The following is a 42965-nucleotide window of genomic DNA, read 5'->3' as shown; positions in this document are numbered from 1 at the left end:
AACGCCCCTCTGCGGAGACGGTCCGGCTGATCAGCAGCGCCCCGTCGTCCAGCTCCGCGCCCTGCGTGAGGCGCCCGTCCGTCATCGTCGTGGTGCGGTCCATCCGCTCCAGGTGCGCGTGGTCGTGGGTGACCAGCACGGTGGCGGTGGAGCGCTCGCGGGTGAGGGTGACCAGCAGGTCCAGGATCGCGGCGCCGCGCTCGTGGTCGAGGGCGCTGGTGGGCTCGTCGACCAGCAGCACGGCGGGATCGTTCATCAGGGCGCGGGCGATGTTGATCCGCTGGCGCTGCCCTCCGGAGAGCTGGTGCGGCCGCTTGTCGGCCTTGTCGGCCAGTCCCACCGCGTCCAGCAGCTCCAGGGCCCGCCGGCGCAGGGCCCGCGCGGGCCGGCCGGAGAGGTGGGCCATCACCTGGAGCTGTTCGGCGGCGGTGAGCGAGGCCAGCAGGTTCGGCTGCTGGAAGACGATGCCGATCTTCTCCCGGCGCAGCGCCGACTTCTCGCCCGCGCCGAGCTGCGAGGTGTCCTGCCCCGCGACGACCACCCGGCCCGCGTCGGGCGTGACGAGGGTGGCGGCGACGGCCAGCAGGCTGGACTTCCCGGAACCGGAGGGGCCGACCACCGCCGTCAGGGTGCCCGCGGGCACCTCCAGGTCGACCGCGTCCAGGGCCGTGAGGCGGCCGTCGCCGTCCGGGTAGGTGAGCGTGACGTCGTGCACGAGCAGGGTCATCGGGCGCTCCCGAGAGCGGTCAGGGGGTCTACGGCGGTGATCCGCCGGATGGACAGGGCGGCGCCCAGCGCGCCGAGCGCGATCATGACGGCGGCCGGGACCAGCACGGTGGCGGCGTCGAGCACGAAGGGCACGTCTCCGCCGCTGATCAGCGCTCCGAAGCCGGCCGCGAGCGCGGTGCCCGCACCGGTACCGAGCGCCAGCATCACCACGGCCTGCCCGAGGGCGTCCTTGAGGAGGTACGGGGTGGAGGCACCCAGTGCCTTCAGCACGGCGATGTCCCCGCTGCGCTGGATGGTCCACACGGTGAAGAAGGCTCCTATGACCAGGGCCGAGATGGCGAAGAGGAACCCGCGCATCAGCTGGAGCGAGCCGTTCTCGGAGGTGTAGGAGCCGATCGCGCTCAGCGCCCCGTCGATGGTCTGCGCCTCGGTGCCGGTGGCCTCGTCCCCGGCCGCCCAGTCGACGGCCGAGCCGTCCAGGGCCACGACGGTGGCGAGGGTGTCGATGGAGGTGCCGGGGTTCCCGACGCGCTGCCAGTCGTTGAGGTCCATCCAGACGACCGGGGTGTGGCTGTAGGCGGCGGTGCCGGAGACCGCGGCCACGGTCAGCTCGACCTGGCCGATCCTGAGCTCGGCTCCGGCGGTCAGCCCGCCGAGCTCCTTGGCGGCCTTCTCCGTGAGGACCACCTGTCCCTGGGTGAGCCCGCTCCCCCGGGGCGCGAGGGAGCCCGCCGGGTCCACGCCGAAGACGGACACACCGGCCGTGCGCTCACCCGAGACGACGTTGGTGGTGCGGATGCCCAGGGGCTGCGCCGAGGTCACCCCGGGCTGCTCCCGCCAGGCCAGCCAGGCCTTCTCGGGCACCTGGGAGTTGGTGAAGGAGACCTTCTGGTCCCCGGCGGGCGCGGCGAACGCGAGGCGGGTGGTGGCGGGCAGGCCGGTGATGGCCGAGATGTTTTCCCGGGCCAGGCCCGCGGTGAGCCCGGACAACAGGCCGACCAGCAGTGTGATCAGCAGTACGACCGACCCCATCAGGGCGAAGCGGCCCTTCGCGAACCGTAGATCTCTCCATGCGACGAACATGTTCCCCACCTTGGTCTTCCGCGTGGACACAAGGCATCGCGCCACAGTAGGGATCCTCGTATCGAAGGGCGCACCAAGACATCAATCCTTTGGTTGACCGGGGCCCCCGGACCCGGACTTACGCTGGTCAGGCCATGACTCCTCCCCTCGCGACGGCCCTCCCCGCACCCGGCGACCCCGGCGTCCGCACCCTCACCCCCGTCTCCCGCGTCCTGCGGCTGTGCCTGCACGCGCTGCTCTTCGGTCTGCTCGCCCTCGCCGCCGGGCGGGCCGTCGCCGACTCCGCGCCGAACGCCGGCTGGGTGATCGCGGCCTGCGCGGTGCTGGCCGCCGTGTACCTCGCGGGCGTACGGACCCCCGCGGTGCACCGCTCGGTGCGCGCCGGGGCGGTGTGGCTGGCCGGATTGTGCGCTGCCTGGGCCGCGCTGCTGGTGGTCTCCCCCGACGGGCTGTGGATCGCCTTCCCGCTGTACTTCCTGGAGCTGCACCTGCTGCGGCTGCGCTGGGGCGTGGCCGCCGTCGCGGTGACTGCGGCCGCGGCGATCGGCGGCTTCCTCGCGCACAGCAGCGCGGTGCCCCCTGGGGCCTTCCTCGGGCCGCTGCTGGGCGGCGCCGTGGCGGTGGCGACCGTACTGGGCTACCAGGCGCTGTACCGGGAGAGCGAGCGGCGCCGCGAGCTGATCGAGGAGCTCATCACGACCCGGGCCGAGCTCGCGGCGGCCGAGCGGAGCGCCGGGATCCTGGCGGAGCGGGAGCGGCTCGCCCGGGAGATCCACGACACCCTGGCGCAGGGCCTGTCCTCCATCCAGCTGCTGCTGCGGGCCGCGGAGCGCAGCCTGCCGGAGGACTCGGCGGCCCTTCCGCACATCGGCCGGGCCCGGGAGGCCGCCCAGGAGAACCTCGCCGAGGCACGACGCTTCGTACGGGCCCTCACGCCTCCGGACCTGGAGCACGGGTCGCTGCCGGCCGCGCTGGAGCGGCTGTGCTCGGGGGCTCCGGGCCCGCGGGTCCGGTTCTCCCTGAGTGGCACCCCGCGCTCCCTCCCCACGCCCTACGAGGTGGCGCTGCTGCGGATCGCGCAGTCGGCGCTGGCCAACGTGGTGCGGCACGCGGAGGCCGGGCGCGCCGAGATCACCCTGACCTTCATGGACTCCTCCGTGACCCTGGACATCGTCGACGACGGCAAGGGCTTCGACCCCTGCGCGGCCTCGTCCGCCCCCTCGGGCGGGGGCGGCTTCGGCCTGCCGGCGATGCGCTCGCGGGCCGAGACCCTCGGCGGCCTGTTCACGGTCGAGTCCGCCCCCGGCCAGGGCACCGCCGTGGCCGTCACCCTTCCCCTGCCCGCGGAGGCCCTGTCATGACGATCCGCCTGCTCCTCGCCGACGACCACCCCGTGGTCCGGGCCGGGCTGCGCGCGGTGCTGGACACGGAGCCGGACTTCGAGGTGGTCGCGGAGGCGGCCACGGCGGAACGGGCGGTGGAGCTGGCCCGCTCCGCCGGGGTCGACGTGGTCCTGATGGACCTCCAGTTCGGCCCCGGCGGCGGCATGCACGGCTCGGCGGCCACGGCCCTGATCACGGCCGGGTCGCCGTCCCCCCGGGTGCTGGTCCTGACCACGTACGACACGGACGCGGACATCCTGGCGGCGGTCGAGGCGGGCGCCTCGGGCTACCTCCTCAAGGACGCCCCGCCGGAGGAACTGGCGGCGGCGGTCCGCACCGCGGCGGCCGGCCAGTCGGCACTGGCCCCGGCGGTGGCACTGCGCCTGATGGACCGCATGCGGACCCCGGCGGAGGCCCTGACCAAGCGCGAGCTGGAGGTCCTCCAGCTGGTCGCGGACGGCCTGTCGAACCAGCAGATCTCCAAGCAGCTCTTCCTCAGCCAGGCCACGGTCAAATCCCACCTGGTCCACATCTACGCAAAACTGGGCGTCGACTCCCGCACCTCGGCAGTGGCCACGGCGGCCACCCGCCGCCTGATCCGGACGCCGTGATCCAGGGGTTTCAGCCGTCCGGCGTTTGAGGACCGGGGTCCGGGGCGGAGCCCCAGGCGGGTCCGGGCGCAGCCCGGGGAACGGTGGAAGGGCGGGTAGGGGACTGCGCCCCGCAGGGCCCACCCACCCGCACCGGGGACCGGCGCCCGAGGCGGGACCGGGGCCGGGCCCGGAGACCGGCCGGGGCGGGGGCCCGGGGGGCCGCCCCCCGCTAAGCCACCCAGTACGGCCGCTCCACCGCCGAAGGCAGCGGCACGCCCCCGTGGAAGGCCTCCGCGAGCCTCCGTACCCCCTCGTCCAACTGCTCCGCCGCCAGGGTGTACGGGATCCGCAGCCGGTGCTCGAAGGTCCCGGGGTCCACCCCGAACCGCGCGCCTCGCCCGATGTTGACCCCGGCCGCCGCCGCCCGGTCCGCCAGCGCGGAGCTGACCGGCTCCCCCAGGTCCACCCAGAGCGAGAGCCCGCCCGGCGGCACCTGCCAGGACCACTCCGGCGTGTGCCGCTCCAGCGAGGCGACGAGCGCCGCCCGCTGCCCGCGCAGCCGCTCCAGCCTCGCGGGCATCGTCCGCTCCAGCCCCTCCAGCAGCGGGAGCGCCACCAGCTGGTCCAGGACCGATCCGGTCATGTCGGCCGTCACCCGTACCGCCGTCAGCTCCGTGATCATCTTGGCGGTGGCCCGGATCCACCCGACCCGCAGCCCGCCCCAGTGCGTCTTGCTCAGCGAGCCGATGGTCACCACGTGATCCGCCCCGCCCTTCGGCGCGAGCGAGGCCAGCGGGGCGGGCGCCGGCACGTCGAGCGCGATGTCGGCGATGGTCTCGTCGACCACCAGCCAGGTCCCGGTCCGCCGGGTCGCTGCCAGCAGCCGCAGCCGCTGCTCCTCCGGCATCAGCGCACCCGTCGGGTTGTGGAAGTCGGGGATCACGTACGCGAGCCTCGGCACGGTCTGGCGCAGCGCGGACTCGGCGATCTCCAGGTCCCAGCCCGCGTCGGAGACGGCGATCGACCCGGTGCGCAGCCGTGCGTGGCGCAGGGCGTCCAGGGCGTTGGCGTAGGTCGGGTTCTCGGTCATCACCCGGTCCCCGGGCCCGCACAGCAGGCTCATCACCAGGGCGAACGCCTGCTGGGCGCCCGCCGTGACGAGGATCTGCTCCGGGCGGGTCGCCAGCCCCCGCCGGGTGAACCGCTCCGCGATGGCGGTCCGCAGGTCGGGCAGCCCGAAGGGGTGGTAGCCGGGGCTGCGGGCGAAGGCCGGGAGCCTGGGCGCGGCCCAGGCCACGGCCTCGGTGAGGCTGTCCTCGGGGGCGCCCATGGCGGCGATGGCGAGGTCGATGCCGGGGTCGCCGTCGACGTGGTAGCCGCCGGCGCCGACGATGGCGTGCGCGCCGACCGGGCGGTGGCCTTCGGGGAGTTCGGTCCAGGTCCCGGAACCTCGGCGGCTGCGGACGTAGCCGCTCTCGCGCAGGAGGTCGTAGGCACCGGTGACGGTGGCCCGGCTGGCGCCGACCGCCTCGGCGAGCTCGCGTTCGGCGGGCAGGCGCACGTGCAGGGCGATCCGGCCGTCGAGGATCAGCGTGCGGACGGCGTCGGCCAGGGCCCGGTAGCCGGGGCGGGCCAGTACCTCCGCCGGGAACAGGGCCGCGAGCTGACGGCTGCCGATCGTTCTGTCCGCCGTCTGGACCACTCGCCCGTTTGCCATGCCAACCTCCCCTGATTGGCTCTGCCTGCCAGGCCAATCCAGGGCCAGACTCGCTGCATTGGCCGCCGATTGGCAAGGAGATGCCGCCGATGTTGACCGACCGTGACGAACGGGCCCTGCTCACCGCCGCCGAGAACCGGATCGCCGAACCGCTGCGCGTGGGGGCCGCGCTCGCCGCCGTACGACGCCTCCTGCGGCGCGAGCGAGAATCGGTGACATGTCACCCCACAGCACCACACCAGCCGAGTACGAGCACGAGCACGAGCGCGAACACGGGCACGAGCACGGGCACGGGCACGAGCACGGGCACCAGCAGCCCGCGGCGGCAGCCGGTCTCTCCGCTCCCCCGGTGATCGCCGGCCTGCTCCTCGCCGCCGGCGGCGGCCGGCGCCTGGGCGGCCGCCCGAAGGCCCTGCTGACCTACCGGGGCCGCCCGCTGGTGGAGAACGCCGTACGGGTCCTGCGCGAGGCGGGCTGCGGCCCGCTGCACGTGGTGCTCGGCGCCTCCGCGGCCGAGGTGCGCGAGCGCGCGGACCTGAGCGGCTGCGTGGTGACGGACAACCCGGACTGGGCCGAGGGCATGGGCTCCTCCCTGCGGATCGGACTCGCCTCGCTGGCCGGTACGGGCGCCCGCGCGGCCCTGGTCTCCCTGGTGGACCAGCCGGGCATCGGCCCGGAGGCGGTGGCCCGGGTCCGAGCCGCCTACCGGTCCCCCGCGAGCCTGGTGGCGGCGGCCTACGACGGCGAGCGCGGGCATCCGGTGCTGTTCGGGGCGGACCGCTGGCCGGACATCGTGGCGACGGCCACGGGCGACAAGGGCGCGCGGGTGCACCTCTCGGCGCACGCGGGTGAACTCACGCTGGTCGAGTGCGGTGACATCGCGGAGGCCTTCGACATCGACACCCCTCCCGACCTGGCACGACTCGCCTGAGCGGGCTGTGACCGCGATGGCACTGAGGGCCACCGGGAACCGGCTGGGAACCGGAATCTGTCGACTCAGAGAATCTCGACATCAACAAACCATTGAACTTCCACCATGAGGAAATTACTATCCACTGGTCAGAAGCGCCCTGAACCCCCAGACGGCGCCCGCGACCGTATCCCGGAACTCTCCACACCCGACGGCACTGCGTGCCGTCCAGCGCGAGCATTCCCCGCGGCCGCCAGGCACCGCCGCTGAAGGAGTGACAGATATGTCCGCACCAGCGCCGTCATCGCTGGCCATCGTCGACGCCGAGCCCCTGCCCCGGCAGGACGAGGTCCTCACCGAGGCGGCTCTCGCCTTCGTCGCGGAGCTCCACCGGCGGTTCGCCCCCCGCCGCGCCGAGCTCCTCGCCCGCCGCTCCGTGCGCCGCGCCGAGATCGCCCGCACTTCCACGCTCGACTTCCTCCCGGACACCGCACAGGTCCGCGAGGGCGACTGGAAGGTGGCGCCGGCCCCGGCCGCGCTGAACGACCGCCGTGTGGAGATCACCGGTCCGACGGACCGCAAGATGACCATCAACGCCCTGAACTCGGGCGCCAAGGTCTGGCTCGCCGACTTCGAGGACGCCTCCGCTCCCACCTGGGAGAACGTGGTCCTCGGCCAGCTCAACCTGATCGACGCCTACGAGCGCCGCATCGACTTCACCGACGCCCGCACGGGCAAGGCGTACGCCCTCAAGCCCGCCGAGGAGCTCGCCACCGTCGTGATGCGCCCCCGCGGCTGGCACCTCGAGGAGCGCCACCTGCAGTTCGAGGGCGGCCCGGCCTCCGGCTCCCTCGTCGACTTCGGCCTGTACTTCTTCCACAACGCCAAGCGCCTCATCGCGCTCGGCAAGGGCCCGTACTTCTACCTGCCGAAGACCGAGTCCCACCTGGAGGCGCGCCTCTGGAACGAGATCTTCGTCTTCGCCCAAGACTACGTCGGCATCCCGCAGGGCACCGTCCGCGCGACCGTCCTGATCGAGACGATCACGGCCGCGTACGAGATGGACGAGATCCTCTTCGAGCTGCGCGACCACGCGGCGGGCCTGAACGCCGGCCGCTGGGACTACCTCTTCTCCATCGTCAAGAACTTCCGTGACGGCGGCGAGAAGTTCGTCCTGCCGGACCGCAACGCGGTGACGATGACCGCTCCCTTCATGCGGGCGTACACCGAGCTCCTCGTCAAGACCTGCCACAAGCGCGGCGCGCACGCCATCGGCGGCATGGCGGCCTTCATCCCGTCCCGCAAGGACGCCGAGGTCAACAAGGTCGCCTTCGAGAAGGTCAAGGCCGACAAGGACCGCGAGGCCGGCGACGGCTTCGACGGCTCCTGGGTCGCCCACCCCGACCTGGTCCCGATCGCGATGGCCTCCTTCGACGCCGTCCTGGGCGAGAAGCCCAACCAGAAGGACCGCCTCCGCGAGGACGTCCACGTCGCCCCGGGCGAGCTCATCGCCATCGACTCCCTGGACGCGAAGCCCACGTACGACGGCCTGCGCAACGCCGTCCAGGTCGGCATCCGCTACATCGAGGCGTGGCTGCGCGGCCTCGGCGCCGTCGGCATCTTCGGCCTGATGGAGGACGCCGCCACCGCCGAGATCTCGCGCTCGCAGATCTGGCAGTGGATCAACGCCGGCGTGGTCTTCGAGAACGGCAAGCTCGCCACCGCCGACCTCGCCCGCGAGGTCGCGGCCGCCGAACTCGCCGCGATCCGCGCCGAGGTCGGCGAGGAGGCCTTCGCCTCCGGCAAGTGGCAGCAGGCCCACGACCTCCTCCTCCAGGTCTCCCTCGACGCCGACTACGCGGACTTCCTGACCCTCCCCGCGTACGACCAGCTCATCGGCTGACACCCGGCCTTCGGCTGAATCGCACAGCAGCCGAAAACCCCGGCAGTAACGACAGCGCCCCCGCAGCCTTCCGGCTCCGGGGGCGCTGTCGTGCGTCCCCGGCCCGGGCGTCCGACCGGTCGGCGCCGAACGACCGGTCGGTTGTTACTTGTTCGTAACTTACCTGTACCTAGCGGTAACAACGCGCGGGATGGCACCTTTCCGATTGCCACCGGCCGGAGGTAACCCCCACTTACCCCGCCATGCGCCGGAGTTGTTCCCGGATTCTGCATGGCCGACCGCAGGAGTTCCGCAGTGATCGGAATACGCGTCGACAGCATGGACCGGGCCCGTCGGGTGCGACGACTGGCCGGGATCGGGATGGCGGTGCCGCTCGTCGCCGGGGCCCTGGTCGCCGGAGGTGCCGGTACGGCCGTGGCCGGACCGGGGACCGGACCCACGGCGGTGGTGTCCCTCGGCGACAGCTACATCTCCGGGGAAGCCGGACGCTGGAAGGGCAACAGCCTGACCAACAGCGGGAACCGGACCGGTACCGACCGGGCCTGGGTGAGCGGCAGCAGCTACGACCCCGGCAAGGTCTACGGGGCCACCGCCGGCGGATGCCACCGCTCGGACTCCGCCGAGGTGAAGAGCGCCGGGCCGCTCGCCGATGTCGCGATCAACCTGGCCTGCTCCGGGGCGGTATCGCAGAACGTGTTCCGCGCCTCCAACGGGGGCGTCGCCTTCAAGGGCGAGGCCCCGCAGGCCGATCAGCTCGCCGCCGTGGCCGCGAGCAACAACGTCAAGGTCATCGCGCTGTCCATCGGCGGCAACGACCTCGGCTTCGCCGACATCATCAAGGAGTGCGCGTACGACTTCGTGCTCTGGGGCTCCTACTGCTACGACGACCAGCAGGAGGGTGTGGACGACAAGATCGACGGCGTCATGGCCGACGTCGGCAAGTCCGTGGACGAGGTGCGGGCCGTCATGCGCGGCGCCGGGTACGCCGACTCCTCGTACCGGATCGTGCTGCAGTCCTACCCGTCGCCGATCCCGCGCGGCGCGGAGAACCGGTACACCCAGAGCGACTGGAGCCGGCTCAACACCGGCGGGTGTCCCTTCTGGAACAGGGACTCCGACTGGGCGCGGGACTCCCTCGTGCCGCAGATCGCCGGGCGGCTGAAGGCGGTCGCCGCGGCCAAGGGCGCGCAGTTCCTGGACCTGAAGGACATGATGCAGGGGCGCGAGGTGTGCGCGAAGGCGAGCAAGCAGGTCACCACCGCGGCACCGGCCTCGGCGAAGACGAGCGAGTGGGCACGCTGGATCGACAGCAGCGAGACGCAGGGGCTGGTCCAGGAGTCCATGCATCCGAACTACTTCGGGCAGCTCGCGGCCGGACGCTGCCTGGCGCTGGTCGTGGCCCAGCCGGCGAGCAGCGGCTTCGGCTGCAAGAACACCGCCGGAGCCGACCAGAGCGGGATGTACCTCACCCCCGCGCCGTAGCCGTACGGCAGCGAGGGCCACGACCTCATATTCGGATGATCGCGTGCGGTGTCGGCTGAGATGCTCCCGGTATGACCTCAGTCGGTACCGCTCGCTCCGCCCGTCCGGCGCGGCCCAGTCTCTACATCTCCGTCGACGTCGAAGCCGACGGGCCCATCCCCGGGCCGTACTCGATGATCAGCTTCGGGGCCGCCGTGGCCGGGCGGCAGGACGCGGCTTCGTATACGGCCGCCGATCCGGAACAGGACACCTTCTACCGGGAGTTGCGCCCCATCAGCGAGGCGTACGTACCGGAGGCGCTCGCGGTCAGCGGGCTGGACCGGGACCGGCTGGTCCGCGAGGGCGCCGAACCGGCCGCCGCCATGGCGGAGTTCCGTGCATGGGTACGGGAAGTCTCCGTGGGGGCGCAACCGGTGATGTGCGCCTACCCGGCTTCCTTCGACTGGACCTTCCTGTACTGGTACTTGATGAGCTTCGGCGGCGACAGCCCCTTCGGCCACTCGGGCTGCCTGGACATGAAGACCCTCTACGCCGCCAAGGCCGGGGTACCGCTCCGCGCCGCCGTCAAGGGACGCATGCCGCGCGAGCTGCTATCCCGGCGGCCGCACACCCATCACGCGCTGGACGACGCGGTCGAGCAGGCCGAGTTGATGAGCAACCTGATGGCGTGGGTGCCGCCCGGTCGGGCCGATCAGGCCGGTCGGCCCGGCTAGCCCGTCAGGTCCGGTAGGAGTTCGCGCAGGGGCGTCCGCATGCCCGAGCTGTAGGCCGCGCGGAAGGCCTCGGGGGTGAGGCGGGCGCGGACCGTGTGTTGGACGCGGGGGGCCGAGGCCGCGTGCGGGCGGGTGCGGGAGACCGCGCCGAGGAGGCGGGCGGCTTCGGCGTAGCGGCCCTGGTCCGCCTCCAGTTCGGCGAGGAGTTCCGCCGAGAAGGCCTGCCCGAGGGTGTCGTCCAGCGCGAACTGGGTCCGCAGCGCGCTCAGCAGTTCGCTACGGGCCCGCGCCGGGTGCCCCTCGTGGCGCTGGACCAGGGCGTGGGCGTAGCTCACCCAGGACCGGGCCCACAGGTCGACCGAGCCGTCCGGCGCGCTGCCAGGCGGGCCGTCCTCGACCGGGACCGAGGCCGGGTCCGTACGGGCGACCGCCAGGGTGTGCGCGGCGCGCAGGGCTTCGCGGCCGGGGCCGAACTCCGGATCCGCCGGGAGGAGTTCCAGGCCCTCCCGGTATTCCGCGGCGGCGTCCTCGTACCGGTCCTCCCACAGCGCGATCGTTCCGCGCAGGTGCGCGAGGTACGCCAGGCAGGCGTCCTCCCCCTCGTGCACGGCCTCCGTCCACGCCTCCACCAGCAGGGGGTCGGCGCCGTCCGACTCCCCGAAGGCGGCGACCAGCCACGCCGCGAGCCACAGCGCCCGGGCGGGCCGGGGCGCCGGGTGCACGGCCAGGGCGCGTTCCACGTGCCTGCGCCCCTCCGCCGCCATCCCGCAGGCGGACCACAGGAACCACAGGGACACCGCGATCTCCAGGGCTGCGCCCGGTCCTCCCGCGGCGAGCGGGTTCATCGCCGCGCGCAGCTCGGGGAGTTCCCGCAGGGCGAGGGCGCGCGCCTCGCGCTGCGCACCGGCGCGCCACAGCTGCGCGGCCCGCTCCGCCACCACCCGGCAGCGTTCGCGGTGGCGCCGGGCCGTCGTCGCGCCGTCCCCGGCGGGTCCCTGCGCGAGCCGCCGGGCCGCGTACGCCCGTACGGACAGCGGCAGCCGGTAGCGGCCCCGACCGGCGTCCGCGAGCAGGCCCGGGGCCAGCCGGAGCAGCGCCTCGACGGCCGTGTCCGGGGTGAGCGCACCGAAGCCGCACACCTCGGCGACGGCCGCCCGGTCGAAGGAGCCCGCGAAGACGGAGAGCCGCTCCCAGAGCAGCCGTTCGGCGGGCGAGGCCAGCCGGAGCGAGCGTTCGGCGTCGACCCGGGTGCTGCGGCCCGCGCCCCCGGCGAGGAAGCCCAGCGGGTCGGAGCCGAGCCTGCGGAGCGCCTGCGCGGGCGCGAACTGGTGCGAGCGCCCCGCCGCGAGCTCCAGTGCCCCGGGGATCCCGTCGAGTGCCCGGCACAGTGCGGCCACGGCGCCCGCGTTGCGGTCGGTCAGCTCGAAGAAGGGGTCCGCGCCGCGCGCCCGCTCCGCGAAGAGCCGTACGGCCGCGTAGCCGGCGACGTCCGCCACCGGAAACCGCCGGGCGGGGTCGGGCGCACCGAGCCCCGGCAGGGCCGACGGGGACGAGGGCAGCGGCTGCACGGACGGAGCGGTCGGTACCGACAGCGGCGGTACGGCGAGTACCGCCTCCCCGGCGATCCGCAGCCTCCGCTGCGACGTGGCCAAAATCCGTAGCCCCGGCAGGCGCAGCAGTCCGGCCGCGAGCCTCGCGCCGGCCTCCCCCAGCTGTTCGCAGCCGTCGAGCACGAGCAGCGCCTCACGCCCCGCGAGGCGGTCGGCGAGGTCCGCCCGGAGACCGTCCCAGCACCGCTCGGGCAGGCCCGCGAGCTCCACCCAGACGGCGTCCAGGCCGTCCCGGTCGCCCAGGGTGCGGACGGTGCGCACCGCGAGCCGGGTCTTGCCGATGCCGGCCGGTCCGGTGAGCGTGACCAGGCGTTCCGTGGCGAGCAGGGAGGCGAGGGCGGTGAGCTCCCGCTCCCGCCCGATGAAGCTCGACAGTTCGGCGGGCACCGCCTGCCGCACGCCCGAGCCGGCCTCCCCCACACATCCTCCTGCTCTGTCCTACACGTGCGCACCGCGATGTGGTCAACAGTTGAACGCACAAAGAGAGATGATCGGCTCATAATCCCGTTGTCCCGTCACCGACCGGGAGAACCACCAAGGGGAGGGTATGAACTCGGCCATTTCCGCCATCGACGACACGGATCGGGCACTCGTCCACGCACTCCAGCTCGCACCCCGCGCGAGCTGGGAGCTGCTGGGTCCGGTCCTCGGCGCGCGCCCGGACACCCTGGCGCGCCGCTGGGAGCGGCTCACCGGGTCCGGCGAGGCGTGGCTGAGCGGACTCGGGCTGCGCACCGGCGTCACGAAGCCCTGTATGGCGTGGGTGGAGGTCACGTGCACCGCGGGCACCTCGCCTTCGGTGGGGGACGTGCTCGTGGCGGATCCGCACGCCCTGGGGGTCGAGCACACCACCGGGGGGCGGGACCTGCTCGTCTTCGTGGCGGTGCCCGACCTGCCGACGCTGTACGCCTACCTGTCCTGCCGGGTGCAGCGGATCCCGGGCGTGGTCGGCACCCGTACCTCGATGGTGACGGCGGTGCACTACGCCCCCGACCGCTGGCGCCTGGACCAGCTGACCCCGGGCCAGATCGGCCTGCTGACCCGGCGGACCCGACGGCCGGCGGCTTCCGCCGCCCCGGACCGGCCCGCGGTGGCGCCGCTCCAGGAGGAGGACCGGCCGCTGGTCCTGGCCCTGGCCTCGGACGCGCGGCGCTCCGTGGCCTCGCTGGCCCGGGAGTTCACGATGAGCGAGTCGACCGTACGGCGTCGGTTGGCGCGGCTGGAGGGCGGGCAGAGCCTGCGCTACAGCTGCGCGCTGACTTCGGCGCTGTCGGGCTGGCCGGTGTCGGCGACGCTGTGGGCGGAGGCCTCCGAGTTCGAGCTCGCCGACTGCGCGGCGGTCGCCGCGGGGCTGCGCGAAACCCGTATCTGCATGTCCGTCAGCGGCCCCTGGAACTTCATGATCAGCGCCCGGCTGCGCACGGTGGAGGACCTCTCCCGCTACACGGCGGAGCTCACCCGGCGGCTGCCGGGCCTGCGCATCACGGACTCGGCGGTGGCCCTGCAGGTCCGCAAGACGGAGGCCCAGGAACTGGACCGGCGCGGCCATCGCGTGCGCACGGTCTCCCCGGACATCTGGTCGGACCCGGTCCCCGCCGATTCCGGCCTCGTCGGCGCGTGAGGCGCGGGGGTCGCACCGAAGACGCGTACGGCGGTGCGGACGCCAACCCCGCAGTGGGTGACGTACGCACCGCCGTGTCCCGCGCACGGACCGGGAACAGCCCGGTCAGTGCACCAGTACCGGATCCGGGGCGGCCGAGGCCGATCCCTTCTTGGCACCGAGGTGATTGAAGGCCAGGTTCAGCACGATGGCCACGACGCAGCCGGTGCTGATGCCGGAGTCGAGCACGACCAGCAGGTCCTCGGGGAAGGCGTGGTAGAAACCGGGGGCTGCGATCGGGATCAGGCCTATGCCGAGCGAGGCCGCGACGATCAGGGCGTTCTCGCCCTTCTCCATGGCCGCGCCGGCCAGGGTCTGGATGCCGCTGGCGGCCACCGAGCCGAAGAGGACGATGCCCGCGCCGCCGAGGACCGGCAGCGGTACGACTCCGATGACGGAGGCGGCGATGGGACACAGGCCCAGCAGGATCAGGATGCCGCCGCCGGCCGCGACGACGAAACGGCTGCGGACCTTGGTCATGGCGACCAGACCGATGTTCTGTGCGAAGGCGCTGCACATGAACCCGTTGAACAGCGGGCTGAGCGCGCTGCCCAGGGTGTCGGCGCGCAGGCCGCCCTCGATGGTCTTCGCGTCCGCCGGACGGCCGACGATCTTGCCCAGCGCGAGGATGTCGGCGGTGGACTCGGTCATGCACACCAGCATCACGATGCACATGGAGATGATCGCGGCGACCTGGAACTGCGGCGCACCGAAGTGGAACGGCGTCGGGAAGCCGATGAAATCGGCGTTCCTGACGGCGTCGAAGTTCGTCATGCCCAGCGGCAGCGCGATGAGCGTGCCGGCGACCAGCCCGAGGAGGATGGAGATCTGCTGGAGGAAGCCGCGCAGGAACTTGCGCATCAGCAGGACGATCGCGAGGGTGACCGCGGCCATGGCGATGTTCTTCATCGAGCCGTAGCCGGCGGCGTGACTGTTCCCGCCCTGCGACCAGTTGAAGGCCACGGGGAGCAGCGAGACGCCGATCAGGGTGATGACCGTTCCGGTGACGACCGGTGGGAAGAACCGGACCAGTTTGCCGAAGTACGGGGCGGCGAAGAACCCGAGGATTCCGGCGACGATGATCGCGCCGAAGATGATCGGGATGGCGTTGTCGCCCTCACCCTTTCCGATGGCGATCATCGGGGTCACGCCGGCGAAGGAAACGCCGTTGACGAAGGGGAGTTTGGCGCCGATCTTCCAGAACCCGAGGGTCTGGAGGAGGGTGGCGAGTCCTGCGGTGAAGAGCGAGGCGCCCATCAGAAAGGCGGTCTCGGTGGCGGAGAGGCCTACGGCCGGTCCGACGATCATGGGCGGGGCAACCACACCCGCGTACATGGCGGCTACGTGTTGGAGGCCGCTGGTGAACATTTTCAGCGGCGGCAATGTCTCGTCGACCGGGTGCTTCCCCCCTGAGTCGACAGAGGCCTGCGGTACTGCGACTGCGTCTTTGCGAAACCTGGGCGCCTGGGCCACGGCTTCCTCCGAACTGTTTAACACGCCGGCAGGGACGTGATGTGTCTGGGAGGTGGTGCGAAAGCTGTGCGAGTCGAGCCGTTATGGAGTTGTGGGTGCTGCGAATGCTTGTCCCAAGGGGTGCGGAAACGGTTCGCCCGAGGCGTTCCACGCGAAAACGGAAAATGAGCTGGCGGTGCCGTAGCAGTGGCGCGGTACAGGAGCTGCGGACGCGTGGCACGAGCTGCGGGGCTCATGGCACGAGCGGCGGAGCGACTTGCACGAGTCACCGCTCCCGGGGCGCCCTCGGAAAAACCTCGGGCGCTACCCGGGAACAGCTGCCGCGGACCCCGCTCGGGTCCGCGGCCGCCGGGCGCGGGGGCGGCCCCCCCCCCCCGACCCCCGCCGGGTGTGGCGCCGGGGGTCCGGGGCGGGGCCCCGGGAAACGGTGAAAGGGCGGGGCGGGGACCAGCTCCGCGCAGCGGCGACCGCGCCCGCGAGGCCATCGTCACCCGGACGGGGTGGGGCCCCGAAAATGCCCTCTCACCGCACCCCACCTGCGAGAACGCCCCGCCACCCCATCCCCCGGACGCCAATCTGACACCGCATCAGCAGGCGCCCGCCCAGCCGCCCGGGTTACCTCGGAGAACACGACCCCGTGTCCACAGGAGACCCTCCATGCGTCGACGCACCGCCCACGTGCTCACAGCCACCGCGCTGACCGCCGTCGCGTTCGCCGGACCGGTGGCCGGCGCGGTCGCCGCCGCGGACCTGGGCATGACGGGCTTCCGGATGACGGGCTTCGCGGCCGGCGACTTCGCCCCGCTGGAGATCTGGCCCAAGTCCGCCGCCCCCGGCACCACCGTCACGGTGAACACGAAGGCCTGCGGTCCCGGCAGCCACGCCGAGGGCGACGCCACCACCGTCGGGGGCGGCCGCTTCAAGCTGGCCCCGGGCACCCACAAGGAGGTGGTCGTGGGACAGTTCCAGGTCGCCCGCGGAACCCACCCCGGCACCCACTCGATCGGCGCCACCTGCGCGAACGGCAAGTTCGCCACCGGCGACCTGATCGTCACCGAGCACGACCGCGCCCCCCAGGGCCACGTGCGCACCGGGGTGGGCGGTGGCACGACCACCACCACCGACCCCGCCAAGATCGCGGCGGGAGCGGCAGTGCTGGCCGCAACCGCCGTCGGCGGTACCTGGTTCCTGCGTCGCCGGGCGAGCGGCACGCGGAACTGACGGACGCCCACCGCGGCTCCGGCCGCGGTCCGACCGGTACCGTCCCCCGTCGCCCGCCCCGCGAGGTCCCCCCCGTTCGCGGGGCCGGGCGACGGGCAGTCACCACGTTCGCGTCACCCGTCACCAAGCCGAGGGGGCCGCATGGCAGAGGCACGCCGCGCCCGCGCCCGCGCCGGCGGGCTCGTCGCGCTCGCCACCTGCATCGGCGTCTGGCTCATCGGCAGCGGCTCCGGCGAGCCCGTCCGGCCTCCGCTGCCCTCCCCCGGTGAGGCGCTGAGCGCCCAGGCCCGGTTCCCCGGCGCCATCGCCGCGCTCCCCGGCTCCCCTCCCACCCGGATCCGGATCCCGTCCATCCGCGTGGACGCCCCGCTCACCGGGCTCGGGCTGCAGGCCGACGGCAGTCTCGAAGTACCGCCGCCCGCCCGCCGGGACCTGGCCGGCTGGTACCGCGAGGGCACCACCCCGGGCGCCACCGGCACCGCCGTGGTCGCCGGGCACGTGGACAACGCCACCGGGCCCGCGGTCTTCTACCACCTCGGCGCGCTGCGCCGGGGCGCCCTGATCGAGATCGCCCGCGCTGACGGACGTACGGCCGTGTTCACCGTCCACGCGGTGGAGGTCTACGACGCCAAGGCCTTCCCCGACTCCCGCGTGTACGGGTCCGCACCGCGCGCCGAGCTCCGCGTCATCACCTGCGGCGGGGGCTTCTCCCCGCGCACCGGCTACCAGGGCAACGTGGTCGTCTTCGCCCACCTGACGGGCACGTTCTAAACGAGCACGGCCTACCCGGGCACGGCCTACCCGGTGCGGACGACGGCCTGGTCGCCGTGGGGTCCGAACAGGTGCAGGATCTCCACCACCGCGCCTTCGGCGGGGCCGAACCAGTGGGGTTCGGCGGTGTCGAACTCGGCGACCTCTCCGGGGCGCAGGGTGAGGCTCCGCTCGCCGATGACGAGGTGGAGCTCGCCGGCGAGCACGTAGAGCCATTCGTAGCCGGCGTGGGTCACCCGTTTCGGCTCCCGGTACGCGAGCACCTGCTTGAAGACCTGGACCCGGCCGGGGTACGTCGTCAGGGGGACCAGGACGCTCCCGTCCCTGCGGCGGGGCTTCAGGTGGACGCGCGCGTCACCGGTGACCGGGGCCGCCACGAGCTGGTCGAGGGCGACGCGGTGGGTTCGCGCGAGCGGGATGAGCAGTTCGAGGGTCGGACGCCGTTTGCCCGACTCCAGGCGGGAGAGCGTGCTCACGGAGATCCCGGCGGCCCGGGAGAGGGCCTCCAGGGTGAGGCCGCGCTCGCGGCGCAGCGCCCGCAGTCGCGGGCCGATGGCGTCGAGGGTCCGCGCGAGTTCGGCTTGTTCGGCGTCCTCGGCGTCTTCGGCGTGATCGGCGTGATCGGCGTCCCTGTCCATGGGGCCATTTTGCGGTATCGGCAAATTTCCTGGGCCGCGGCCGCCGCCCGGTCCGAGCATGGGCCGACATCCGAAGCCGGCGGCCGACAGGTCGTCGCGGACCCGAGGCGGACCCCATGACCACGACGATCCCGGCCGGGACGGCCCCAGGGCCCGCCCTCGGCGCGCGCCGACGGTGGACGGTACTGGCCGTCTGCGCGCTGAGCATGTTCCTCATCGGAGTGGACACCACCATCGTCAACGTGGGGCTGCCCGCGATCGGGCGGGGCCTGGGAACGGACACCCGCGGTCTGGAATGGGTCGTGGACGCCTACACCCTGGTCCTCGCCAGCCTCCTCATCGCCTCCGGCGCCCTCGCGGACCGCTTCGGACGCCGTCGGGTGTTCCGGTGCGGGCTGGCCGTCTTCGGTCTCGCCTCCCTCGCCTGCGCCCTCGCTCCGTCGCTGGGCCTCCTCGTCGCGGCGCGGGCCGTCCAGGGGGTCGGGGCCTCCATGCTGAGCCCGGTGGCCCTGGCGATCGTGGTCAACGCGATGCCCGACCCGCGGGAGCGGGCCCGGGCCATCGGCATATGGGCCTCGGTCTTCGGGCTCAGCATGGCCGCGGGCCCGGTCATCGGCGGGGCCCTCATCGCGGCGCTCGGCTGGCGGTCGGTGTTCTGGATCAACGCCCCGGTGGTCGTCGGCGCGCTCGTCCTGGTGGCGGTGTTCGTGCCGGAGTCCCGCGGACAGCGGGCCCGGCGGCTCGACCTGCCCGGCCAGCTGCTCCTCACGACGGCCCTGTGCGTCTCGGTCGGCGTCCTGATCGAAGGCCCCCGCATCGGCTGGGCCTCCCCCGCGGCCCTGGCCTGCTACGCCGTCGCCGCGGCGGCCACGACCGCCTTCGTCCGGGTCGAGCTCCGCCGGCCCGAGCCCCTGATCGACCTCGGGCTGTTCCGGCGGCCGCCCTTCGCCTCGGCGGTCCTGGGCGCGGTGGCGGTGTTCGCCGCGCTGAGCGTGAGCCTGCTGCTCACCACCCTGTACTTGCAGGACGCCCGCGGCTGGACGCCGCTCGCGGCCGGCGCCGCGACCCTGCCCATGGCGCTCGGGGCCACCGTGTGTGCGCCCTGGTCGGGCAGTCTGACGGGGCGCCTGGGGCCGCGGCGACCGCTCCTCCTCGCGGGCGGGTTCACCGCGGCGGGCGGGCTCTGCATGGTGGGCCTGGGCCCGGACCCGAGCGTGCCGCTGCTCCTGTCGGCCTACCTGCTCATCGGCATCGGGTTCGGCTTCGCCAACGCCCCGCTGACCCACACCGCGGTCGGCGGACTCCCGCCGTCCCGCGCCGGTGTGGCCGGGGCCGTCACCTCCACAGCCCGCCAGATCGGATCGGCGGTGGGCATCGCCGTGGCGGGAGCCCTGGCAGCGGGCGTCGCTCCGGACGACCTCGCCCGGGCGTCCCGACCGGGCTGGCTCCTCGTGACGGCCTGCGGACTGTCCCTCTTCGCAGTGGCCCGGGCCGCCTCCCGGAAGGAGCCGGGGGCTTAAGGCCGGGTCCGGCACTCGGACGCAACCGTGAGGACCGCCTCGCACGCCACGACGCCCGCCCCGATCTGCATCGCGGTCGAGTCGCGGCTCACATCGAGCTGCTGCACCGCGGCCCGCATCGCGGACAGCGTCGCGTAGGGGAAGCAGTCCCCGTGCACCAGCACGACGTCGGCGGCCACCCGGACCTTGACCGACCGCTTCGAGTCGTCCGTGTCCAGCTTCGACCACTGGCGGAAGAGCTCCTCGGCCGTCTGCCGCACCTCGGCGCAGGACGGCTCGCCCTTGCTGTCCGTCCGGCCACCCGTCCGGCCGCCCGTCCGGTCCCCCACCACGTATCCGCCCCCGGCCAGCACCACGGCAACAGCCGAGGCCAGGGCTAGCGTCCACCCTCGTCTCATGGGTGGTCACCCTAGGGTCTGTACGGCGCTTCGCGTCAGGTCCGGCCCGATCGACAGGCCCTAGGCCGGGAACGCGTACCAGCGGCGGTGGACGTACGGCTCGACACACAGGACCGCGGCGCCCGCCACGGCTCCCACCAGGAGCGAGGTCCAGCCGCCCCCGGCGGCGAGCGCAGCGGCGCAGGCGGCGGCCACGACCAGCGGCCGGGCCAGGGTGAGCGGGCCGAGCCCGACGACCATGGCGAGGGTGCCGGCCCGGTACGGCAGGGCGAAGTAGGAGGCGAGCGAGAGCCCGACGGCGAGGGCGTAGGCCCCGATCGGGACGAGGAAGCCGATGCCGCCGTCGGCGAGGGCCCCGTACGCCCGGTCCGGGTCTTCGGCGAGCAGCAGGACGGCGCCCGCCGTGAGGGCGGGGGCGAGCAGGAGGACGGCGCCGACCGACAGCCCGCGCAGGGCCGCGCGGACGACGGCACGGTGCTTGCGGATCCGGGCGTCCCGGCCGGCGTAGGCGCGGAAGCCGCTGAAGGCCGCGTCGACGAGGCCGAGGGCGGCGAGGGGCCAGGCCGGGTTCATCGCGCGGCCCCGGTCCCGGCGCCGGCGGCGGACCAGGCCGCGGCGTCGTGCCCGGGCGGTCCGCCGCGGGTCAGCTGCTCCGCGCCGACGAGCCGGCGGGAGGAGCGGCCGAGGGCCTGGCGCAGCGGGTCCTCCAGGTAGGGCCGGATGCCGAGGACCGGGCGCAGGGTGGTGCAGAAGGGGTTGGACAGGCCGCGGGGTTCGTAGAGCAGCGGCCGGATGCCCGGTACGGTCGCGGCGCGCAGCAGGGTTTCGTCCGAGTGGGCGCGCCGGGCGGAGACGACCCCGTCGTGGCGGCCGAGCGGATGGCGCATGCGGGCGCGGTGGAACATCCAGGCGCCCAGGGGTGCCAGCCGGGTGGCGGCGATGTCGAAGTGGCAGAAGGCGAGTGCCTGGGAGTCGGCCTGGGCCTCGAAGAACTCCGCGAGCGCGGGGCCGCGGAAGTGGTGCAGCACTCCGGTGGAGACGTAGACGGTGGCGACCTCCGGCAGGTCGAAGGCGTTGCCGTGGACGAACCGGCAGTCGAGCCCCTCGGCGCGGGCCAGCCGGTCGGCCTCGGCGACGAGCGCGGCGTCGAGGTCGACGCCGATCAGCTCGACGTTGGGGCCCAGGGCGCCGGTGGACGCCAGCCAGCGGACGAGGTAGCCGAGCCCGGATCCGATGTCGACCAGGCGGAACCGGCCGCGGCGGCCCGCGATCTCGCGGATGGCCTCGAACAGCGGGTCCAGTACGTGCACCAGCCGTTCCCCGACGCGCAGCTCCTCGCTGAGCCGCTGCAGCTCGGTGTGGACGCCGATCATCAGCCGGTCCACGGCGAGCGGGTCGAGCACGTCGTCCGGGCCCGCCGGCAGTCCGGCGACGATCCGGGCGGCGCGCGGATCCCCGGCCTCGTCGAGCCGACGGACCACATCACCCCGACGCACCGGCAGCCGCGCCCCGCTGAGCGGATCGGTGACGGTGATCAGGTCGGATATCTCAAGGTGGGGCACACTCGCAACTTTATCCCCCGCCGGCCGGTCAGCCGCAGGTCAGCCCCACTGTTCGAAGCCCAGCTTCAGCACCAGGGCTCCGACGACCGTCAGGAGGACTCCGCGGACGAAGCCGCTGCCCTTCCGCAGCGCCATCCGGGCGCCGATCATGGCGCCGGCCAGATTGAACACGGCCATCAGTGCGGCCAGTTGCCACAGCACCATGCCCTGGTAGGCGAACATGGCGAGCGCTCCGGCGTTGGTGCACACGTTGACGATCTTCGCCGTGGCGGAGGCCGTGACCAGGTCGAGGTGGAGGAGGGCCGTCAGCGCGAGGACCAGGAAGGTGCCGGTGCCGGGGCCGATGAGCCCGTCGTAGAAGCCGATGCCGAGGCCTGCCAGCGCGATGGTGAGCAGAACGCGTTGACGGCTGACCGGTGCGGCTCCGGGAGCGACGCCGAAGGCGGGGCGGAAGAGGACGAACGCCGCGACGACCACCAGGACCACCATGATCAGCGGGCGCAGCGCGTCCTTGCTGATGCCGCCGGCCAGGGCGGCCCCGCCCATCGAGCCGGCGAGGGCGGCCAGACCGATGCGGACGGCGAGCTTCACGTCCACCGGGGTCTTGCGCAGGTACGAGACGGCCGCGCCGGAGGTCCCGACGATGGCCACGGCCTTGTTGGTGCCGAGGACGGTGGCGGGGTGGGCGTTCGGCAGGCCGAGGAGCAGGGCGGGCAGGAGCAGCAGGCCACCGCCGCCCACGACGGCGTCGATCCAGCCGGCGGCGGCCGCGGCCACGCACAGCACGATGATCATGGTTGTCGATATGTCAGGCACGGCCCGACCTTATGGACCGGTTGGGTGCAGAGGCCATCAATCCCCGGAAACTTGCGCAAAGGTTGAGCTTTGCCTGGCCGGAGCCCGGTCCGGGGCCACGGGAGCCGACGGATCCACCGCCACCGTCAGCACGCTCGCGGCCAGCACACTGGCCAGCCCGAGCCCGGCCGCCAGCCGCCGGGCGGGCGGTACGGATCCCAGCGCGGCCAGCACCGCCTGCGCCGGGGAGGTACGGGGCCTGCGGTGCCGGGCCGCGGCCGCGGGGACGGACCGCGGACCCTCCGGCCGGTCCGAACCCAGCCCGTCCGGCGTTTGAGGGCCGGGGTCCGGGGCGGAGCCCCGGGGAACCGGCGAAGGGCGGGTAGGGGACAAGCCCCGCGCAGCGGCAAGGGACACGGGCAGGGTGACGTGCAGCGGGTGACGCACGGGGCGGCGACCTCTCGGGTGCGAGTGCGAGTGCGGGGGCGGGGGCGGGGGCGGGGGCGGGGGCGGGGGCGGGACGGAATCGGGCGCGGGCTCAGAGCCCGAAGCACTCGGCGTGGATCCGCCCGGCCGGCACCCCGGCCCGCAGCAGCGCGGACTGGGTGGCGTCCGCCATCCCGGGCGGTCCGCACAGGTACACGTCGTGCTCGGCCAGCTCCGGGACCAGCGCGGCCAGCGCCTGCGGAGCCAGCGGGTCGAAGGCGGCGCCCGACGGCCCGAGCAGGTAGTGCAGACCGGCCTGCCGTTCGGCGGCGATGGCCTCCAGCTCGGAGCGCAGGACGAGGTGCTCCTCGGCGCCCGCCCGGTAGAGCAGGGTGATGTCCCCCGGCCCGCCGGGCAGGGTCTCGAACAGCGCCCGCATCGGGGTGATCCCGACCCCGCCGGCGATCAGCAGCACCTTGGTCCGCGTCCGCCGGGCCGCGGTGAGCGCCCCGAAGGGCCCGGTGGCGAGGACCCGGGTGCCGGGACGCAGCCGGCGGATCCGGCGGGAGTGGCCGCCGAGGGCCTTCACGGTGATGCGCAGGGTGTCCCCGCGGACCGGCGCCGACAGCGAGAACGGCAGCGCAGTGTGCCACAGCCGGCGTTGGAGGAACCGCCAGCGCAGGAACTGCCCCGGCTCCGCGCGCAGCTCCGCGAGGTGCTCCCCGTAGACGAGGACGGAGACCACCCCGGGCCCCTCCACGCGGACCTCGGCGACGCGCAGCGCGTGCCGCAGGGCCTGGCGTACGGGGACCACGGCCCGGTACCAGAGCAGCAGGACGGCGACCACGGCATGGGCGAGGGCCCAGAACCAGGCGACGAGGGCCAGGTCGGGCCCGGCGAGCTGGTGCCCGAAGGCGAGGGCGGCGGCGAGGTACACCAGGAGGTGGACCCCCCGCCAGGTTTCGTGGCTGACCCGGCGGCGTACGGAGCGGGCGGAGGTGACGCCGACGGCGACCAGGAGGACGGTCCCGGCCGCCGCGGCGGCCAGGGCCGGATATCCGAGCAGCTCCCGAACCGCCGAGAGCACGTCGACCCCCTCGTGCACGGCGTAGCCGCAGAGCGCGAAGAGCGCGTGCCCGAAACAGAGCAGCAGGACGTGGCGGCCGCCCAGCGCGTGCCAGCGGGCGAGCCGGGCCGCGCCCACCCCGTGCTCGACGGCGGGGACCCGGGCCATGAGGAAGAGCAGGACGAGCACCCCGTACCCGGCGAGCAGGCCGGACAGGTGCGCGGCGGTCGCGAACAGCGCGTCGAGCCGGGCCGAGGGCCGCACCTGGGCGGCCCACAGCAGGGCGACGGTCCCCGCCCCGCCGAGCATCCCGCCCTTGACCCGAACCGCCACGTCTCGCTCTCGCATACGGCCACGCTACGGGCGCTCCGGCAGGCTCTCCGGCCTCCCGGTGATCCTTAAGGCGGCCTTGAGGAAGGCCTCACGGGCCCTTAACCCGCGCGCTGAGGTCGGCGTTCCGTCAGGGAAACAACGGCGATGCCGTGGGGAAACAGCGGCCGCGCACTCTCGTGTCATGACCTCGGAACAGCAACGCGTGGTGGTGATCGGCGGCGGCCTCGCGGGCCTGCGGCTCGCCGCCCGGCTGGGCGGGGACGTACGCGTCCTCGGCGAGGAGGAGCACGTTCCCTACAACCGGGTCCTCCTCGCGGAGGTCCTGGCCGGCCGGTACGCGCCGGAGGTGACGTCCCTCCCGGCCCCCGGCCCGGCGCTGCGCCGGGGCGTGCGGGCGGTACGGATCGACCGGGCGGAGCAGGTGGTGCACTGCGACGACGGAACGGTCGAGCGGTACGGCACCCTCGTCCTGGCCACGGGATCGAACCCGGTCCTCCCTCCCCTCCGCGGCCTGTTCGAACCCGAAGGCCGGGAACTCCCCGCCGGGGTCCACGCGTTCCGCACGATGGACGACTGCCTGGCCCTGTCGGCGGCCGTACGTCCCGGCGTGCGCGCGGTGGTGATCGGCGGCGGCCTCCTCGGCGTCTCGGCGGCCCGCGCCCTGGCCGAGCGGGGCGCGCAGGTGGTCCTCACCCAACAGGGCGAGCGCCTGATGGAACGGCAGCTGGACGCGGAAGCCTCGGAGCTCCTGCACACGCACCTCACCGGCATGGGCGTGGAAATCCACACGGAATGCCGCGTCCGCGGCCTGTCGACGACGGCCTCGGCAGTCCGGCCGCACCCTGCCGGCGGCATCACCCGGAACCCGGCCCCTCCGGCGTTCGAGGAGCGGGTCCGGGCAGAGCCCGGAACGCCCCGCAGGGCACCCAACCCCGCCCCGGGCCCCCGCACGGTCACCGGTGTGGAGCTCGCCGACGGCTACCGCCTCGAGGCCGACCTCGTCGTACTCGCCTGCGGAGTCCGCCCCCGCACCGGCCTCGCCCTGGCCGCCGGCCTCGACGTCCGCACGGGCATCCTCGTCGACGACGAGCTCCGCACCAACGACCCCCGCATCCACGCCGTCGGCGACTGCGCCGAGCACGCGGGCCGGGTGTACGGCCTGGCCGGCCCCGCACTCGAACAGGCCGACGCCCTCGCCGGAGTCCTCCTCGGAACCGGCAAGGGACTCACCGCGGACCCCGCCTACAGCGGGACCCGCGCCCTGACCCGCCTCACCCTCACCGCCGGCGGTGACCGGCCCCTCGACCTCGCCGCCTTCGGCGAGACCACCGCGCTTCCCGGCGACGACGTGGTGCGGCTCGCCGACGCCACCCGCCGCACCTACCGCAAGGTCGTCATCCGCGGCGACCGCCTCGTCGGCGGGGTCCTGCTCGGCGAACTCTCCAGCGTGGGCGCCCTCGCCCGCAGCTGGGAGGACGGCGCCCCCCTCACCGACCAGCACGGTCTCACCGACCTGCACCACCTGCTCACCGACGACGGAGGCTCCTGATCATGGCCGCAGCCACGCCCCATCCCGCCCCGGCCACCACCCAGGCCACCGCCACCACCGCCACCACTCCCGCAACCCTGCCCGCCCTCGTGCTCATCGGCCACGGCATGGTCGGCCAGCGCTACCTGGAGGCGCTCGCCGAACTCGGCGCCACCTCCACGCACCGGATCACCGTGCTCTGCGAGGAGCCGCGGCCCGCCTACGACCGCGTGCACCTGACCTCGTACTTCTCCGGCAGCACCCCCGAGGACCTCTCCCTCACCCCCGCCTCCTTCATGGAGGAGCACGGGATCGCCCTGCACCTCGACGACCCCGCCGAGACCATCGACCGCGACGCCCGCACCGTCACCTCCCGCTCGGGGCAGGTGTTCCCGTACGACGTGCTCGTGCTGGCGACCGGCAGCTACCCCTTCGTGCCGCCCGTCCCCGGCAAGGACGCCCCGGGCTGTTTCGTCTACCGCACCATCGAGGACCTCCTCGCGATCGAGGAGTACGCCAAGACCCGGACCACCGGCGCCGTGGTCGGCGGCGGCCTGCTCGGGCTGGAGGCCGCCGGCGCGCTCAAGGGCCTCGGACTCGCCACCCGCGTCGTGGAGTTCGCGCCCCGGCTGATGCCCGTCCAGGTCGACGAGGGCGGCGGCGCGGCCCTGCTGCGCACCATCGAGAACATGGGGCTCACCGTCCACACGGGCGTCGGCACCCAGGAGGTCCTCACCGGCGAGGACGGCTCGGTCAGCGGCATGAAGCTGTCCGACGGCTCCAGCGTCGACACCGACCTGGTGGTCTTCTCCGCCGGTGTCCGCCCCCGCGACCAGCTCGCCCGCGAGAGCGGCCTCACCGTCGGCGAACGCGGCGGCATCGCCGTCGACGCCCGCTGCCGCACCTCCGACCCGCACGTCTACGCCATCGGCGAGTGCGCGCTCGCCTCCGACGGCCGCGTCTACGGCCTGGTCGCCCCCGGCTACGAGATGGCGGAGACGGCCGCCGCGGACCTGCTGGGCCGCGAGAAGGAGTTCACCGGCGCCGACCTCTCCACCAAGCTCAAGCTCCTCGGCGTGGACGTGGCCTCCTTCGGCGACGCCCACGGCGCCACCGCCGGCAGCCTCGACGTCGTCTACTCCGACTCCCGCTCCGGGGTCTACAAGAAGGTCGTCGTCTCCGCCGAAGGCGTCCTGCTCGGCGGCGTCCTGGTCGGCGACGCCGACTCCTACGGTCTGCTGCGCCCGCTCACCGGCTCCGTACCGCCCGTCACCCCCGAGCAGCTGGTGCTGCCCGCCGGCGCCGGCGCACCCGTCGCACTCGGCCCGGCCTCGCTCCCGGACAGCGCGGTGATCTGCTCCTGCCACAACGTCACCAAGAAGGCGATCACCGCCCACACCACGGTGCCCGAGGTCAAGAAGTGCACCAAGGCGGGCACCGGCTGCGGGAGCTGCCTCAAGGTGATCGGCCAGCTGATGCCGCCGGCCGCCGACAAGGGGCTCTGCGACTGCTTCTCCTTCACCCGCGCCGAGCTCTACGAGATCGTCCGCACCCTGCGCGTGACCTCGTACGAGAAGCTCCTCGACAGCCACGGCCGCGAGGAGGCGCGCGGCGGCGAGGGCTGCGAGGTCTGCAAGCCCACCGTCGGTTCGATCATCGCCTCGCTCGCTCCCACCCTCGGCGCGAGCGGCTACGTCCTGGACGGGGAGCAGGCCGCCCTCCAGGACACCAACGACCACTTCCTCGCCAACATGCAGCGCAACGGCTCGTACTCGGTCGTCCCGCGCATCCCCGGCGGCGAGATCACCCCCGACAAGCTCATCGTGATCGGCGAGGTGGCCCGCGACTTCGGCCTCTACACGAAGATCACCGGCGGGCAGCGCATCGACCTCTTCGGTGCCGCCATCGACCAGCTCCCCCTCATCTGGGCCCGGCTCGTCGAGGCCGGCTTCGAGTCCGGGCACGCGTACGGCAAGGCCCTGCGGACCGTGAAGTCCTGCGTGGGCCAGACCTGGTGCCGCTACGGGGTCCAGGACTCGGTACGGATGGCCATCGACCTGGAGCTGCGCTACCGGGGCCTGCGCGCCCCGCACAAGCTCAAGTCGGCGGTCTCCGGCTGCGCCCGCGAGTGCGCGGAGGCGCAGAGCAAGGACTTCGGGATCATCGCGACGGCGAGCGGCTGGAACCTCTACGTCGGCGGCAACGGCGGGGCCACCCCGCGCCACGCCGACCTGCTGGCGCAGGACCTGTCCGACGCCGAACTGGTCCGGCTCATCGACCGGTTCCTCATGTTCTACATCCGCACCGCCGACCGGCTGGAGCGGACCTCCACCTGGCTGGACCGGCTGGAGGGCGGCCTCGACCACCTGCGGGACGTGATCGTGCACGACTCGCTCGGGCTGTGCTCGGAGCTGGAGTCGCTGATGGCCGACCACGTGGCGCACTACCGCGACGAATGGGCCGAGACCCTGGACGACCCGGAGCGGCTGCGCCGGTTCGTGTCCTTCGTCAACGCCCCCGGCGCACCCGACCCGAGCGTGAAGTTCGTCCCCGAACGCGGCCAGGTCAAGCCCGACCTGACCGTCCTGACCCTGGAGCCCCTGGGAGGCACCCGATGACCGTGGAACTGCAGGTGGCGGAGGGATGGCTCACCGTGTGCGAGCTGTCGGCGCTGATCCCCGGGCGCGGGGTGGCGGCGCTGCTGCCCGACGGGAGCCAGGCCGCCGTGTTCGTCGACCGCACGGGACGCCCGTACGCCATCGGCAACCGGGACCCCTTCACCGGGGCGCAGGTGCTCTCGCGCGGGCTGGTCGGCTCGGCCTCGGGACGGCTCTTCGTGGCCTCGCCCCTGCTCAAGCAGCGCTTCGACCTGGAGTCGGGGCACTGCCTGGACGACGAGGAGGTGGCGGTCCGTACGTACCCGGTGCGGACCGCCGCGACCTCCGTCTGAGGCTCAGCCCTGGACCATGGCCGGGTCCATCCACATGATCTCCCAGGTGTGGCCGTCGAGGTCGTCGAAGGCACGGCCGTACATGACCCCGTGGTCCTGTGCGGGACGGGGCTCGGTGGCGCCGGCCGCCAGGGCCCCGTCGACGAGCTCGTCGACGGCGGTGCGGCTCTCGGCGCTCAGACACAGCAGCACCTCGGAGGTCTTGGTGGCGTCCGCGATGGCCTTGTGGGTGAAGTCCTTGTACCGCGCCTCGGTCAGGAACATGGCCACGATCGAGTCCGTGATGGGCATCGAGGCGCAGTTCTCGTCGGTGAACTGGGCGTTGTAGCCGTAACCGAGCTTGCTCCAGAAGGTCTTGGTGGCCTCAAGGTCCTTGACCGGCAGGTTGACGAAGATCATGGTGGAGGACATCGGGGTCTCTCTTCTCTCGGCGCGTTCCGTTGCTTTCGAGAGGTAGACCGCAGGGCCTCGGGGAACTCATCGCTCCCGGCGAAGTTCTTTCGACATTTCTTCGATGCGCTACGAACCTGCAGGTCAGGCCGTGATCGAGCGCAGTTCCAGGGCCGCCAGCGGTACGAAGCCCAGCCCGTCGGCGCTCTCCATCGAGGCGTCGGCGCCGGACAGCCGCTTGTGCAGGGTCAGCGCGATCCGCTCGCCCTGGGCCTTGGCCCGCTCCGCGTTCGGCCCCCGGTGCAGTCCGTCGATCGTGGCCCGCCACAGCTGTACCCAGCGGCCGAAGTCCTCGGCGGTCATCTCGCGGGCCGACTGGAGGGCCGCGTGCGGGGCGAAGGCGTTGCGCCGGTAGTCGGCGCTGCGGAAGAGGGCCCGCTCCCAGAAGTCGGTGATCCGGGGCAGGTGCACGTCGAGGTCGGTGCCGGCGATCTCGGTGAAGAAGGGTCCGATCCGCGGATCGGCGAAGGCCGCCGTGTAGAAGCGGCGCAGCACGACGTCGAGGTCGGGGCGGCCGGTGATGTCGGCGGCAGTGTCGGCGGCGGCAGCAGCAGGGTGGTCCATCACTCCACCATCCTCCCGCACCCGCCCCCTCCCCAGGGCAGAAAGTCCTGCATTAAGCCGTCCCGAGCCGCTTCGATACCGCTGGGACGGCTCTTCGGCGGCTCCTCGACGCCCCTTCGACGGCGCTTCGATTTTCGGGAAATCCCCCCGCGAGGATTGACCTCGTCCCGGTCGCTCCCGCGTCATATGGAATTGACGTCACGTCAACTCGACGGTTCTAAGTTCCTCGACGCGTGCGTGACTCCCCGCCCGACCGGGCGTGGAGCCTCTCCTCCCACAGGAGTGACCGTGGAACGTCGTACCTTCCTTCGCGGGGCCGTCATCGGCTCCTCCGCCGCCGCCTTCGGCGGCACGCTGATGCACGGCGCGGCCTACGCGGCCCCCGCCCAGCCCGGCGCCGGACCCTACGGGGCGCTCGGCGCCGCCGACGCCAACGGCATCATGCTGCCCGCCGGTTTCAGCAGCCGGGTGATCGCGCGCTCCGGCCAGACCGTCAGCGGCACCTCGTACACCTGGCACAGCGCCCCCGACGGCGGCGCCTGTTTCGCAGACGGCACGGGCTGGATCTACGTGTCGAACTCGGAGATCAACCCCTCCGGCGGTGCGAGCGCGGTGAAGTTCAACTCCTCCGGCAGCATCACGGGCGCCTACCGGATCCTCTCCAACACCCGCCAGAACTGCGCGGGCGGCAAGACCCCGTGGAACACCTGGCTGTCCTGCGAGGAGGTCAGCCTCGGCTACGTCTACGAGACCGACCCCTACGGCGTGAACGCGGCCGTGCAGCGCCCCGCGATGGGCCGCTTCAAGCACGAGGCGGCCGCCGCGGACCCGGTGCGCCAGGTCATCTACCTGACCGAGGACGAGACCAGCGGCTGCTTCTACCGCTTCATCCCCACCACCTGGGGCAACCTCTCCTCCGGCACCCTCCAGGTCCTCAAGGCCGGCACGGCCACCTCCGGCTCCTTCACCTGGGCCAACGTCCCGGACCCGGACGGCTCGCCGACCACCACGCGCACCCAGGTCTCGGGCTCGAAGAAGTTCAACGGCGGCGAGGGCTGCCACTACGCCAACGACACGGTGTGGTTCACGACCAAGGGCGACAACCGGGTCTGGCAGCTCAACCTCGCGAACAGCACCTACGAGCTGGCCTACGACGATTCCCTGGTCCCCGGCGGCAACGCCCCCCTGACGGGCGTCGACAACGTCACCGGTTCCTCGTACGGCGACCTGTACATCGCCGAGGACGGCGGCAACCTGGAGATCTGCGTGATCACCCCGGACGACGTGGTCGCCCCCTTCCTCCGGGTCACCGGCCAGTCCTCCTCGGAGATCACCGGCCCCGCCTTCTCCCCCGCCGGCAACCGCCTCTACTTCAGCAGCCAGCGCGGCACGAGCGGCAGCTCGACGGGCGGCATCACGTACGAGGTCACTGGCCCGTTCCGCACCTGACCCCGTCCCGCAGGACCGCACCCCGGCGGGGTCACGAACCCGCCGGGGTGCGGCCGGTCACGACACCACGGCCCCGCCCTTGAGGAGCGCGGCTCCCAGCGGCGTCACCGTGTGCAGCACGGCGTTGCCCCGCCGCAGCGTGGTGACCAGTCCGGCCTCCCGCATCACCCCCGCGTGCTGGCTCGCTGAGGCCAGCGACACCCCGGCCCGCCGCGCCAGCTCGCTCGTGGTGGCCCCGTCACCGATCGCCTCGAGCACCACCGACCGGGTGTGCCCGACGAGCTTGCCCAGGGTGAGCTGGCGGTGCCTGCGCCGCTCCTCCGCCGGCCGGGCCGCCTCGCCGCCGGCCTGCGCGGAGGAGAGCTCGGCCGCCGCCGGATACACCAGCACGGGCGCCAGCTCCGGATCGTGCAGGGTCACCGCGGTGCGCCGGCAGAAGAAGGAGGGCTGGAGCAGCAGCCCGCGCCCGCGGAGCCGTACGTCCCGGTCCACCGGGTAGTCGCACTCCAGCACCGGCGCCCGCCAGCGCAGCATCGGCGGCAGCGAGGCCAGTAGCTCGTCCGCTCCGCCGTCGAGCAGCGCCCGCCCCCGCATGGCACGCTCGGCCTCGATCTGCGCCTGGATGTGGCTCCAGTACGGCTCCACGGCCGCCCGGTGGTACCCGCGCAGCTCCCCCAGCAGCCGGGGCAGGTGCGCGGTGTCCCCCTCCATGAAGTCCCGCAGCCGCCTGGGGACCAGGGTCTCCGGGCCGCGGTACGCGCCGCCACCGGCCGCCGCCGGGATCCCGAAGGCCGCGGCCATGCCGGAGCCGGCCTCCACGCCCCGGCCGAGCAGGACGAGCTCGCGACGCAGCCGCTCGGGGCGGATCCCGCGCAGTGCGTCGAGGCCCACGTCCCACCCGTACTGCCCCTCCGTGGGGGTCAGGAAATCGGGGAAATACCCGCGGCTCGGTATCAGCGCACCGAGAAGTCGTGTTTCACCATTCAACCTGGTGCGTGTTTCGGCACGCCAATCGCCGAAGAGCCGGCTATCCCGCCGGTCCCGTAAACGGTGAAAACTCAGAATCGTTTCCCACAACGCATCCGGACGCCCTGCCATCCTTACGCGCGCGAGGTCCACTCCAGTGAAATGGATACGCAGCACCCGAACCCCCACCTGTGCAACCGCAATCCCCCCGCCCCTTGAGTATGCACGCCGTCACACGTGGTCACCATGGCCTTTCAGCCACAGTTGAAACCCCTTTCGGCGAAGGTGTGACAACCGAAATCCTGTACTCCGCCGGGCACACTCCGGCGCGACCGAAACGCTCCGCGAAGGCCGTGGGGGGCTTTGCGGGGCCTGGCGGTCGGTCGCACCGGGAAGCGCCGACGTGTCCGGCGGATTGGCGACAGGCGGTGGACGGGTGGGGATCCGTCCACCGCCTGTTGCCGTTAAGGCATCTGGAACAACATTGAACCAATACTGAGCCCCGGGAACCCCGGGGAACGTCGAGGAACGCCGCCCGGGAACACCGGGGAACGCCCTCGAACGTCGGTGAAGGCCGGGGAACGCCGGGGAAATAGACGCGCCTGCCACCGGACGTCAGGGAACCCGGGGGCAGGCGCGGTCACTGGGGGCCCCTGCATCGGGGCCGTGAAGGGGTCAGCGGCTGTCGCTGCCCTTCGACTCGGCGGCGGCGCGGCCGGCCTCCAGGCGCGCGACCGGAATCCGGAACGGCGAGCAGGAGACGTAGTCCAGGCCGACCTCGTGGAAGAAGTGGACGGACTCGGGGTCACCGCCGTGCTCTCCGCAGACGCCGAGCTTGAGGTCGGGGCGGGTGGCCCGGCCGGCCTCGACGGCGCTGCGGACCAGCGTGCCGACGCCGTCCCGGTCGATGGTCTCGAAGGGCGAGACCCCGAAGATGCCCTTTTCCAGGTAGGCGGTGAAGAAGCTGGCCTCGACGTCGTCGCGGGAGAAGCCCCACACGGTCTGGGTCAGGTCGTTCGTGCCGAAGGAGAAGAACTGCGCGGCCTCGGCGATCTGGCCGGCCGTGAGGGCGGCGCGGGGCAGCTCGATCATGGTGCCGATGGTCAGCTTGAGGTCGGTGCCGGTGGCGGCCTCGACCTCGGCGATGACCGCGTCGGCCTCCTCGCGGACGATCTCCAGCTCCTGGACGGTGCCCACGAGCGGAACCATGATCTCGGCGCGCGGGTCGCCCTTGGCGTTCTTGCGCTCGGCCGCGGCCTCGGCGATCGCCCGGACCTGCATCTTGAACAGGCCGGGGATGACCAGGCCGAGACGGACGCCGCGCAGACCCAGCATCGGGTTCTGCTCGTGCAGCTTGTGCACGGCCTGGAGCAGGCGCAGGTCGTTCTCGTTGGCGTCCTTGCGGGACTCGGCGAGGGCGACGCGCACCGACAGCTCGGTGATGTCGGGCAGGAACTCGTGCAGCGGCGGGTCGAGCAGGCGGACGGTGACGGGCAGCCCGTCCATCGCCTCGAACAGCTCGACGAAGTCCTTCTTCTGCAGCGGCAGGAGGGCACTGAGTGCCTCCTCGCGCTCGTCGTCGGTGTCCGCGAGGATCAGTCGCTCCACCAGTTCGCGGCGCTCACCGAGGAACATGTGCTCGGTGCGGCACAGGCCGATGCCCTGGGCGCCGAAGCGGCGGGCGCGCAGCGCGTCCTCGGCGTTGTCGGCGTTGGCGCGCACCCGCAGGCGGCGTACGCGGTCGGCGTAGGCCATGATCCGGTGCACGGCGGCGACGAGCTCGTCGGCGTCGTCGGCGCCGGCGTGCATGCGGCCCTCGAAGTACTCGACGACCGGGGACGGTACGACGGGTACCTCGCCGAGGTAGACCTTGCCGGTGGAGCCGTCGATGGAGACGACGTCGCCCTCTTCGACGACCGTTCCGCCGACCGTCATGCGGCGGCGCTTGGTGTCGACCTCGAGGTCCTCGGCGCCGCAGACGCAGGTCTTGCCCATGCCGCGGGCGACGACGGCCGCGTGGGAGGTCTTGCCGCCGCGCGAGGTCAGGATGCCCTCGGAGGCGATCATGCCGTCCAGGTCGTCGGGGTTGGTCTCGCGGCGGATCAGGATGACCTTCTCGCCGGAGCGGGACCACTTGACGGCCGTGTAGGAGTCGAAGACGGCCTTGCCGACGGCCGCGCCCGGGGAGGCGGCGATGCCGCGGCCCAGCAGGGTCGTCTTGGCGCCCTCGTCGAAGCGCGGGAACATCAGCTGCGCGAGCTGGGCGCCGTTGACGCGCTGGAGGGCCTCGGCCTCGTCGATGAGGCCCTGGTCGACGAGCTGCGTGGCGATGCGGAAGGCGGCGCCGGCGGTGCGCTTGCCGACGCGGGTCTGGAGCATCCACAGCTGGCCGCGCTCGATGGTGAACTCGATGTCGCAGAGATCCTTGTAGTGGGTCTCCAGCGTCGTCATGATCGTCATGAGCTGGTCGTACGAGACCTTGTCGATGGTCTCGAGGTCCGCGAGCGGCACGGTGTTGCGGATGCCCGCGACCACGTCCTCGCCCTGGGCGTTCTGCAGGTAGTCGCCGTAGACGCCCGCGTGGCCGGTGGCCGGGTCGCGGGTGAAGGCGACGCCGGTGCCCGAGTCGGGGCCGAGGTTGCCGAAGACCATGGAGCAGATGTTGACCGCGGTGCCCAGGTCGCTCGGGATGCGCTCCTGGCGGCGGTAGAGCTTGGCGCGGTCGGTGTTCCAGGAGTTGAAGACCGCTTCGACGGCGAGGTCGAGCTGCTCGCGGGCGTCCTGCGGGAACTCGCGGCCGGCCTGCTTGGCGACGATCTTCTTGAAGCGGGTGACCAGCTTCTTGAGGTCGGCGGCGTCGAGGTCGGTGTCGACGGTGACCTTCTTGGCGGCCTTGGCCTCGTCGAGGGCTTCCTCGAAGAGCTCGCCGTCCACGTCGAGGACGGTCTTGCCGAACATCTGGATCAGGCGACGGTACGAGTCCCACGCGAAGCGCTCGTTGCCGGCCTGGGTGGCGAGACCGGCGACGGACTCGTCGGAGAGGCCGATGTTGAGGACCGTGTCCATCATGCCCGGCATCGAGAACTTGGCGCCGGAACGCACGGAGACCAGCAGCGGGTCGTCCGACTGGCCGAGCTTCTTGCCCATCTTCGCCTCGAGGGCGGCAAGGTGCGCGCTGACCTCTTCGCGCAGCTCGGCCGGGGCCTCGCCGCTGTCGAGGTAGACCTTGCAGGCCTCGGTGGTGATGGTGAAGCCGGGAGGGACCGGCAGACCCAGGTTGGTCATCTCGGCGAGGTTGGCACCCTTGCCGCCGAGAAGGTCCTTGAGGTCGCGGTTGCCCTCCGTGAAGTCGTAGACGAACTTCTGATCTTTGTTTTCCGACACGGGTCTCGACTCCTCGAGGCTCGGTGGCTGCCCTGACGGCCAGGAACATACCCAGATCGAAGGCTTATGGGTACGTCCACTTGGCGGTCATGTGGCCGTAACCACCTGGGTGCCAGCCAATCGAATGTAACTGACGAGTAGCCAAAACCTACGAAGACCCTTCAGGTCCCGAAGGGTGAGGCGCTCACTGAGGCCTGTTTCCGCTCCGATGAGCGATCATCGATACATTTGCGTTCAATACTTGAACGAACAAAGGGTGGCACCCAGTGCCACCCTTTGAAAGTCTTACCCGTGACCATTACGCTCATCTGAGCGAAACCTCACCCATGCGTGGCGTATGTCACGCCCCCGGTGGCACGTTTTGCCACCCGATTCTCAGCCTCCGGACGTGTCCAGTTCGGCTTCCTCGCCCACGCCCGCGCAGTCGTACGGATCGTTCAACCAGCCCTCGGGCAGGACAACCCGGTTGTTTCCGGACGTACGGCCCCGCGGACCGTCAGCGCTGTCCGGCCAGGGCTGATCCAAATCCAGCTCGCTCAGATGAGCATCCAGCTCGGCCAGGGAGGAGGTGACGGCGAGCTTCTGCCGCATCTCCGATCCCACCGAGAAGCCCTTGGTGTACCAGGCCACGTGCTTACGGAAGTCGATCACCCCGCGGGCCTCGTCGCCGATCCACTCCCCCAGCAGCTCGGCGTGGCGCAGCATCGTGCGCGCGACCTCGCGCAGGGTCGGCTTGTGGAAGTCCTCCGGGCGCCCCTCGAAGGCCGCGACCAGGTCGTTGAACAGCCACGGCCGCCCCAGGCAGCCGCGTCCCACGACCACCCCGTCGCAGCCGGTCTCCCGGACCATCCGCAGCGCGTCCTCGGCACACCAGATGTCGCCGTTGCCGAGCACCGGGATCTCCGGCACGTGCTCCTTGAGCCGTGCGATGGCCTCCCAGTCGGCGGTGCCGCCGTAGTGCTGGGCGGTGGTGCGGCCGTGCAGGGCTATGGCGGTGATGCCCTCCTCGACGGCGATCCGGCCGGCGTCGAGGTAGGTGAGGTGGTCGTCGTTGATGCCCTTGCGCATCTTCATCGTCACCGGCAGGTCACCGGCGCCCGCGACGGCCTCGCGCAGGATCGCGCGCAGCAGGTTGCGCTTGTACGGGAGGGCCGAGCCGCCACCCTTGCGGGTGACCTTGGGGACCGGGCAGCCGAAGTTGAGGTCGATGTGGTCGGCGCGGTCCTCTTCGACGATCATGCGGACCGCCTTGCCGACCGTCGCGGGGTCGACTCCGTACAGCTGGATCGAGCGGGGCTTCTCGGTCTCGTCGAAGTGGATCAGCTGCATGGTCTTCTCGTTGCGCTCGACCAGGGCCCGGGTCGTGATCATCTCGCTCACGAACAGTCCCTTGCCGCCCGAGAACTCGCGGCACAGCGTACGGAACGGGGCATTGGTGATGCCGGCCATCGGCGCGAGCACCACCGGGGGCTGCACGGTGTGCGGGCCGATCGCGAGAGGCGGGGGGAGCGTGGTCATCCCACCATTGTGGCTCAGCCGTGGCGTTGATCGCATGTCGTTAGTTAGCCGTACTATCGGCATCATGGACGAGTTGACCCAGCGGCGGCGCCTGCTGATCCTGACGATCTGCTGTATGAGCCTGCTCATCGTCAGCCTCGACAACACCGTCCTGAACGTCGCCCTCCCCTCCATGCGCCGCGACCTGGACGCCTCCGTGGCCGGCATGCAGTGGACGATCGACGCCTACACCCTGGTCCTCGCCTCGCTCCTGATGCTGGCCGGCTCCACCGCGGACCGGATCGGCCGCCGCAAGGTCTTCATCGCCGGTGTCGTGCTCTTCACCGCCGGCTCGGTGCTCTGCTCGCTCGCGCCGAGCCTGGGCTGGCTGATCGCCTTCCGGATGATCCAGGCCGTCGGCGGCTCGATGCTCAACCCGGTCGCCATGTCGATCATCACCAACACCTTCACCGAACCGCGCGAGCGCGCCCGCGCCATCGGCGTCTGGGGGGCGGTCGTCGGCATCTCCATGGCCGCCGGCCCGCTGATCGGCGGCCTGCTCGTGGACTCGGTCGGCTGGCGGTCGATCTTCTGGATCAACCTCCCCGTCGGCATCCTCGCCCTCGTACTGACCCTGCGCTACATCCCGGAGTCCCGGGCCGACCACCCCCGCCGCCCGGACCCGGTCGGGCAGCTGCTGGTCATGGGACTGCTCGGCTCGGTCACGTTCGGGATCATCGAGGCCCCCGCCGCCGGACTGCGCTCCCCGCTGATCCTGGGCTGCGCGCTCGTCGCCGTCCTGTCCCTGGCCGGGCTGCTGGCCTACGAGTCACGGCGGGCGGAGCCCCTGATCGACCCGCGGTTCTTCCGTAGCGCCCCCTTCAGCGGGGCCACGGTGATCGCGGTCAGCGCCTTCGCCGCGCTGTCCGGGTTCCTGTTCCTGAACACCCTGTACCTCCAGGACGTACGGGGCCTGGACGCCCTGGACGCCGGCCTGTACATGCTGCCGATGGCGGCCTTCGCCTTCCTCTGCGCCCCCGTGTCGGGACGGCTCGTCGCCACCCGGGGACCGCGGCTTCCGCTGCTGGTCGCGGGCGTGACGATGGGGGCGAGCGGGCTGCTGTTCGCGGCGTTCTCGGCCGAGAGCTCGACGCCGATGCTGTTCTGCGGGTACGTGCTCTTCGGCATCGGGTTCGGCCTGGTGAACGCGCCGATCACCAACACCGCCGTCTCCGGGATGCCCCGCGCCCAGGCCGGCGTGGCCGCCGCGGTGGCCTCCACCAGCCGGCAGACCGGCGGGGCGCTGGGCGTGGCGATCGTGGGCGCGGTCCTGGCCGCCGGGATGGCCGGCGGGTCCGGTTCCGCCGCCGCGTTCGTGGCCGCGGCCCGGCCCGCCTGGTGGATCATCACGGTGTGCGGACTGCTCGTCCTGTGCGTCGGCTTCGCCACCAGCGGCGGCTGGGCCCGGGAGACGGCCCTGCGCACGGCCCGCGCCCTGGAGCCGCAGCCCGACTCCTCGCGGGCGGACGCCGCACCGCGGCACTGAGCCGGGGGCGGCTGCGCACCTGCGTGCGTGAGCGCCTGCGTGAGTGCCTGCGTGCGTGGCCGCCTGGCGCGGCTCCTCGCCTCCTCGCCTACTCGCCGCAGGCGAAGTCGTCGCTGTGCGAGTCGATCCGGTCCAGCAGGCCGCGCAGCGCTTCCTGGTCCCGGTCCGAGAGGTGGGCGAACAGTCCGAGTTCCACCGCGTCGAGGGCCGCGTTCGTCTTCGCGAGGGCCGTGGTGCCGGCGTCGGTGATGGCGACGTTGTGGCGGCGGCGGTCGGCCGGGTCCCGGCGGCGCTCGACGAGACCGCCGCCCTCGAGGTCGTTGAGGATCCCGACGAGCACGCTCGGGTCCACCTCCAGCCGCTCGGCCAGCGCGCGCTGGCCGATGGGCCCGCCGTCCAGGTGCGTCAGGGTCATCGCGTGGCGCGGCGTGAGTCCGGCGGCGCTGAGCGCCTTCTTCATGCGGGTCTGGGTGACCGATCCGTGCCAGGCCAGCAGCATGCCCAGCCGCTGCGGCGGGTGCGTGGGGTCCTGAGGCGCCGTCATGTCCACATCGTAACAACCGGGAAATGATTGCGCCCTGCCGATCGTTGATGGTATTCAATGGTTCTACATCGCCGATCGTTGGAGCCCGCCATGTTCATCGCCTATGCCGTCGTCGCCGGACTGCTCGCCCTCACCCTCGCCGCGTCCGCGACCTTCACGCTCCAGCGCAACCCCGCGATCACGGAGAGCATGACGAAGGTCGGGGTGCCCGACTCCTGGCTCCCCCGGCTGGCCACCCTCAAGGCGGCCGGCGCCATAGGCCTGATCGCGGGCCTGTGGCTGACCCCGCTGGGCATCGCCGCCGCCATCGGCGTGACCCTCTACTTCATCGGCGCGATCCTCACCCACCTGCGCGCGAAGGACTACAGCTTCGCCCCCGCGGCCGTCCTCGCCCTGGTCGCGGCGGCCGCCCTGGTCCTGCGCGCGGCGGCCTGACGCACCCCGCGCCGCGACTCCCGCCCGGCCTCCTGGACAGTTAGTCTTCGCGCAGATAATCTGCGCGAAGAACATCTACCAGGAGGCCCCCATGTGGGAGTACGAGCACGGCATCGAGACCACCGCCGCACCCGAGGCGATCTGGGCCCTGTGGGCCGACGTCGAGAACTGGGGCACCTGGAACGCCGACATCGAGAAGATCGAGCTCCGGGGCCCCTTCGCGGCGGGCGCCGAGATCACCATGACCCCGGCCGGCCAGGACCCGGTGGAACTGCTCGTCGCCGAGGCCACCGAGGGTGAGATGTTCGTCGACGAGGCACGCTTCGCCGGCCTGGTCCTGCGGACCACCCACCGGATCGACCGGCTCGACCCGGCGCTCAGCAGGGTGGTGTACCGGATGGAGATCAGCGGCGAGGGCGCCGCCGAGGCGGGCCCGCAGATCGGACCGGCCATCACGGCCGACTGGCCCGACACCATGGCCGCGCTGGTCCGGACGGCCCAGGGCTGATGCCCCTGACCCCCGGCGAGAGCCCCGGCTTCCTCCTCTGGCACGCCACCCTGCGCTGGCAGCGGGGCATCGCCGCGGCGCTGGGCCCCCTGGGCCTGACCCACGTGCAGTTCGTCCTCCTCGCCTGCACCTGGTGGCTCAACGAGCAGGGCGAGCAGCCCAACCAGCAGGCCCTGGCGCGCCAGGCGGGCACCGACGTGAAGATGACCTCCCAGGTGGTGCGCACCCTGGAACAGAAGGGGCTCCTCGCCCGCGAAGTCGATCCGGCGGACACCCGCGCCAAGCGGCTGCGCGTCACCGCGGCCGGGGCCGAGCTGGCACCGAGGGCGATCGCCGCCGTCGAGGGGGTCGACGAGGAGTTCTTCCGGCCGGTCGCACGCGGGGACGCCATCACCCTGCTGGGCCGCCTGGCTCACCCCGAGTCCTGACCCCGCCCCTCCCCCATCCCGCTCACCCCGCTCATCCCGTCCCACCCAGCCCCGTCCGCCTTGCGGGCGGGGCTTCCTTGCACGAACGAGTGACAGATATTGAAATCTGTCAGCCGTCATGCCATTCTCGTTCCATGACGACGAACCAGAGCACCTCGAAGACCGGCACCCGCACTCTCGGCAGCACCGGACCCGGCGTCTTCCCGCTGGGGCTGGGCTGCATGGGGATGTCCGCCCTCTACGGCGAAGCCGACCGGGCGGAGTCCCTCGCCACCATCCACGCCGCCCTCGACGCCGGGGTCACCCTTCTCGACACGGGCGACTTCTACGGCATGGGGCACAACGAGCTCCTCATCAACGAAGCCCTGCGCACCGCCCCCGCCGCGGCCCGCGACAAGGCGCTGACCAGCGTGAAGTTCGGCGCCCTGCGGACGGTCGAGGGCGGCTTCACCGGGTACGACGGGCGGCCGGAGGCCGTCAAGAACTTCCTGGCCTATTCGCTCCAGCGGCTCGGCCGGGACCACATCGACGTCTACCGCATCGCCCGTGTGGACCCCGACGTGCCGATCGAGGAGACCGTCGGCGCGATCGCCGAGGCAGTCGCCGCCGGGCACGTTCGGCACATCGGGCTCTCCGAGGTCGGCGCGGACACGCTGCGCCGGGCCGCCGCCGTGGCTCCGATCGCCGACCTTCAGATCGAGTACTCCCTCATCTCGCGCGGCATAGAGGAGGAGATCCTGCCGACCGCCCGCGAGCTCGGCATCGGCATCACGGCGTACGGGGTGCTGTCCCGCGGCCTGATCAGCGGCCACTTCACCCGCGACCGGGCGCTGGCTCCGGGCGACTTCCGCGGGATGAGCCCGCGCTTCCAGGGCGGCAACCTCGACCGGAACCTCGACCTGGTCGACGCCCTGCGCAAGGTCGCCGACGAGAAGGGCGTCACCGTCGCCCAGACGGTCATCGCCTGGGTGCTCTCCCGGGGCGAGGACATCGTGCCCCTGGTCGGCGCCCGCAGCCGCGACCGGCTCGGCGAGGCGCTGGGCGCCCTCGAGGTCGTCCTGACCCCCGCCGACCTCGCCGCCATCGAGGACGCGGTCCCGGCCGGTGCGGCCGCCGGCGACCGGTACCCGGCGGCGCAGATGGCCCACCTGGACAGCGAGCACTGATCCGGCTGTACGGTCGTACTCATGCCACCCGCAGCCGCCGAGCCCCTCACCCCCGAGCGCATCCTCGAAACCACCGAGGAGGTGCTGCGGCGCTTCGGCCCGACCAAGGCCACCGTGGTGGACGTGGCGCGCGCCCTGGGCGTCAGCCACGGCAGCGTGTACCGGCACTTCCCGTCGAAGGCCGCGCTGCGCGAGGCCGTCACGGACCGCTGGCTCGCCAAGAGCGTGGTCATGCTGGAGGAGATCGCCTCGGCCCCGGCCGAGCCCGCCCCCTCCAAGCTGGAGTCGTGGCTGGAGGCGCTGTTCGAGGCCAAGCGCCACAAGGCGGGCGACGACCCCGAGCTGTTCGCGACGTACATCGTGCTGCTCGACGAGAACAGCGGCGTGGTGGAGCAGCATCTGACCGAGCTGATCGAGCAGCTGTCGCGGATCATCGGCGAGGGGGTCGCGGCGGGATCGCTCAGTGCGCCCGACGTACCGGCCGCCGCCCGCGCGGTGTTCGACGCCACCGGCCGCTTCCACGATCCGCAGTACGCGGCGGACTGGCTCACGCCGACCATCACCGCCGAGTTCGAGGCGGTCACCGCCCTGGTCATCCGGGGCCTGCGCGCCTGACCCCCGGAACCGGCCACTCCGGACAGCTTGATCATCATTTTGGGCGGCGGCCCCTTGCCGTGTACCTGCCGTGTTCCTACGTTCCCCTTACCGCACACCATCAGGTCTGTTCCAGGGGGAACCTTGTCCACTCAGCAACAACCGGCAGCGCAGTCCGGGCCGCCGGCCAGGTCCGGAGCAGCCGCCGCGATCGGCTGGATCCTGACCATCGGGTTCAACGTGGTCGCGCCGATCCTCACGTACAACATGCTCACCGACCGGGGCTGGAGCGAGTTCGCCGCACTCCTGGTCAGCGGCATCTGGCCGGTGATCGACTCCCTCGTCCACCTCGCCTGGCGCCGCAAGGTCGACGAGTTCGCCGTGGTCACCCTGGTCTTCCTGGTGATCACCGCTCTCGTCGCGCTGATCGGTACGCACTCGGCGCGCGCCCTGCTCATCAAGGACTCGGGGGTGACGGGTCTGTTCGGCGCGCTCTGCGTCGCCACCCTGTTCACGCCGCGGCCGCTGATGTTCTACTTCGGCCGCAAGTTCGGGACCGACGGGACCAAGGAGGGCGTGGCGTACTTCAACGGGCTCTGGCAGTACCCCGACTTCCGCAGCGCGATGCGGCGGATGACCACCGTCTGGGGCGTCGCGTACCTGGTGGAGGCCGCGCTGCGGGTGGTGCTGGCGTACACGCTGAGCGTCGACACGATGGTCTGGGTCAGCCCGGTCCTGATCTACGGCTTCCTGGTCTCGCTGATCTTCTGGACCATCCGGTTCTCGAAGCGCACCCAGGCCGAGGGTCAGGCCAGGGCCGCGGCCCTGGCGGCCGCGGCGGCCGACAGTCCGGCGCCCGCGTAACCGACCCGCGAGACGGCAGTGGCGGCGGGGGGGGCGTCGCCACCCCCCGCCCCCCCCATACCGCCGCACCCACCCAGCCCACGCCGCGCGGGCCGGGCGGCCGCCGG

At 72.5% G+C, this 42965-nt stretch carries 38 protein-coding genes; 21 read left to right on the top strand and 17 right to left on the bottom strand.

Annotated features, from left to right (window positions below; all coding sequences use genetic code 11):
• Both ACFVX6_RS30310 and ACFVX6_RS30305 read right to left on the bottom strand, forming a co-directional pair.
• A partial coding sequence (locus ACFVX6_RS30310; protein ID WP_389696835.1) for an ABC transporter ATP-binding protein occupies positions 1 to 727 on the bottom strand: 727 nt, incomplete at its 3' end.
• A complete protein-coding gene (locus ACFVX6_RS30305) occupies positions 724 to 1812 on the bottom strand; it encodes an ABC transporter permease (protein WP_389696833.1) in 1089 nt (362 codons plus the stop codon). The genes ACFVX6_RS30310 and ACFVX6_RS30305, both read right to left, overlap by 4 nt.
• 134 nt (positions 1813 to 1946) lie before the next feature.
• On the opposite strand from ACFVX6_RS30305, the gene ACFVX6_RS30300 reads away from it, so the two are divergent.
• Together ACFVX6_RS30300 and ACFVX6_RS30295 are read left to right on the top strand one after the other, a co-directional pair.
• Complete coding sequence (locus ACFVX6_RS30300; protein ID WP_389696831.1) at positions 1947 to 3173, top strand: sensor histidine kinase; 1227 nt, start codon at positions 1947 to 1949, stop codon at positions 3171 to 3173.
• Positions 3170 to 3805 (top strand): response regulator, encoded by a 636-nt coding sequence (locus ACFVX6_RS30295; protein WP_389696829.1) that lies wholly within the window; start codon positions 3170 to 3172, stop codon positions 3803 to 3805. Before ACFVX6_RS30300 ends, ACFVX6_RS30295 begins: the two co-directional genes overlap by 4 nt.
• Positions 3806 to 4016: 211 nt before the next feature.
• Here ACFVX6_RS30295 and ACFVX6_RS30290 read toward each other — a convergent pair whose 3' ends face one another.
• Positions 4017 to 5504 carry a PLP-dependent aminotransferase family protein gene (locus ACFVX6_RS30290; RefSeq protein ID WP_389696827.1) on the bottom strand — a complete coding sequence of 496 codons (1488 nt, stop codon included), beginning with the start codon at positions 5502 to 5504 and terminating at the stop codon, positions 4017 to 4019.
• 349 nt (positions 5505 to 5853) lie between these two features.
• Between ACFVX6_RS30290 and ACFVX6_RS30285 the strand changes: the two genes are divergently transcribed.
• The 4 genes from ACFVX6_RS30285 to ACFVX6_RS30270 all read left to right on the top strand — a co-directional run bounded on the left by ACFVX6_RS30285 (position 5854) and on the right by ACFVX6_RS30270 (position 10512).
• Positions 5854 to 6435, top strand: a complete 582-nt coding sequence (locus tag ACFVX6_RS30285; RefSeq protein ID WP_389696839.1) for an NTP transferase domain-containing protein — start codon at positions 5854 to 5856, stop codon at positions 6433 to 6435.
• A gap of 262 nt (positions 6436 to 6697) precedes the next feature.
• Positions 6698 to 8317 (top strand): malate synthase A, encoded by a 1620-nt coding sequence (gene aceB / locus ACFVX6_RS30280; protein ID WP_389696825.1) that lies wholly within the window; start codon positions 6698 to 6700, stop codon positions 8315 to 8317.
• Between the two features lie 294 nt (positions 8318 to 8611).
• Positions 8612 to 9799 (top strand): hypothetical protein, encoded by a 1188-nt coding sequence (locus ACFVX6_RS30275; protein WP_389696823.1) that lies wholly within the window; start codon positions 8612 to 8614, stop codon positions 9797 to 9799.
• 71 nt (positions 9800 to 9870) lie between these two features.
• Entirely contained in the window at positions 9871 to 10512 is a 642-nt protein-coding gene (locus ACFVX6_RS30270; RefSeq protein WP_389696821.1) for a 3'-5' exoribonuclease domain-containing protein, read from the top strand.
• Here the strand turns inward: ACFVX6_RS30270 and ACFVX6_RS30265 are convergent.
• Entirely contained in the window at positions 10509 to 12542 is a 2034-nt protein-coding gene (locus ACFVX6_RS30265; protein WP_389696819.1) for an ATP-binding protein, read from the bottom strand. The genes ACFVX6_RS30270 and ACFVX6_RS30265 overlap by 4 nt on opposite strands.
• A 127-nt stretch (positions 12543 to 12669) precedes the next feature.
• Here ACFVX6_RS30265 and ACFVX6_RS30260 point away from each other — a divergent pair, with 127 nt between their 5' ends.
• Positions 12670 to 13743 carry an Lrp/AsnC family transcriptional regulator gene (locus tag ACFVX6_RS30260; RefSeq protein ID WP_389696817.1) on the top strand — a complete coding sequence of 358 codons (1074 nt, stop codon included), beginning with the start codon at positions 12670 to 12672 and terminating at the stop codon, positions 13741 to 13743.
• Positions 13744 to 13848: 105 nt separating this feature from the next.
• Here ACFVX6_RS30260 and ACFVX6_RS30255 read toward each other — a convergent pair whose 3' ends face one another.
• Entirely contained in the window at positions 13849 to 15255 is a 1407-nt protein-coding gene (locus tag ACFVX6_RS30255) for a nucleobase:cation symporter-2 family protein (protein WP_389696837.1), read from the bottom strand.
• Positions 15256 to 15912: 657 nt separating this feature from the next.
• Here ACFVX6_RS30255 and ACFVX6_RS30250 point away from each other — a divergent pair.
• Together ACFVX6_RS30250 and ACFVX6_RS30245 are read left to right on the top strand one after the other, a co-directional pair.
• On the top strand, positions 15913 to 16476 hold the full coding sequence (locus tag ACFVX6_RS30250) for a hypothetical protein (protein ID WP_389696815.1): 564 nt from the start codon (positions 15913 to 15915) through the stop codon (positions 16474 to 16476).
• A 141-nt stretch (positions 16477 to 16617) separates the two neighbouring features.
• The gene (locus tag ACFVX6_RS30245) at positions 16618 to 17247 is read left to right on the top strand and encodes a class F sortase (RefSeq protein ID WP_389696813.1); all 630 of its coding nucleotides are present in this window, start codon (positions 16618 to 16620) and stop codon (positions 17245 to 17247) included.
• Positions 17248 to 17273: 26 nt separating this feature from the next.
• Here the strand turns inward: ACFVX6_RS30245 and ACFVX6_RS30240 are convergent, their stop codons facing one another.
• Positions 17274 to 17885 (bottom strand): helix-turn-helix domain-containing protein, encoded by a 612-nt coding sequence (locus ACFVX6_RS30240; protein ID WP_389696811.1) that lies wholly within the window; start codon positions 17883 to 17885, stop codon positions 17274 to 17276.
• A 116-nt stretch (positions 17886 to 18001) separates the two neighbouring features.
• On the opposite strand from ACFVX6_RS30240, the gene ACFVX6_RS30235 reads away from it, so the two are divergent.
• Positions 18002 to 19405, top strand: coding sequence for an MFS transporter (locus ACFVX6_RS30235; protein WP_389696809.1), 1404 nt, complete (start codon positions 18002 to 18004; stop codon positions 19403 to 19405).
• Here the strand turns inward: ACFVX6_RS30235 and ACFVX6_RS30230 are convergent.
• The 5 genes from ACFVX6_RS30230 to ACFVX6_RS30210 all read right to left on the bottom strand — a co-directional run bounded on the left by ACFVX6_RS30230 (position 19402) and on the right by ACFVX6_RS30210 (position 24000).
• On the bottom strand, positions 19402 to 19803 hold the full coding sequence (locus ACFVX6_RS30230) for a hypothetical protein (protein WP_389696807.1): 402 nt from the start codon (positions 19801 to 19803) through the stop codon (positions 19402 to 19404). The genes ACFVX6_RS30235 and ACFVX6_RS30230 overlap by 4 nt on opposite strands.
• A gap of 60 nt (positions 19804 to 19863) precedes the next feature.
• Positions 19864 to 20376: a hypothetical protein gene (locus ACFVX6_RS30225; RefSeq protein ID WP_389696805.1), complete on the bottom strand. Its 513-nt coding sequence runs from the start codon at positions 20374 to 20376 to the stop codon at positions 19864 to 19866.
• Positions 20373 to 21365, bottom strand: a complete 993-nt coding sequence (locus tag ACFVX6_RS30220) for a class I SAM-dependent methyltransferase (RefSeq protein ID WP_389696803.1) — start codon at positions 21363 to 21365, stop codon at positions 20373 to 20375. The genes ACFVX6_RS30225 and ACFVX6_RS30220 overlap by 4 nt, the downstream gene beginning before the upstream one ends.
• Positions 21366 to 21404: 39 nt before the next feature.
• The gene (locus tag ACFVX6_RS30215; RefSeq protein WP_389696801.1) at positions 21405 to 22181 is read right to left on the bottom strand and encodes a sulfite exporter TauE/SafE family protein; all 777 of its coding nucleotides are present in this window, start codon (positions 22179 to 22181) and stop codon (positions 21405 to 21407) included.
• Between the two features lie 517 nt (positions 22182 to 22698).
• The gene (locus ACFVX6_RS30210) at positions 22699 to 24000 is read right to left on the bottom strand and encodes a ferric reductase-like transmembrane domain-containing protein (protein ID WP_389696799.1); all 1302 of its coding nucleotides are present in this window, start codon (positions 23998 to 24000) and stop codon (positions 22699 to 22701) included.
• Between the two features lie 166 nt (positions 24001 to 24166).
• Here ACFVX6_RS30210 and ACFVX6_RS30205 point away from each other — a divergent pair, with 166 nt between their 5' ends.
• The 3 genes from ACFVX6_RS30205 to nirD are packed head-to-tail and all read left to right on the top strand — an operon-like array spanning position 24167 to position 28463.
• Positions 24167 to 25534, top strand: a complete 1368-nt coding sequence (locus ACFVX6_RS30205) for an NAD(P)/FAD-dependent oxidoreductase (protein ID WP_389696797.1) — start codon at positions 24167 to 24169, stop codon at positions 25532 to 25534.
• Between the two features lie 2 nt (positions 25535 to 25536).
• Positions 25537 to 28131 (top strand): nitrite reductase large subunit NirB, encoded by a 2595-nt coding sequence (gene nirB / locus ACFVX6_RS30200; RefSeq protein ID WP_389696795.1) that lies wholly within the window; start codon positions 25537 to 25539, stop codon positions 28129 to 28131.
• Complete coding sequence (nirD, locus tag ACFVX6_RS30195; protein ID WP_389696793.1) at positions 28128 to 28463, top strand: nitrite reductase small subunit NirD; 336 nt, start codon at positions 28128 to 28130, stop codon at positions 28461 to 28463. The genes nirB and nirD overlap by 4 nt, the downstream gene beginning before the upstream one ends.
• A 3-nt stretch (positions 28464 to 28466) precedes the next feature.
• Here the strand turns inward: nirD and ACFVX6_RS30190 are convergent, their stop codons facing one another.
• Both ACFVX6_RS30190 and ACFVX6_RS30185 read right to left on the bottom strand, forming a co-directional pair.
• Positions 28467 to 28874, bottom strand: a complete 408-nt coding sequence (locus ACFVX6_RS30190; protein WP_389696791.1) for a VOC family protein — start codon at positions 28872 to 28874, stop codon at positions 28467 to 28469.
• A 123-nt stretch (positions 28875 to 28997) separates the two neighbouring features.
• Entirely contained in the window at positions 28998 to 29477 is a 480-nt protein-coding gene (locus tag ACFVX6_RS30185; RefSeq protein ID WP_389696789.1) for a group III truncated hemoglobin, read from the bottom strand.
• Between the two features lie 288 nt (positions 29478 to 29765).
• Here ACFVX6_RS30185 and ACFVX6_RS30180 point away from each other — a divergent pair, with 288 nt between their 5' ends.
• The gene (locus tag ACFVX6_RS30180) at positions 29766 to 30926 is read left to right on the top strand and encodes an alkaline phosphatase PhoX (RefSeq protein WP_389696787.1); all 1161 of its coding nucleotides are present in this window, start codon (positions 29766 to 29768) and stop codon (positions 30924 to 30926) included.
• A gap of 57 nt (positions 30927 to 30983) precedes the next feature.
• Here the strand turns inward: ACFVX6_RS30180 and ACFVX6_RS30175 are convergent, their stop codons facing one another.
• The 3 genes from ACFVX6_RS30175 to dusB all read right to left on the bottom strand — a co-directional run bounded on the left by ACFVX6_RS30175 (position 30984) and on the right by dusB (position 36794).
• Positions 30984 to 32069, bottom strand: a complete 1086-nt coding sequence (locus ACFVX6_RS30175; protein WP_389696785.1) for an ArsR/SmtB family transcription factor — start codon at positions 32067 to 32069, stop codon at positions 30984 to 30986.
• A gap of 498 nt (positions 32070 to 32567) precedes the next feature.
• Positions 32568 to 35276 (bottom strand): pyruvate, phosphate dikinase, encoded by a 2709-nt coding sequence (gene ppdK / locus ACFVX6_RS30170; protein WP_389696783.1) that lies wholly within the window; start codon positions 35274 to 35276, stop codon positions 32568 to 32570.
• Positions 35277 to 35651: 375 nt separating this feature from the next.
• Positions 35652 to 36794 carry a tRNA dihydrouridine synthase DusB gene (dusB, locus tag ACFVX6_RS30165; protein WP_389696781.1) on the bottom strand — a complete coding sequence of 381 codons (1143 nt, stop codon included), beginning with the start codon at positions 36792 to 36794 and terminating at the stop codon, positions 35652 to 35654.
• A gap of 64 nt (positions 36795 to 36858) precedes the next feature.
• On the opposite strand from dusB, the gene ACFVX6_RS30160 reads away from it, so the two are divergent.
• Positions 36859 to 38319, top strand: coding sequence for an MFS transporter (locus ACFVX6_RS30160; RefSeq protein ID WP_389696779.1), 1461 nt, complete (start codon positions 36859 to 36861; stop codon positions 38317 to 38319).
• 88 nt (positions 38320 to 38407) lie between these two features.
• Here ACFVX6_RS30160 and ACFVX6_RS30155 read toward each other — a convergent pair whose 3' ends face one another.
• Positions 38408 to 38863 (bottom strand): MarR family winged helix-turn-helix transcriptional regulator, encoded by a 456-nt coding sequence (locus ACFVX6_RS30155; RefSeq protein WP_389696777.1) that lies wholly within the window; start codon positions 38861 to 38863, stop codon positions 38408 to 38410.
• Positions 38864 to 38953: 90 nt separating this feature from the next.
• On the opposite strand from ACFVX6_RS30155, the gene ACFVX6_RS30150 reads away from it, so the two are divergent.
• The 6 genes from ACFVX6_RS30150 to ACFVX6_RS30125 all read left to right on the top strand — a co-directional run bounded on the left by ACFVX6_RS30150 (position 38954) and on the right by ACFVX6_RS30125 (position 42858).
• Entirely contained in the window at positions 38954 to 39298 is a 345-nt protein-coding gene (locus ACFVX6_RS30150; protein WP_389696775.1) for a DoxX family protein, read from the top strand.
• Between the two features lie 91 nt (positions 39299 to 39389).
• Positions 39390 to 39806 carry a polyketide cyclase gene (locus ACFVX6_RS30145; RefSeq protein ID WP_389696773.1) on the top strand — a complete coding sequence of 139 codons (417 nt, stop codon included), beginning with the start codon at positions 39390 to 39392 and terminating at the stop codon, positions 39804 to 39806.
• Positions 39806 to 40234 (top strand): MarR family winged helix-turn-helix transcriptional regulator, encoded by a 429-nt coding sequence (locus tag ACFVX6_RS30140; RefSeq protein WP_389696771.1) that lies wholly within the window; start codon positions 39806 to 39808, stop codon positions 40232 to 40234. Before ACFVX6_RS30145 ends, ACFVX6_RS30140 begins: the two co-directional genes overlap by 1 nt.
• Before the next feature lie 134 nt (positions 40235 to 40368).
• A complete protein-coding gene (locus ACFVX6_RS30135; RefSeq protein WP_389696769.1) occupies positions 40369 to 41400 on the top strand; it encodes an aldo/keto reductase in 1032 nt (343 codons plus the stop codon).
• A 21-nt stretch (positions 41401 to 41421) separates the two neighbouring features.
• Complete coding sequence (locus ACFVX6_RS30130; RefSeq protein WP_389696767.1) at positions 41422 to 42015, top strand: TetR family transcriptional regulator; 594 nt, start codon at positions 41422 to 41424, stop codon at positions 42013 to 42015.
• Between the two features lie 123 nt (positions 42016 to 42138).
• Positions 42139 to 42858 carry a VC0807 family protein gene (locus ACFVX6_RS30125; RefSeq protein WP_389696766.1) on the top strand — a complete coding sequence of 240 codons (720 nt, stop codon included), beginning with the start codon at positions 42139 to 42141 and terminating at the stop codon, positions 42856 to 42858.
• Positions 42859 to 42965 lie beyond the last annotated feature (107 nt).

Source organism: Streptomyces sp. NPDC058289 (assembly GCF_042880975.1).
Classification (GTDB): domain Bacteria; phylum Actinomycetota; class Actinomycetes; order Streptomycetales; family Streptomycetaceae; genus Streptomyces; species Streptomyces stoeckheimensis.
This window is presented reverse-complemented; position numbering and strand designations above follow the sequence as displayed.

Excerpts from the sequence above, each read along its gene's own strand:
- ACFVX6_RS30295 (WP_389696829.1), top strand. The coding sequence starts at position 3,170 with ATGACGATCCGCCTGCTCCTCGCCGACGACCACCCCGTGGTCCGGGCC.
- ACFVX6_RS30150 (WP_389696775.1), top strand. The coding sequence starts at position 38,954 with ATGTTCATCGCCTATGCCGTCGTCGCCGGACTGCTCGCCCTCACCCTC.
- ACFVX6_RS30245 (WP_389696813.1), top strand. The coding sequence starts at position 16,618 with ATGGCAGAGGCACGCCGCGCCCGCGCCCGCGCCGGCGGGCTCGTCGCG.
- dusB (WP_389696781.1), bottom strand. The coding sequence starts at position 36,794 with ATGACCACGCTCCCCCCGCCTCTCGCGATCGGCCCGCACACCGTGCAG.
- ACFVX6_RS30260 (WP_389696817.1), top strand. The coding sequence starts at position 12,670 with ATGAACTCGGCCATTTCCGCCATCGACGACACGGATCGGGCACTCGTC.
- ACFVX6_RS30185 (WP_389696789.1), bottom strand. The coding sequence starts at position 29,477 with ATGGACCACCCTGCTGCTGCCGCCGCCGACACTGCCGCCGACATCACC.
- ACFVX6_RS30205 (WP_389696797.1), top strand. The coding sequence starts at position 24,167 with ATGACCTCGGAACAGCAACGCGTGGTGGTGATCGGCGGCGGCCTCGCG.
- ACFVX6_RS30230 (WP_389696807.1), bottom strand. The coding sequence starts at position 19,803 with ATGAGACGAGGGTGGACGCTAGCCCTGGCCTCGGCTGTTGCCGTGGTG.
- ACFVX6_RS30140 (WP_389696771.1), top strand. The coding sequence starts at position 39,806 with ATGCCCCTGACCCCCGGCGAGAGCCCCGGCTTCCTCCTCTGGCACGCC.
- ACFVX6_RS30155 (WP_389696777.1), bottom strand. The coding sequence starts at position 38,863 with ATGACGGCGCCTCAGGACCCCACGCACCCGCCGCAGCGGCTGGGCATG.
- ACFVX6_RS30235 (WP_389696809.1), top strand. The coding sequence starts at position 18,002 with ATGACCACGACGATCCCGGCCGGGACGGCCCCAGGGCCCGCCCTCGGC.
- nirB (WP_389696795.1), top strand. The coding sequence starts at position 25,537 with ATGGCCGCAGCCACGCCCCATCCCGCCCCGGCCACCACCCAGGCCACC.
- ACFVX6_RS30300 (WP_389696831.1), top strand. The coding sequence starts at position 1,947 with ATGACTCCTCCCCTCGCGACGGCCCTCCCCGCACCCGGCGACCCCGGC.
- ACFVX6_RS30135 (WP_389696769.1), top strand. The coding sequence starts at position 40,369 with ATGACGACGAACCAGAGCACCTCGAAGACCGGCACCCGCACTCTCGGC.
- aceB (WP_389696825.1), top strand. The coding sequence starts at position 6,698 with ATGTCCGCACCAGCGCCGTCATCGCTGGCCATCGTCGACGCCGAGCCC.
- ACFVX6_RS30130 (WP_389696767.1), top strand. The coding sequence starts at position 41,422 with ATGCCACCCGCAGCCGCCGAGCCCCTCACCCCCGAGCGCATCCTCGAA.
- ACFVX6_RS30240 (WP_389696811.1), bottom strand. The coding sequence starts at position 17,885 with ATGGACAGGGACGCCGATCACGCCGATCACGCCGAAGACGCCGAGGAC.
- ACFVX6_RS30160 (WP_389696779.1), top strand. The coding sequence starts at position 36,859 with ATGGACGAGTTGACCCAGCGGCGGCGCCTGCTGATCCTGACGATCTGC.
- ACFVX6_RS30290 (WP_389696827.1), bottom strand. The coding sequence starts at position 5,504 with ATGGCAAACGGGCGAGTGGTCCAGACGGCGGACAGAACGATCGGCAGC.
- nirD (WP_389696793.1), top strand. The coding sequence starts at position 28,128 with ATGACCGTGGAACTGCAGGTGGCGGAGGGATGGCTCACCGTGTGCGAG.
- ACFVX6_RS30250 (WP_389696815.1), top strand. The coding sequence starts at position 15,913 with ATGCGTCGACGCACCGCCCACGTGCTCACAGCCACCGCGCTGACCGCC.
- ACFVX6_RS30190 (WP_389696791.1), bottom strand. The coding sequence starts at position 28,874 with ATGTCCTCCACCATGATCTTCGTCAACCTGCCGGTCAAGGACCTTGAG.
- ACFVX6_RS30225 (WP_389696805.1), bottom strand. The coding sequence starts at position 20,376 with ATGAACCCGGCCTGGCCCCTCGCCGCCCTCGGCCTCGTCGACGCGGCC.
- ACFVX6_RS30145 (WP_389696773.1), top strand. The coding sequence starts at position 39,390 with ATGTGGGAGTACGAGCACGGCATCGAGACCACCGCCGCACCCGAGGCG.
- ACFVX6_RS30270 (WP_389696821.1), top strand. The coding sequence starts at position 9,871 with ATGACCTCAGTCGGTACCGCTCGCTCCGCCCGTCCGGCGCGGCCCAGT.
- ACFVX6_RS30305 (WP_389696833.1), bottom strand. The coding sequence starts at position 1,812 with ATGTTCGTCGCATGGAGAGATCTACGGTTCGCGAAGGGCCGCTTCGCC.
- ACFVX6_RS30210 (WP_389696799.1), bottom strand. The coding sequence starts at position 24,000 with ATGCGAGAGCGAGACGTGGCGGTTCGGGTCAAGGGCGGGATGCTCGGC.